This is a genomic window from Streptomyces sp. NPDC048523, from assembly GCF_043199815.1.
Lineage (GTDB): Bacteria > Actinomycetota > Actinomycetes > Streptomycetales > Streptomycetaceae > Streptomyces.
This window is the reverse complement of sequence record NZ_JBICWQ010000009.1, coordinates 1-57,004: the sequence shown is the minus strand read 5'-3', so window position 1 is coordinate 57,004 and position 57,004 is coordinate 1. Positions and strand designations below refer to the sequence as shown.

Annotated in this window: 48 protein-coding genes, 5 tRNA genes and 1 pseudogene (1 of these 54 cut by a window edge); 20 read left to right on the top strand and 34 right to left on the bottom strand. The window is 70.7% G+C overall.

Annotated features, from left to right (window positions below; translation table 11 throughout):
* The 4 genes in view from ACGFWE_RS35790 to recG are tightly spaced (at most 57 nt apart) and all read right to left on the bottom strand, a layout consistent with a single transcriptional unit that may run on beyond the window.
* A protein-coding gene (locus tag ACGFWE_RS35790) for an ATP synthase F0 subunit B (protein ID WP_393604270.1) crosses the window boundary here: on the bottom strand, nt 1-199 show its beginning. 860 nt of this gene lie to the left of the window's left edge; the window shows 199 of its 1,059 coding nt (coding positions 1-199); the start codon lies at nt 197-199; its stop codon lies beyond the left edge, outside the window.
* Between the two features lie 57 nt (nt 200-256).
* Nucleotides 257-736 (bottom strand): pantetheine-phosphate adenylyltransferase, encoded by a 480-nt coding sequence (gene coaD / locus ACGFWE_RS35785; protein WP_020138732.1) that lies wholly within the window; start codon nt 734-736, stop codon nt 257-259.
* A gap of 26 nt (nt 737-762) precedes the next feature.
* Nucleotides 763-1,350, bottom strand: a complete 588-nt coding sequence (gene rsmD / locus ACGFWE_RS35780; protein WP_393604268.1) for a 16S rRNA (guanine(966)-N(2))-methyltransferase RsmD — start codon at nt 1,348-1,350, stop codon at nt 763-765.
* Nucleotides 1,351-1,389: 39 nt separating this feature from the next.
* Nucleotides 1,390-3,606, bottom strand: a complete 2,217-nt coding sequence (gene recG, locus ACGFWE_RS35775) for an ATP-dependent DNA helicase RecG (RefSeq protein WP_393604266.1) — start codon at nt 3,604-3,606, stop codon at nt 1,390-1,392.
* A gap of 167 nt (nt 3,607-3,773) precedes the next feature.
* On the opposite strand from recG, the gene ACGFWE_RS35770 reads away from it, so the two are divergent.
* Nucleotides 3,774-5,609, top strand: a complete 1,836-nt coding sequence (locus ACGFWE_RS35770; protein WP_393604264.1) for an HSP90 family protein — start codon at nt 3,774-3,776, stop codon at nt 5,607-5,609.
* Nucleotides 5,609-8,554, top strand: coding sequence for a tetratricopeptide repeat protein (locus ACGFWE_RS35765; protein WP_393604262.1), 2,946 nt, complete (start codon nt 5,609-5,611; stop codon nt 8,552-8,554). The genes ACGFWE_RS35770 and ACGFWE_RS35765 overlap by 1 nt, the downstream gene beginning before the upstream one ends.
* A gap of 31 nt (nt 8,555-8,585) precedes the next feature.
* Here ACGFWE_RS35765 and ACGFWE_RS35760 read toward each other — a convergent pair whose 3' ends face one another.
* Entirely contained in the window at nt 8,586-10,271 is a 1,686-nt protein-coding gene (locus tag ACGFWE_RS35760; protein ID WP_393604260.1) for a DAK2 domain-containing protein, read from the bottom strand.
* 257 nt (nt 10,272-10,528) lie between these two features.
* Here ACGFWE_RS35760 and rpmB point away from each other — a divergent pair, with 257 nt between their 5' ends.
* Nucleotides 10,529-10,714 (top strand): 50S ribosomal protein L28, encoded by a 186-nt coding sequence (gene rpmB, locus ACGFWE_RS35755; protein ID WP_003993230.1) that lies wholly within the window; start codon nt 10,529-10,531, stop codon nt 10,712-10,714.
* A 116-nt stretch (nt 10,715-10,830) separates the two neighbouring features.
* Here rpmB and thiD read toward each other — a convergent pair whose 3' ends face one another.
* Together thiD and ACGFWE_RS35745 are read right to left on the bottom strand one after the other, a co-directional pair.
* Nucleotides 10,831-11,625: a bifunctional hydroxymethylpyrimidine kinase/phosphomethylpyrimidine kinase gene (gene thiD, locus ACGFWE_RS35750; protein ID WP_352389402.1), complete on the bottom strand. Its 795-nt coding sequence runs from the start codon at nt 11,623-11,625 to the stop codon at nt 10,831-10,833.
* Complete coding sequence (locus tag ACGFWE_RS35745) at nt 11,622-12,590, bottom strand: thiamine-phosphate kinase (protein WP_352389401.1); 969 nt, start codon at nt 12,588-12,590, stop codon at nt 11,622-11,624. Before ACGFWE_RS35745 ends, thiD begins: the two co-directional genes overlap by 4 nt.
* 206 nt (nt 12,591-12,796) lie before the next feature.
* On the opposite strand from ACGFWE_RS35745, the gene ACGFWE_RS35740 reads away from it, so the two are divergent.
* Nucleotides 12,797-13,030, top strand: a complete 234-nt coding sequence (locus ACGFWE_RS35740) for an Lrp/AsnC family transcriptional regulator (protein WP_003997603.1) — start codon at nt 12,797-12,799, stop codon at nt 13,028-13,030.
* 20 nt (nt 13,031-13,050) lie between these two features.
* Nucleotides 13,051-13,533: a DUF3515 domain-containing protein gene (locus ACGFWE_RS35735; RefSeq protein ID WP_352389400.1), complete on the top strand. Its 483-nt coding sequence runs from the start codon at nt 13,051-13,053 to the stop codon at nt 13,531-13,533.
* Between the two features lie 13 nt (nt 13,534-13,546).
* Here the strand turns inward: ACGFWE_RS35735 and ACGFWE_RS35730 are convergent, their stop codons facing one another.
* The 3 genes from ACGFWE_RS35730 to ACGFWE_RS35720 form a co-directional block, all read right to left on the bottom strand.
* Nucleotides 13,547-14,704 (bottom strand): D-alanine--D-alanine ligase family protein, encoded by a 1,158-nt coding sequence (locus ACGFWE_RS35730; protein ID WP_393604257.1) that lies wholly within the window; start codon nt 14,702-14,704, stop codon nt 13,547-13,549.
* A gap of 82 nt (nt 14,705-14,786) precedes the next feature.
* Nucleotides 14,787-15,797, bottom strand: coding sequence for an NAD(P)H-dependent glycerol-3-phosphate dehydrogenase (locus ACGFWE_RS35725; RefSeq protein ID WP_352389398.1), 1,011 nt, complete (start codon nt 15,795-15,797; stop codon nt 14,787-14,789).
* Nucleotides 15,794-16,558, bottom strand: coding sequence for a lysophospholipid acyltransferase family protein (locus ACGFWE_RS35720; protein WP_352389397.1), 765 nt, complete (start codon nt 16,556-16,558; stop codon nt 15,794-15,796). The genes ACGFWE_RS35725 and ACGFWE_RS35720 overlap by 4 nt, the downstream gene beginning before the upstream one ends.
* A 155-nt stretch (nt 16,559-16,713) precedes the next feature.
* Here ACGFWE_RS35720 and cofC point away from each other — a divergent pair, with 155 nt between their 5' ends.
* A complete protein-coding gene (gene cofC, locus ACGFWE_RS35715; protein ID WP_393604254.1) occupies nt 16,714-17,352 on the top strand; it encodes a 2-phospho-L-lactate guanylyltransferase in 639 nt (212 codons plus the stop codon).
* Nucleotides 17,353-17,361: 9 nt separating this feature from the next.
* On the top strand, nt 17,362-17,553 hold the full coding sequence (locus ACGFWE_RS35710; protein ID WP_352389395.1) for a hypothetical protein: 192 nt from the start codon (nt 17,362-17,364) through the stop codon (nt 17,551-17,553).
* 71 nt (nt 17,554-17,624) lie between these two features.
* Here ACGFWE_RS35710 and ACGFWE_RS35705 read toward each other — a convergent pair whose 3' ends face one another.
* The 4 genes from ACGFWE_RS35705 to leuC all read right to left on the bottom strand — a co-directional run bounded on the left by ACGFWE_RS35705 (nt 17,625) and on the right by leuC (nt 20,950).
* The gene (locus ACGFWE_RS35705) at nt 17,625-18,281 is read right to left on the bottom strand and encodes an HU family DNA-binding protein (protein ID WP_352389394.1); all 657 of its coding nucleotides are present in this window, start codon (nt 18,279-18,281) and stop codon (nt 17,625-17,627) included.
* Nucleotides 18,282-18,418: 137 nt separating this feature from the next.
* Complete coding sequence (locus ACGFWE_RS35700) at nt 18,419-18,649, bottom strand: hypothetical protein (protein WP_007384922.1); 231 nt, start codon at nt 18,647-18,649, stop codon at nt 18,419-18,421.
* Nucleotides 18,650-18,926: 277 nt separating this feature from the next.
* Nucleotides 18,927-19,520: a 3-isopropylmalate dehydratase small subunit gene (leuD, locus tag ACGFWE_RS35695; protein ID WP_390001681.1), complete on the bottom strand. Its 594-nt coding sequence runs from the start codon at nt 19,518-19,520 to the stop codon at nt 18,927-18,929.
* Nucleotides 19,521-19,525: 5 nt separating this feature from the next.
* A complete protein-coding gene (leuC, locus tag ACGFWE_RS35690; protein ID WP_352389392.1) occupies nt 19,526-20,950 on the bottom strand; it encodes a 3-isopropylmalate dehydratase large subunit in 1,425 nt (474 codons plus the stop codon).
* Between the two features lie 191 nt (nt 20,951-21,141).
* Between leuC and ndgR the strand changes: the two genes are divergently transcribed.
* On the top strand, nt 21,142-21,858 hold the full coding sequence (gene ndgR / locus ACGFWE_RS35685; RefSeq protein ID WP_007384919.1) for an IclR family transcriptional regulator NdgR: 717 nt from the start codon (nt 21,142-21,144) through the stop codon (nt 21,856-21,858).
* A 102-nt stretch (nt 21,859-21,960) separates the two neighbouring features.
* Here the strand turns inward: ndgR and ACGFWE_RS35680 are convergent, their stop codons facing one another.
* Entirely contained in the window at nt 21,961-22,473 is a 513-nt protein-coding gene (locus ACGFWE_RS35680) for a DUF4188 domain-containing protein (RefSeq protein WP_393604251.1), read from the bottom strand.
* 79 nt (nt 22,474-22,552) lie between these two features.
* Here ACGFWE_RS35680 and ACGFWE_RS35675 point away from each other — a divergent pair, with 79 nt between their 5' ends.
* Nucleotides 22,553-23,197: a MerR family transcriptional regulator gene (locus ACGFWE_RS35675; RefSeq protein WP_393604249.1), complete on the top strand. Its 645-nt coding sequence runs from the start codon at nt 22,553-22,555 to the stop codon at nt 23,195-23,197.
* 50 nt (nt 23,198-23,247) lie between these two features.
* Here ACGFWE_RS35675 and ACGFWE_RS35670 read toward each other — a convergent pair.
* The 10 genes from ACGFWE_RS35670 to ACGFWE_RS35625 form a co-directional block, all read right to left on the bottom strand.
* Nucleotides 23,248-23,320 (bottom strand) — tRNA-Glu (locus ACGFWE_RS35670).
* Between the two features lie 46 nt (nt 23,321-23,366).
* A tRNA-Gln gene (locus tag ACGFWE_RS35665) sits at nt 23,367-23,438 on the bottom strand.
* A 20-nt stretch (nt 23,439-23,458) separates the two neighbouring features.
* A tRNA-Glu gene (locus tag ACGFWE_RS35660) sits at nt 23,459-23,531 on the bottom strand.
* Between the two features lie 62 nt (nt 23,532-23,593).
* Nucleotides 23,594-23,666: transfer RNA gene (locus ACGFWE_RS35655), tRNA-Glu, on the bottom strand.
* A 42-nt stretch (nt 23,667-23,708) separates the two neighbouring features.
* A tRNA-Gln gene (locus ACGFWE_RS35650) sits at nt 23,709-23,780 on the bottom strand.
* Between the two features lie 92 nt (nt 23,781-23,872).
* On the bottom strand, nt 23,873-24,607 hold the full coding sequence (locus ACGFWE_RS35645) for an HAD family hydrolase (RefSeq protein ID WP_393604247.1): 735 nt from the start codon (nt 24,605-24,607) through the stop codon (nt 23,873-23,875).
* Between the two features lie 157 nt (nt 24,608-24,764).
* Entirely contained in the window at nt 24,765-25,427 is a 663-nt protein-coding gene (locus ACGFWE_RS35640; RefSeq protein WP_393604245.1) for a DUF4241 domain-containing protein, read from the bottom strand.
* A 116-nt stretch (nt 25,428-25,543) separates the two neighbouring features.
* Entirely contained in the window at nt 25,544-27,028 is a 1,485-nt protein-coding gene (gene gltX, locus ACGFWE_RS35635) for a glutamate--tRNA ligase (protein WP_393604243.1), read from the bottom strand.
* Nucleotides 27,012-27,797, bottom strand: coding sequence for a fumarylacetoacetate hydrolase family protein (locus tag ACGFWE_RS35630; RefSeq protein ID WP_393604241.1), 786 nt, complete (start codon nt 27,795-27,797; stop codon nt 27,012-27,014). The genes gltX and ACGFWE_RS35630 overlap by 17 nt, the downstream gene beginning before the upstream one ends.
* 129 nt (nt 27,798-27,926) lie before the next feature.
* Nucleotides 27,927-28,109, bottom strand: coding sequence for a hypothetical protein (locus tag ACGFWE_RS35625; RefSeq protein WP_352389385.1), 183 nt, complete (start codon nt 28,107-28,109; stop codon nt 27,927-27,929).
* Nucleotides 28,110-28,677: 568 nt separating this feature from the next.
* On the opposite strand from ACGFWE_RS35625, the gene ACGFWE_RS35620 reads away from it, so the two are divergent.
* The 8 genes from ACGFWE_RS35620 (at nt 28,678) to ACGFWE_RS35585 (ending at nt 39,375) form a co-directional block, all read left to right on the top strand.
* On the top strand, nt 28,678-32,529 hold the full coding sequence (locus ACGFWE_RS35620; protein ID WP_393604239.1) for a nitrate- and nitrite sensing domain-containing protein: 3,852 nt from the start codon (nt 28,678-28,680) through the stop codon (nt 32,527-32,529).
* Nucleotides 32,530-32,538: 9 nt separating this feature from the next.
* Nucleotides 32,539-32,952 (top strand): roadblock/LC7 domain-containing protein, encoded by a 414-nt coding sequence (locus tag ACGFWE_RS35615; RefSeq protein ID WP_003993189.1) that lies wholly within the window; start codon nt 32,539-32,541, stop codon nt 32,950-32,952.
* A 110-nt stretch (nt 32,953-33,062) separates the two neighbouring features.
* On the top strand, nt 33,063-33,461 hold the full coding sequence (locus tag ACGFWE_RS35610; RefSeq protein WP_003973454.1) for a DUF742 domain-containing protein: 399 nt from the start codon (nt 33,063-33,065) through the stop codon (nt 33,459-33,461).
* Nucleotides 33,442-34,017, top strand: coding sequence for an ATP/GTP-binding protein (locus ACGFWE_RS35605; protein ID WP_123991819.1), 576 nt, complete (start codon nt 33,442-33,444; stop codon nt 34,015-34,017). The genes ACGFWE_RS35610 and ACGFWE_RS35605 overlap by 20 nt, the downstream gene beginning before the upstream one ends.
* A gap of 402 nt (nt 34,018-34,419) precedes the next feature.
* The gene (locus tag ACGFWE_RS35600; RefSeq protein WP_352389383.1) at nt 34,420-37,707 is read left to right on the top strand and encodes a nitrate- and nitrite sensing domain-containing protein; all 3,288 of its coding nucleotides are present in this window, start codon (nt 34,420-34,422) and stop codon (nt 37,705-37,707) included.
* Between the two features lie 10 nt (nt 37,708-37,717).
* Nucleotides 37,718-38,131: a roadblock/LC7 domain-containing protein gene (locus ACGFWE_RS35595; RefSeq protein WP_007384910.1), complete on the top strand. Its 414-nt coding sequence runs from the start codon at nt 37,718-37,720 to the stop codon at nt 38,129-38,131.
* A gap of 100 nt (nt 38,132-38,231) precedes the next feature.
* On the top strand, nt 38,232-38,813 hold the full coding sequence (locus ACGFWE_RS35590; protein WP_352389382.1) for a DUF742 domain-containing protein: 582 nt from the start codon (nt 38,232-38,234) through the stop codon (nt 38,811-38,813).
* Entirely contained in the window at nt 38,794-39,375 is a 582-nt protein-coding gene (locus ACGFWE_RS35585; RefSeq protein WP_026248371.1) for an ATP/GTP-binding protein, read from the top strand. Before ACGFWE_RS35590 ends, ACGFWE_RS35585 begins: the two co-directional genes overlap by 20 nt.
* Before the next feature lie 142 nt (nt 39,376-39,517).
* On the opposite strand, the gene ACGFWE_RS35580 is transcribed toward ACGFWE_RS35585, so the two are convergent.
* The 3 genes from ACGFWE_RS35580 to ACGFWE_RS35570 all read right to left on the bottom strand — a co-directional run bounded on the left by ACGFWE_RS35580 (nt 39,518) and on the right by ACGFWE_RS35570 (nt 43,880).
* Entirely contained in the window at nt 39,518-39,709 is a 192-nt protein-coding gene (locus tag ACGFWE_RS35580; protein ID WP_352389381.1) for an acyl-CoA carboxylase subunit epsilon, read from the bottom strand.
* A gap of 57 nt (nt 39,710-39,766) precedes the next feature.
* On the bottom strand, nt 39,767-41,374 hold the full coding sequence (locus ACGFWE_RS35575) for an acyl-CoA carboxylase subunit beta (protein WP_352389380.1): 1,608 nt from the start codon (nt 41,372-41,374) through the stop codon (nt 39,767-39,769).
* Nucleotides 41,375-41,525: 151 nt separating this feature from the next.
* Nucleotides 41,526-43,880: a polysaccharide lyase 8 family protein gene (locus tag ACGFWE_RS35570; protein ID WP_393604235.1), complete on the bottom strand. Its 2,355-nt coding sequence runs from the start codon at nt 43,878-43,880 to the stop codon at nt 41,526-41,528.
* A 134-nt stretch (nt 43,881-44,014) separates the two neighbouring features.
* On the opposite strand from ACGFWE_RS35570, the gene ACGFWE_RS35565 reads away from it, so the two are divergent.
* Complete coding sequence (locus tag ACGFWE_RS35565; protein ID WP_352389378.1) at nt 44,015-44,569, top strand: YceI family protein; 555 nt, start codon at nt 44,015-44,017, stop codon at nt 44,567-44,569.
* 735 nt (nt 44,570-45,304) lie between these two features.
* Entirely contained in the window at nt 45,305-46,087 is a 783-nt protein-coding gene (locus ACGFWE_RS35560) for a serine protease (RefSeq protein ID WP_393604233.1), read from the top strand.
* Between the two features lie 157 nt (nt 46,088-46,244).
* Here the strand turns inward: ACGFWE_RS35560 and ACGFWE_RS35555 are convergent, their stop codons facing one another.
* Both ACGFWE_RS35555 and ACGFWE_RS35550 read right to left on the bottom strand, forming a co-directional pair.
* On the bottom strand, nt 46,245-47,642 hold the full coding sequence (locus ACGFWE_RS35555; RefSeq protein ID WP_393604231.1) for a hypothetical protein: 1,398 nt from the start codon (nt 47,640-47,642) through the stop codon (nt 46,245-46,247).
* A 49-nt stretch (nt 47,643-47,691) separates the two neighbouring features.
* A complete protein-coding gene (locus ACGFWE_RS35550; RefSeq protein WP_393604229.1) occupies nt 47,692-50,703 on the bottom strand; it encodes a glycoside hydrolase family 3 N-terminal domain-containing protein in 3,012 nt (1,003 codons plus the stop codon).
* A gap of 182 nt (nt 50,704-50,885) precedes the next feature.
* Here ACGFWE_RS35550 and ACGFWE_RS35545 point away from each other — a divergent pair, with 182 nt between their 5' ends.
* Nucleotides 50,886-51,365 carry a hypothetical protein gene (locus ACGFWE_RS35545; protein ID WP_352389374.1) on the top strand — a complete coding sequence of 160 codons (480 nt, stop codon included), beginning with the start codon at nt 50,886-50,888 and terminating at the stop codon, nt 51,363-51,365.
* Nucleotides 51,366-51,391: 26 nt separating this feature from the next.
* On the opposite strand, the pseudogene ACGFWE_RS35540 reads toward ACGFWE_RS35545, so the two are convergent.
* From ACGFWE_RS35540 to ACGFWE_RS35525, 4 genes and pseudogenes are all read right to left on the bottom strand, one after another.
* Nucleotides 51,392-51,691: pseudogene (locus ACGFWE_RS35540) on the bottom strand (ATP-binding protein); the annotation flags it as partial.
* Nucleotides 51,648-53,252 carry a citramalate synthase gene (gene cimA / locus ACGFWE_RS35535; RefSeq protein ID WP_393604227.1) on the bottom strand — a complete coding sequence of 535 codons (1,605 nt, stop codon included), beginning with the start codon at nt 53,250-53,252 and terminating at the stop codon, nt 51,648-51,650. The gene cimA and the pseudogene ACGFWE_RS35540, both read right to left, overlap by 44 nt.
* A 310-nt stretch (nt 53,253-53,562) precedes the next feature.
* The gene (locus ACGFWE_RS35530; RefSeq protein WP_393604225.1) at nt 53,563-54,777 is read right to left on the bottom strand and encodes a TolB family protein; all 1,215 of its coding nucleotides are present in this window, start codon (nt 54,775-54,777) and stop codon (nt 53,563-53,565) included.
* Between the two features lie 69 nt (nt 54,778-54,846).
* Nucleotides 54,847-56,901 (bottom strand): hypothetical protein, encoded by a 2,055-nt coding sequence (locus ACGFWE_RS35525; RefSeq protein ID WP_393604223.1) that lies wholly within the window; start codon nt 56,899-56,901, stop codon nt 54,847-54,849.
* Nucleotides 56,902-57,004 lie beyond the last annotated feature (103 nt).

Below are 57,004 nucleotides of genomic sequence, written 5' to 3'. Positions count from 1 at the left end.
GGCGGGCCTGCTCGACCATCTGGTCACGGTCGCCGATCAGCTCCTGGGCCTGCGCGAGGGAGCCCGGCAGGGCCTGGCGCAGCTCTTCGAGCATCGCGAGCAGTTCGGCGCGGTTGACGATCACCGAGGCCGACATGGGCATCGACCGGGCGCCGGAGACCGTGGACACGATCTCGTCGAGCTTCTTCTGCACGTCCACCTGTGCTCGCCACTCTCTACAGCCGTATTGGAGACGGACGGGACGACTGTAGCCCCATCAGCCCTTGCGGAGGCGTTCGTTCAGGGCTTCCAGGACCCTTGGGGGGACCAGGTGGGAGACGTCTCCGCCCCAGGTCGCGACCTCCTTGACGAGCGAGGAGGACAGGAAGCTGTAGGTGGGGTTGGTCGGCACGAAAAGGGTCTCGACACCGCTCAGGCCGTTGTTCATCTGGGCCATCTGGAGCTCGTAGTCGAAGTCGCTGACCGCGCGCAGGCCCTTGACGATGGCCGGGATGTCGCGCTCCTTGCAGTAGTCGACGAGCAGGCCGTGGAATGCCTCGACGATCACGTTGCCGTACTCGGCGGTGACCTCGCGGATCAGGTCGATCCGTTCGTCGATCTCGAACAGGCCCTTCTTGGACTTGTTGATCATCACCGCGACGTAGACCTCGTCGTACAGTCTGGAGGCGCGGGAGATGATGTCGAGGTGTCCGTTGGTGATCGGGTCGAACGACCCGGGACAGACGGCGCGGCGCACTTGAGATCCCTCGCTCTCCGGTCCGGTCATCGTGCGTCTTCGCACGTAGAGGCGGCGCGACCGTACCAAAACGTTCCCTCGCCGTAGCGACGGGCCTTGACCGCGTCGAATCCGGGCGGCCAGTGGAACTCTCCGCCTCTGGTGCTGCGCTCCACGGTGACGAGGGCCTCCGGTGCGAGCCAGTGTTCCGTGCGGAGTGTGAGCAGAATCTCGCGAAGATCGTGATCCGTGACCCGGTACGGCGGGTCCAGGAAGACGAGGTCGTACGGCTGTGCCGGCGTCCCTTGCTGGATGATCTGTTCGGCCTTGCCCGCGCGGACCTCGGCGCCGGGCAGGCCGAGGTTTTTGACGTTCTCGCGGATGGTGCGGGCGGCTCGCGCGTCGGCCTCGACCAGGAGGGTGTGGCTCGCGCCGCGGGAGAGGGCTTCCAGGCCGACCGCGCCCGATCCGGCGTAGAGGTCCAGGACCCGTTCACCTGCCAGGGGGCCGCCGAGGAGGGACTGCCAGGTGGAGAAGAGACCTTCGCGCGCCCGGTCGGAGGTGGGCCGGGTTCCGTTGCCCGGCGGGACGGCCAGGCGGCGTCCGCCGGCTCTGCCCGCGATCACGCGCGTCATCTTCGGTCCTTGTTCGTGGGTGGTTACGGATCCAGTTTCTCAGCCCTTTTCCAGGTACTGCTCCCTCTCCTCGTCCACAAGCGCCTCCAGGGCCGTGCGCAGGCCGGGAAGGCTCGTCAGCTCCGGGTCCGCCTCCACCACCGACGTGGCCTCCTGCCTCGCCTCCGCGATGATCTCCTCGTCCTCGATCACGGCGAGGACCCGCAGCGAGGTCCGGGCGCCGGACTGGGCCTGGCCCAGGACATCGCCCTCGCGGCGCTGTTCCAGGTCGATGCGGGAGAGCTCGAAGCCGTCCAGCGTCGACGCCACCGCGTTCAGCCGCTGGCGGGCCGGGCTCGCCTCGGGCATCTCCGAGACCAGCAGGCACAGCCCGGGCGCCGAACCCCGGCCCACCCGGCCGCGCAACTGGTGGAGCTGGGAGACGCCGAAGCGGTCGGCGTCCATGATGACCATCGCCGTGGCGTTGGGGACGTTGACGCCGACCTCGATGACCGTGGTGGCGACCAGGACGTGGGTCTCGCCGGCGGCGAAGCGGCGCATGACCGCGTCCTTGTCGTCGGGGTGCATCCGGCCGTGCAGCACCTCGACGCGCAGGCCGCTCAGGGGGCCCTTGGCGAGTTGGTCGGCGATGTCCAGGACGGCGAGGGGCGGGCGCTTCTCTGCCTCGTCCTCGGGGGACTTCTGCTTGGCGGACTTCTTGGGGTCGTCCTCCTCGTCGCCGATGCGGGGGCAGACGACGTAGGCCTGGTGGCCGTTCTCCACCTCCTCGCGGACGCGTTCCCAGGCGCGGGTGAGGAAGTGGGGCTTGTCCGCGGCCGGCACCACATGGCTGGCGATCGGGGAGCGGCCGGCCGGGAGCTGGTCCAGGACGGAGGTCTCCAGGTCGCCGAAGACCGTCATGGCGACCGTGCGCGGGATGGGGGTGGCCGTCATGACGAGGAGGTGGGGCGGCTGCCTTCCCTTGCCGCGCAGGGCGTCCCGCTGTTCGACGCCGAACCGGTGCTGTTCGTCGACCACGACCAGGCCCAGGTCGTGGAACTGCACCTTGTCCTCGATCAGCGCGTGGGTGCCGATCACGATCCCGGCCTCACCGGTGACCAGGTCCAGCATGGCCTGCCGGCGCGCGGCCGTGCCCATCGAACCGGTGAGCAGCACGACCTTGGTGCCCTGCTCGGAGCCGCCCAGCATGCCGCCCTCGGCGAGCTCGCCCATCATCTCCACGACCGAGCGGTGATGCTGCTGGGCGAGCACCTCGGTGGGGGCCAGCATGGCGGCCTGTCCGCCCGCGTCGACGACGGCGAGCATGGCGCGCAGGGCCACCAGGGTCTTTCCCGATCCGACCTCGCCCTGCAGCAGCCGGTGCATCGGATGGTCCGTGGCCAGGTCGTCGAAGATCTCCTTCGAGACCTTCTGCTGGCCTTCCGTGAGGGTGAAGGGGAGGCGGTCGTCGAAGGCCGTGAGGAGGCCGTCCGGAGCCGGTTTCCTCGGCACCGCGGGGAGTTGGGCGTCCGCGTGGCGGCGGCGGGCGAGGGCGACCTGGAGGACGAAGGCCTCGTCCCACTTGAGGCGGGCGTGCGCGTCGGCGATGTCGGCCTTGGTGTGCGGGCGGTGGATCTTGAGGAGGGCCTCGGGCAGAGGGATCAGGCCGCGGCCCTCGCGGAGGGACTCCGGGAGGGGGTCGACCGCCTCCAGGGCGCTCGGCAGAACCGTCTGGACCGCCTTGCCGATCTTCCAGGACTCCAGTTTGGCGGTGGCGGGGTAGAGGGGGATCAGGGCGCCCGCCCAGCTCTCCACCGTCTCCGCCGCCTCGTCGTCGGCTCCGCGCAGCAACTCGTAGGCAGGGTGGGCAAGTTGGAGGCGGCGGTTGAACAGGGAGACCTTGCCGGCGAACAGCGCGCGGGTGCCGGGCAGGAGTTCCTTGTGGGGCTTGTGGACGCCGTTGCCGAAGAAGACCAGTTGGAGGCGGCCGCTGCCGTCCGTGATGGTGACCTCCAGCCGCTGCCCCTTGCCCCGCGGCGCCTTGGCCGAGGCGAAGGTGTGCAGCCGGGCGTCGGCGACCTGGGCGACCACGGTGACGTGCTCGTCCATGGGCAGGTCGGCGAGGTGGGTCAGCTGCCCGCGCTCCTCGTAGCGGCGCGGGTAGTGGTGCAGGAGGTCGCCGACGGAGTGCAGGCCGAGATGCTCGGCCATCACCTTCGCGGTGGCGGGGCCGAGCACCTTCTTCAGTGGTTCTTCCAGCGCGGGCACGAGATCCATTGCACACCACACCACTGACATTGCCGTATACATACTGGGAAACCCCTGGTCAGACGGCTGGTTGGGGACTTAGGATGGCGCGCTCCGGCCATCCGCGGACCCCCGCCCCACCCGGGACCGCCCGACCCCGCGCCGCGTGCACGTTTCCCCCCACCGGCGCTGCGACGATGGATTCCCAGACCTCACAGTCATCACAGACACCCCAGGTACCTCAGCAACCTCATACGTTCCAGGTCGACCTGCGCGGTCTGGTGGACCTCCTCTCCCATCACCTCTACTCGAGCCCCAAGGTCTATCTGCGCGAGCTGCTCCAGAACGCGGTGGACGCGATCACGGCCCGGCGGGCCGAACAGCCGGACGCCCCGGCCAGGGTGCGGTTGTACGCCGAGAACGGCACCCTGCGGGTCGAGGACTCCGGGATCGGGCTCACCGAGGCGGACGTGCACGACCTGCTGGCCACCATCGGACGCAGCTCCAAGCGGGCCGAGGGCCTCCAGGAGGTGCGCTCCGGCTTCCTCGGGCAGTTCGGCATCGGCCTGCTCGCCTGCTTCGTGGTGGCCGAGCGGATCCGGGTGGTCAGCCGCAGCGCCCGTACGCCGGACGCGCCGCCCGTGGAGTGGACGGCGAGCGACGACGGTTCGTACCGGGTGCGGACGCTGCCCCACGACGCCCGTCCGGAGCCGGGCACCACCGTGCACCTGGTGGCGCGGGCGGGTGCCGGCGAGTGGCTCACGCCCGAGCGGGTCCTGCGGCTCGCCCGGGACTTCGGCTCCCTGCTGCCGTACGACGTCCGGGTCGACGACGAGGCGGTCACCGATCTGCCCGCGCCCTGGGACCGGCCGTACCCCTCCCCCGCCACCCGCAGGGTGGCCCTGGCCCGGCACTGTCACGAGCTGTTCGGCTTCACGCCACTGGACTCGATCGAACTGAACGTGCCGCTGGCCGGGATCCGGGGCGTGGCCTACGTCCTTCCCTCGGCGGTCAGTCCCGCCCAGCGGGCGACCCATCGCGTGCACCTCAAGGGCATGCTGCTGACCGAGCGGGCCGAACAGCTGCTGCCGGACTGGGCGTTCTTCGTGCGCTGCGTCCTGGACACCGACAGTCTGCGGCCCACGGCCTCGCGCGAGTCGCTGTACGAGGACGAGACGCTGGCCGCCGTACGGGAGGCGCTCGGGGAGCGGATCCGGTCCTGGCTGACCGGTCTGGCGGCCGGGGATCCGGAACGGCTCGCGGCCTTCCTGTCCGTGCACCACCTGGGCGTGAAGTCGCTCGCGCGGCACGACCCGGACATGCTGCGCACGATGCTGCCGTGGCTGCCGTTCGAGACGACCGACGGGCGGCTGTCGCTGGAGGAGTTCGCGCAGCGGCACGCGGTGGTGCACTTCACGCGGACCGTCGAGGAGTACCGGCAGGTCGCGCCGATCGCCTCCGCGCAGGGCGTCGGGGTGGTCAACGGCGGCTACACGTACGACAGCGACCTGGTCGAGGCGCTGCCCTCGGTGCGGCCCGGGACGGTCGTCGCGGAGCTGGACGCGGACACCGTCACCGCCCACATGGGCCTGGTCGATCCGGCCGAGGAGCTGGCCCTGTCCGGCTTCCTGGCGGCCGCGCGGGCCAGGCTGGACCCGCTGGGCTGTGACGTGGTCCTGCGTGCGTTCCGCCCGCTGTCCGTCCCCGCGCTGCACTTGGACGACCGGGACGCCCGGCACGAGCAGGCGCGGGCGGAGGCCGAGGAGGGGGCCGACGACCTGTGGGCGGGCATCCTCGGCTCGCTGCGCGGCAGCGCCCCACGCGCGCGTCTCGTGCTGAACCATCTCAACCCGCTGGTACGGCGGATCGGTTCGCTGGGCGATCCGGAGCTGATCGGCACCGCCACCGAGTCCCTGTACGGACAGGCGCTGCTGATGGCCCAGCGGCCGCTGCGGCCCGCGGACTCGGCGCTGCTGAACCGGGCCTTCATGGGCCTGCTGGAGTGGGCCACGAACGGCGAGGAGGGCCGCTGATGAGCGGGGTCGACGGGATCGGCGGGGTCACGGCCTTCGACGCACTGCGCCGGGCGATGGCGGAGAACGCCGAGGAACCGGAGGGGCCCGCCCGCAACGCGCGCGCGGAACAGCTGCTCGCCGAGGCGGAGAAGCTGAACATCCCGCTCGCGGTCGTCGAGGCGCTCGGGCACCAGCTGAAGGTCTACAACTACAGCTCCGAGAAGGCCAAGATGTTCGTCCCCTTCGCGCGGCTGCTGCGCATGTGGGACGAGCACCCCGAGGACTTCGACGAGTACGAGACGCACTCGCTGCACTGGGTCTTCAAGTGGATGACGGCCGGCATGCTCGACCAGCCGCACATCCCGCTCGCCGCCGTCGAGAAGTGGCTCGGCGAGATGGAGCACCGCTACCGGCTGGCCGGGCACTCCGAACGGGCCGTGCGCAGCGCCGAGTACAGCGTGGCCGCGCACGTCGGGGACCTGGAGCGGGCCGGGCGCGCGTACGCCGCGTGGCTGGCCGCCGACCGGGACAGCATGGCCGACTGCCACGCCTGCGAGCTGCACGAGCAGGGCTGGTGGCAGGTACAGCGCGGGCGGGACGAGGAGGCGCTCGACCTGTGGGCGCCGGTCCTGGAGGGCGAGTTCACGTGCGCCCACGAGCCGCACGCGGCCCTCGCGTCCTCCCTCACGCCGTTGCTGCGCCTGGGCCGCCTCGACGAGGCGCGCGCCAACCACCTGCGGGGCTTCCGGCTCGTGCGGTCCATGGAGAGCATGCGCAGCGCCTACGCCGACCACGTCGAGTTCTGCGCGCTCAGCGGCAACGAGGCACGGGCCCTGGAACTGCTCGCGGAGCGTCCCGCGTACTTCACGGACGACGGCCATCCCCGCAGCAGGCTGGACTTCATGGCCGTGGTGGCGCTGCTCATGGACCGTCTCGTCGAGCTCGGTCCGGCCGACCGGCCGGTGCCGGGGCCCGCGGGCCGGTCCTGGACCGCGGCCGAGCTCGCCGCCCACGCGCGCGCGGAGGCCCTCGCGCTGGCCGCCCGCTTCGACGAGCGCAACGGCACGGCCCACGTCAGCGAGCGGGCACGCGCGCGTATGGCGCAGCGGCCACTGGTGGAACGGCTGCCGCTGGGCGTGCGGGCGGTCCGGACGGTCGCCGCTCCCGCGGTGGCGCCGCCCGCCCCCGCGACCGCCCGAGAGCCCGATCCGGCCGCGCTGGTCGCCGAGGCCCGGCGGCTGTCGGACACCCTCCAGCCGAACGCCGTGGAGGCGTGGGCGGCGGTCGCGCGGGCCGCCGAGGGCATCGAGCTGGATCCGCGGGACCGGGCGGAGATCGCCGACCACGAGGCGATGGACCTGGGCCCTGCGGGTCTCGAACTGTTCGAGCGCGCGGCCGAGTTGTACGCGGAGGCGGGCGACCCGGGCGAGTCGCTGGCCGCACACGCGCGTGCCGCGTACGTGCGCGCGCTGGCGGGCGAGGTGGCCGAGGCGCTCGCCGCGATCGCCGGGCCGTACGACGAGGTCCTCGCGCTCTACTCCGTGGACGGCACCGGCGTACGGCAGACGGCGTCGGTGCTGATGTCCCGGGCGCGGATCCTGATGCGACGGGTGCACGAGGGCGACGACGAGGCGTTCCTGAGGGACGCCGAGTCGGCCGTACGGGAGGTGCTCGCCCTCGCCGAGGGGCGGACCGGGGACGATGTGCGGCTCGCCGCGCGGGTCGCCGAGGCGCAGGCGATGCTGGCGGAGCTGGCCGCACGGACCGGGGACGTGCAGGGGGCGGCCGAGCTGTTCACGTGGGCCGCGGCCGCGTTCGTGGAGGCGGGACTGCCGTGGTTCGCGGTGGAGTACGAGGCCAGGCTGGCCGGGCTCCTGCACCACCTGGGCGATCCGGCCGGGACGGAACAGGCGCTGCGGGCGGCCCTGGAGCACGGCGGGCCGCACCTGGAGGCGATCGGACGGGCCCAGCTGCATCTCCAGCTCGCCGAGGTCGTCGGCGGCCGGGGCCTGGCCGAGGAGGCCGCCGAGCATGCCCTGGAGGCCGCTCACTGGGCCGACGAGGCCGGGGAGGGACCGACGCTGGGTGCCCTGGCCCGGCACCAGCTGGGTGGCTTCCTGCTGCGTCTCGGCCGGTGGGCCGAGGCCGCCGAGGTACTGGAGTCGGCGCTGCCCGACCTGAGCGCGGACCAGCACGGCGAGGGAGCTGTCGTCCAGGCTCAGTGGTGGCTCGGCGACTGTCTGAGCGAGCTGGGCGAACACCGGGAAGCGGCCGAACGGCGCCTGCAGGCCGCCGAGATCGCCCGGCGATGGCCCGAGCAGCACGACCACGCCACCCTCGCCCACCTGGCCGCCGAGTCGCTCGGGGCCGCAGAGCTGCCCGCCGAGGCCGACCGGGCGTACGCGCGCGCGGGCGCTCTGTGGCGGGAGCTGGGCAACGTGCACGGCCTCGTCCGCTCCCTGCGGGCCCGCGCCTGGCTCGCGCTGCGCGCGGAGGACGGGGCGGAGACGGCACGGGAGTTGATGGCGGACGCGGTCCGGGAATGCGAGGCCGCGCTGGGTGACACGGGGGCCGACGAGGAGGCGCGGCAGCGGCTGGTCGGCGAACTCGGGCACACACGCCGGCAGTTCGGGGACCTCATCGCCCGTTCCGTGCCGGAGGACGCCGGGGACGACTCGATCCGGGCGGTGCTGGAGGAGTCGCTGGAGCAGGTGGTGGAGGCGGTGGTCGTGTTCGCCTCGCTCGGGGACGACGCCCTGGACGCCCGGACCGGTGCCGAACTCGCGGCCGGCTGGCTGGCGATCGACCTGAGCCGGCCCGCGGAGGCGGCGGCACGCGCGCGTGCGGTGCTCGACGCCTACGGCGACTCCTATGGCGGCGCGGACGGGGCCGACGGGACGGCACAGGCACGGCGGGCCGAGGCGGAACAGATGCTGGAGCTCATGGAGGCACAGGAGAGGTAGGAGGGGCGGGACAGCTGATCGCCCCGGGGTTCTACTCGACCCCGATGAGCAGCAGGGCCCCCTGCCGTCCGCCCCGGTACACCACGGTGTCCACGGCGAGGTACGACTCCCGTACGCGCGCTTCCAGGTGGTCGGCGACGCTCTCGGGGGCCTCGTCGCCGAGGACGAGGGTGACCAGCTCGCCGCCGGCCGAGAGCATGCGGTCCAGGACGGCCTCGGCGGTGACGGTGACGTCCGAGCCGATCACCGCCACGTCCCCGTCGATGAGCCCGAGGACGTCACCGGCCTGGCAGATGCCGGCCATGGTCCAGGACTGGCGTTCGGCGACGGTGACCTCGGCGTAACGGGTCGCGCCGGCCGCCGAGGTCATCTGGACGACGTCCTCGTCGAACCGGCGCTCCGGCTCGTGCACGGCGAGTGCCGCGATGCCCTGGACCGCGGAGCGGGTCGGGATCAGCGCGACCCGGATGCCCTCCGTGCGGGCCTGTTCGGCCGCGGCGGCCGCGGTGTGGCGCAGGTCGGCGTCGTTGGGCAGCAGCACGACCTCGCGCGCGTGGGCCCGCCGTACGGCCTCCACGAGCTCTCCGCTCGCGGGCGGCTCCCCGGGGCGGGCGAGCACGGTGGTCGCGCCGGCCTCGGCGTAGAGCCCGGCCAGGCCCGCACCGGGCACCACGGCGACGACGGCCCGCTGGGCGCGCTCGCGGGGCGGCCGTTCGGCGCCGGTGGTGTGCACGTCACCGAGGCCGAAGTGCGTGATGCGGATCCGGTACGGCCGCCCGGCCTCGATGCCCGCCTCCACGGCGGCGCCGGCGTCGTCGACGTGCACATGGACGTTCCACAGTCCGTCGCCGCCGACCACCACGAGGGAGTCCCCGAGCGCGTCGAGCCGCGACCGCAGCCGCGCGACGGCGGTGTCGTCGGCCTCCAGGAGGTAGATCACCTCGAAGGCGGGACCTGCGGCGGCCTGGGCGTCGGCGCACTCCTCGGGGGAAGCGGGGGAGGCCGCGGAGCCCGTGGGGACTTCCCGGGTTGCCCCGCTCGTCACCGGCACCGCCCTGGGCGCCTCCCCCGTGAAGGTCTCCACCAGCGCCCCGAGCACCGCCACCAGCCCGCGCCCGCCGGCGTCCACCACTCCCGCCCGCTCCAGGACGGCCAGCTGGCCGGGTGTCGCGGCGAGGGCGGCGCGCGCCCCGTCGTAGGCGGCCCGGGCGACCGTCCCGCAGTCGCCCTCCGCTGCCCCGGCCGCTTCGGCGGCGGCCGAGGCGACGGTGAGGACCGTGCCCTCGACCGGGTGGGCCACGGCCTGGCGGGCGGAGTCGGCGGCGTACCGCAGGGCGAGCCCGAGTCCCGCGCCGTCCGTGTGAGTCGTCCCACCGTCGCCGGCGAGCACCTGGGCCATGCCGCGCAGCAACTGGGCGAGGATCGTGCCCGAGTTGCCGCGGGCGCCTATGAGGGCTCCGTGCGCCATCGCGCGCGCGGCGTCGGCGAGTGCCGGTTTCCCCTGGCCATGGGCGTCGTGGGCCTCGAAGACGGCCTCCACGGCCGCGACCGCCGACTCCGCCGTCAGATACAGGTTGGTGCCGGTGTCCCCGTCGGCGACCGGGTAGACGTTGATCGCGTCGATCTCCTCGCGCGCCCGGCCCAGCGCCCGCAGCGCCAGACCGCACCAGGTGCGCACCGCGAGAGCATCGAAGAATGTCTGCGGCACGTATGCCACCTGCGCCTCCTCGGGCTGCTGGACTGGACGCAGCGTAGACCCCGGGTGGGTGTCCACCGGAAGAGGGCCGGGAGTGAGTGCCTGGTCAACCATGGTAGTTTCGTTCTACTGGCGCAGTCGTTGTATGCTGCTCCGGTTGCCCGATCTGATCGGGCCATTCCCCCTGGCAGTGCCACTCAGATCCCTGATCCTACGATCTTCGATCCCGGCGTGCCGGGATCCGACCGTAAGTGCATCTGAAGTCTTTGGAGTGACCCGTGGCTGCCAACTGCGACGTCTGCGGCAAGGGGCCGGGCTTCGGCAACAACATCTCGCACTCGCACCGCCGTACGTCCCGTCGCTGGAACCCGAACATCCAGCGCGTCCGTACCGTGGTCGGCGGGACGCCGAAGCGCGTGAACGCTTGCACCTCGTGCATCAAGGCCGGCAAGGTCTCGCGCTGACGCACAGCTAAGCGCGCGGCCACTGCTGGTTCGCTGCACTGAGCCGGTCCACCGAGAGGTGGACCGGCTTTTTGCCGTGCCCGTGTACTAGGTGCCATGTCCTACATGCCCGTGTACTACGCGCCCGTCTGGCGGAACCGCCATCCATGATCCACGGGACCGATCCCGCCGCCGAGCGCGAACCCGGCGGCGATCGCACCGGTGACGTACTCCTTGGCGGCCGTCACCGCCTCCGGCACGGACTGTCCCTTCGCGAGCTGCGAGGCGACCGCGGAGGCGAGGGTGCAGCCGGTGCCGTGGGTGTGCCGGTTGTCGTGGCGGGGCGCGCGCAGCCAGTGCTCCACGGAGCCGTCGGTGAGCAGGTCGACGGCGTCGCCGGTCAGATGGCCGCCCTTGATGAGCACCCACTTCGGCCCGTACGACAGGACGGCGTCGGCGGCGTCCCGCAGGTGGGCCTCCGACTCGACCCGGACGCCGGTGAGCTGGGTCACCTCGTCGAGGTTCGGGGTGGCGACCGTGGCCACCGGGAGCAGCCGTCGCCGGACGGATTCCAGTGCGGACGAGGCCAGCAGCGAGTCGCCGTGCTTGGAGACACCGACCGGGTCGATCACCGCCGGGGCGTCGGTGGCGCCGATCAACTCGGCCACCGCCTCGACGAGTTCGGCCGAGGCGAGCATCCCGGTCTTGACGGCCTGGACGCCGATGTCGTCCACGACACTGCGGTACTGGGCCCGCACCGCCTCGACGGGCAGCTCCCAGGCGCCCTGTACCCCGAGGGAGTTCTGCGCGGTGACGGCCGTGACGACACTCATGCCGTGCACGCCGAGCGCGAGCATGGTCTTCAGGTCGGCCTGGATCCCGGCGCCCCCGCCGGAGTCGGAGCCCGCCACCGTGAGCACCAGGGGCTTCACGACTCGATGTCCCCGCCGAAGTGGTCCCAGCCGCCCTTGCTGGTCCAGGGCGCCCCGTCGACCGTCACCTGGGGCAGCGCCGAGGGGTTGAGGACCTCGCCGATGACCTTCCAGCGGGCGGGCAGTTTCACGTCCTGCGGGAAGGTCGCCACGATCGCGTGGTCCTCTCCCCCGGTCAGCACCCACTGGATGGGGTCGACACCGACGGCCTGCCCGATGTCGTGCATCTGGGTCGGGATGTCGATCGCACCGGAACGGACGTCGATACGGACCTTGCTCGCCTCCGCGATGTGCCCGAGGTCGGCGATCAGCCCGTCGCTCACGTCGCACATCGCGGTCGCGCCGAGCGCGGCGGCGGCCGGGCCCGCGTGGTACGGCGGTTCGGGGCGCCGGTGCGCCTCGACGAAGGCGCGCGGTGAGCGGAAGCCGCGGGCGAGCACCGCGTACCCGGCGGCCGACCAGCCCAGCCAGCCGGTGACCGCCACGAGGTCGCCGGGCTGGGCGCCGCCCCGGGTCACCGGCTCCTGGCCCCGCAGATCACCGAGGGCGGTGATGGAGACCATGATCGTGTCCCCTCGTACGACGTCCCCGCCGACCACCGACGCGCCCGCGACCTGGCACTCGTCGCGCAGGCCGTCCATGAGCTCCGAGGCCCAGGTCACGGGGAGTTCGGCGGGCACGACCAGGCCGAGCAGCAGGGCGGTCGGCACGGCGCCCATGGCGGCGATGTCCGCGAGGTTCTGCGCGGCCGCCTTGCGCCCCACGTCGTAGGCCGTGGACCAGTCGCGGCGGAAGTGCCGGCCCTCCAGAAGGATGTCGGTGCTCGCCACGACCCTGCGGTCGGGCGCGGCGACCACCGCGGCGTCGTCGCCGGGACCCACCCGGACCGCCGGGGTGGTGGTGAGACGGGAGGTGAGCTCCCTGATGAGCCCGAACTCGCCGAGCTCACCAACAGTGCCCTTCATTGCCCTTACGCCCCTTCTGTGCCGTGCCGTGCCCGGTCGCGCGTCATCAGTGTCCTCGATACGGTCGAGGGGACCGTGAACTTCTGCCGTGTCCGCACCCCGGCACGGGTGTCCGCGTCCCCGCGGGTCTCCCCGCGACGAGCGGCGACGCGATACCGTGGCGTTCCTTTTCCCCACATGATCCTCGTGGCCGCCCTGGAGGTTCCGTGGTACAGGCGTACATCCTGATCCAGACAGAGGTCGGCAAGGCGTCGACCGTCGCCGAGACGATCAGCAAGATTCCTGGAGTCATCCAGGCCGAGGACGTGACAGGACCGTATGACGTGATCGTCCGCGCACAGGCCGACACCGTGGACGACCTGGGCCGGATGGTGGTCGCCAAGGTCCAGCAGGTGGACGGCATCACGCGTACCCTGACCTGCCCGGTCGTCCATCTGTAGCCCCCGTCTACCCTTGGCCGGTGAACTTCTTCCGTCACCGGCCACTCGGCCTGTCCGCGCTCGCCCTGCTGATCACCGTCGCGGGCTGCTCCTCCGCAGACGACAGCGCGTCGGCGGCGGTTCCCTCGCCGGGAGCGGGCGTCACGAAGCTGTGCCGAGAACTGGACCGGGTACTGCCGTCCAAGGTCGACGACCAGGACCGTCAAGATCCCGAGCCCGCGTCCACGCTGACCGCGGGCTGGGGTGACCCGGCGATCATACTGCGGTGCGGTGTCCGGCGGCCCTCGAAGATGGACGATCCGGAGGCCGACGGCGTCGAGGTCGACAACGTGGGCTGGCTGCTGGAGAAGCAGGACGACGGGTCGTTCCGGTTCACCACGACCCTGCGCAAGGCGTACGTCGAGGTGACGATCCCCGAGGACCGCACCGCGGACGGCATGGCGCCGCTGGTGGACCTGGCGCCCGGCATAAAGAAGGCGATCCCCGAAGGGATCGCCGACTAGCCGCCCGCACCCGCTACCGGAGCCCCGTCCGCCTGCGAAGTGCCGCCTGGATCAGCCGGTCCACCAGCTCGGGGTAGCCGATCCCGCTCTTCTCCCACATCTGCGGGTACATCGAGATCGGCGTGAAGCCGGGGAGCGTGTTGATCTCGTTGATCACGAACTCGCCGTCCTCGGTGAGGAAGAAGTCCGCGCGGACCAGGCCCTCGCAGGAGGCCGCGTCGAAGGCGTCGACCGCGAGCTTCTGCACCTCGGCCGTCTCCTCGGGCGTCAGCGGCGCCGGCACGATCCCCGGGGTCGAGTCGATGTACTTCGCCTCGAAGTCGTAGTACGCGTGCTCCTGCGGCGGAGGGATCTCGGCCGGGACCGACGCGCGCGGGCCGTCCTCGAACTCCAGGACGCCGCACTCGATCTCACGGCCCCGCAGCGCCGCCTCGACCAGGATCTTCGGGTCGTGGCTCTGCGCCTCGGCGATCGCCTCGTCCAGGCCGGACAGGCCGTCGACCTTGGTGATGCCGATCGACGAACCCGCGCGGGCGGGCTTCACGAAGAGCGGCCAGCCGTGCTCGCCCGCGAAGTCGACGATCTTCTTGCGGGCCGCGGACTCGTCCCGCTCCCACTCGCGGGGCCGGATCACCACGTAGGGGCCGACCTTGAGCCCGAAGGAGGTGAACACCCGCTTCATGTACTCCTTGTCCTGGCCGACGGCCGAGGCGAGCACACCCGAGCCGACGTACGGGACGCCGGAGAGCTCCAGGAGGCCCTGGAGGGTGCCGTCCTCGCCGTAGGGGCCGTGCAGGACGGGGAAGACGACGTCGACCTCACCGAGCGCCTTGGGCACCGATCCGGGCTCGCTGTAGACGACTTCGCGGTTCGCCGGGTCCACCGGGAGCACCACACCGCCCTCGCTCGACTCGGCGAGTTCCTCGACGTTCGGCGTACGGCGCTCGGTGATCGCCATGCGTTCCGGTTCGTCGGCGGTGAGCGCCCAGCGGCCGTCCTGGGTGATGCCGATCGGCAGGACGTCGTACCTGGTCCGGTCGATGGCCCGCAGGACGGCGCCGGCGGTGACCACGGAGATCCCGTGTTCGGAGCTGCGCCCGCCGAACACGACGGCCACGCGCGGCTTGCGAGGCGGCTGCTCAGGGCTCTGGGGGAGGTTCTCGGTGCTCATATCGCGTTGAGAGTACCCGGTGGTAGTGCCCTGAGACAGCGCCCACCCCTGCGGCGAACGAGGCAAAAAACGACCCCGTGGCTCAGTGTCGCTCGGGCTTCGCGCTGCGCGACATCAGCTCCTTGACGGCGACCACCGGGGACTTGCCCTCGTGCACGATCCCGACGACCGTCTCGGTGATCGGCATGTCGACGCCGTGCCTGCGGGCGAGATCCAGCACGGACTCGCAGGACTTGACGCCCTCCGCGGTCTGCCGGGTGACCGCGATGGTCTCCTGCAGGGTCATGCCCTTGCCGAGGTTGGTGCCGAAGGTGTGGTTGCGCGACAGCGGCGAGGAGCAGGTCGCCACCAGGTCCCCGAGGCCGGCGAGTCCGGAGAACGTCAGCGGGTCGGCGCCCATGGCGAGTCCGAGCCGGGTCGTCTCCGCGAGACCGCGCGTGATGAGTGAGCCCTTGGCGTTGTCGCCGAGTCCCATGCCGTCCGCGATGCCCACGGCGAGACCGATGACGTTCTTCACGGCGCCGCCCAGTTCACAGCCCACCACGTCGGTGTTGGTGTAGGGGCGGAAGTACGGCGTGTGGCAGACGGCCTGCAGGCGCCGGGCCACCGCCTCGTCGGTGCAGGCGACCACGGCGGCGGCCGGCATCCGGGCGGCGATCTCCCGCGCGAGGTTGGGCCCGGTGACCACGGCGATGCGGTCGGCGCCGACCTTGGCGACGTCCTCGATCACCTCGCTCATCCGCATGGCGGAGCCGAGCTCGACGCCCTTCATGAGGGAGACGAGGACGGTGTCGGGCGCGAGCAGCGGGGTCCACTCGGCGAGGTTGGCGCGCAGGGTCTGCGAGGGGATCGACAGGATCGTGAAGTCGGCGCCGGCGGCGGCCTCGGCGGGATCCGTGGTCGCCCTGACACTTTGCGGGAGCTCCACCCCGGGAAGGTAGTCGGGGTTCGTCCGGCTGGAGTTGATGGCCTCGGCGACCTCCGGACGGCGTGCCCAGAGGGTGACCTCGCAGCCCGCGTCGGCGAGCACGACACCGAAGGCCGTACCCCATGAACCGGCGCTGAGAACCGCCGCCTTGACGGGCTTGCTCACTTGGTCTTCTCCCCCTCGTGGCCGTTCTGGGCGCGGGTCCGGCGCCGCTGCTCGATCCGCTCGCGGCGCGGGTCGTACGCCGCCTCGGGCGCCTTCTCGCCGCGGATCAACTCCAGCTGGGCGGTGACGGCGGCCATGATGACCTCGGTGGCCTCCTTCAGGAGGTCCGGGGTCATCTCCTTGTCGTAGAACGGCGACAGGTCCACCGGCGGCCCCGCGAGGACGTGCGAGGTCTTGCGCGGCAGGACGTGGAGCTTCTTGGCGTACGGCGGCAGCAGTTCGTTGGCGCCCCACTGGGCGACCGGGACCACCGGGCACTTGGTCTGCAGGGCCACGCGCGCGGCGCCGGTCTTGCCGACCATGGGCCACTGGGCGGGGTCCCGGGTGATGGTGCCCTCGGGGTAGAACGCGACGCATTCTCCGCGCTCCACGGCCTCGATGGCGGCCCGGAAGGCGCTGAGCGCGTCCGTGGTCTCGCGGTAGACGGGAATCTGCCCCGTGCCGCGCATCATGACGCCGACGAATCCCTTGTTGAAAAGACCGCTCTTCGCGAGGAATCGCGGAACGCGGCCGGTGTTGTACTGGAAGTGCGCGTACGCGAAGGGATCGATGTGCGAATTGTGGTTGACCGCGGTGATAAATCCGCCGTCAGCCGGAATGTGCTCCATTCCACGCCAGTCCCGCTTGAGCAGAACCATGAGCGGCGGTTTGGCGATCACCGCTGCCAGGCGGTACCAGAAGCCGATTCTGCGGCGGGGCACGCGGACACCTTCCTCTAGGGCCTGGGGGGCCGCACAAGTGTCACCCCGGGCCGTCTGTCTGTCGAGAACACCGTACGCCCCGCCACCGACACCGCCAGATGGGGCGCGTGACGACTGAGTGACAATGGCGGCGAGAAGAGAAGGACGGAACGCCGGTGCAGTGGACGTTGGTCATCCCCCTCAAACCCCTGGCGCGGGCCAAGAGCAGGCTCTCGGACACCGCCGGCGACGGGGTGCGCCCGGGTCTGGCCCTCGCCTTCGCCCAGGACACCGTGGCGGCCGCGCTGGCCTGCCCGGCGGTCGGGGATGTGGCGGTCGTCACGGACGACGCCCTCGCCGGCCGGGAGCTCGCGGCCCTGGGCGCCCGCATCGTCCCCGACGAGCCCCGAGGGGGCCTGAACGCGGCCCTCGCACACGGGGCAGCCGTCGTCCGGTCGACGCGTCCCGAAAGCCCCCTCGCGGCCCTGAACGCCGACCTTCCGGCGCTACGGCCCCTGGAATTGGCCCGGGTCCTGGACGCCGCCGCACAATTCCCGCGCGCTTTTCTCGCGGACGCCGCGGCATTCGGCACCACTCTGCTGGCGGCGCGGGGGGACGCGGAATTGCGTCCCGCCTTCGGCCCCGATTCCCGCGCCCGACATCGCGCCTCGGGAGCGGCGGAACTCCCCCTCACCGAGGTCGATTCCGTACGACAGGACGTGGACACCGGCGAGGACCTGCGGGCCGCGCTCGCGCTCGGGGTGGGCCCCCGGACGGCCGCCGCCGCGGCGCGGTTGCTGATTCCCGGGCAGTAGGCTGCGGCCATGCAGGCGACCGCGTACACGTACGACCCCGAAAGCCGCAGTGGGCAGGTGCTTCTCGACGACGGCACCCCCGTGCCCTTCGACGCGCCGGCGTTCGACGCGGGCGGTCTGAGGCTGCTGCGCCCCGGACAGCGCGTGCGCATCGAGATGACCGGGGACAAGGTCACCCTGGTGACCCTGCAGACGTTCTGAACCCCCTTGCACACGCCGCGGGCCGGACTCCGATGCGGAGTCCGGCCCGGCGCGTGAGTGCCCCTGTGCCCTTACCTCTTGCGGGCCGTGGCCTTCTTGGCGGTGGTGGTGCGAGCCGCGGACTTCTTGGCGGGCGCCTTCTTGGCGGTGGCCTTCTTCGCCGGGGCGCTCTTGGCCGTCGTCTTCTTGGCGGTGCCCTTGTTCGCGGCGGTGGTCTTCGCGGCGGTCCCGGTCGCCTTCTTGGCGGGGGCCTTCTTCGCCGTCGTCTTCTTGGCGGTGGCCGTGGTCTTCTTGGCCGTCGTCTTCTTGGCGGTGGCCGTGGTCTTCTTGGCCGCGGCGCTCCTGGCGGAGGTGGCCTTCTTCGCGGCCGCCTTCTTGACCGTGGCCGAAGCCCCGCCGGTCAGGCTGCCCTTGGGCGCCTTCTTGACCGCGACGTCGTTCTTGGGGAGCTTCTTCGTGCCGCTCACCAGGTCCTTGAAGCCCTGACCCGCACGGAAGCGCGGAACGGAGGTCTTCTTGACCCGAACCCGCTCACCGGTCTGGGGGTTGCGGGCGTAACGGGCCGGACGGTCGACCTTCTCGAACGAACCGAAGCCGGTGACCGAGACCCGGTCGCCCGCGACCGTCGCGCGGACGATGGCGTCCAGGACCGCGTCGACCGCGTCGGCGGCCTGCTGGCGGCCGCCCACCTTGTCGGCAATCGCTTCTACGAGCTGCGCCTTGTTCACGTCTTCCCCTTCGGAGACATCGCCCGAACGAAACTGCTCAGGCTTTTTCGCACGTTAGGCAGATATATACCGCAAATCAAACACGAAACGGGCTTATCACCCTTGTGCCGCAACGAACTCGACTGCTCTGGACTTGTTCAGCGTTCCTCTTCCGGGATTCGACCCGCGTCGAGGTCGGCCATGAACCCCTCCAGACGCCTTGTCGCTTCGACGACGTCGTGCTTGGCCGCGGCCGTAATGACCAGCAGCTTCCGGGTCAGCGCCATCCGTACGCCCTCCGGGACTTGCAGTGCGCGCACTCTTGCGTGCGCTTCCTTCAGTTGGTCCGCGACTGCCGCATAGAGCTCGAGTTGGCCGTCGTGTTCCATGCACAGATTGTGCCATCTGGGGCGAGTTGTCGCCTGCTAGGGGTGCAACTGCCGCCTCAAACGGCCTTCCAGGCACATCCGGAAGTCACGGCTACAAGGGACGCGTACCCCGACAACACCCGCCGTAACGTGGGAAGTTGAGCGGGCGTGTCGCGCCGCGCGAGGCCGTCCGGAGGCAGACACGGCCGTACCCCCGATCGGGCTGATCGGGGGTACGGCAGGGGTGTTGAGGTGGCCGAAACTCGACCTGTTCAGTTGCTCCGAAGGAGGGGCGCCGTCACGTCTGCAGCGTGCGCGGCTTGTACGAGGGCCGCTTGGCCTCGTAGGCGGCGATGTCGGGCTCGTTCTGGAGGGTGATGGAGATGTCGTCCAGGCCGTTCAGCAGCCGCCAACGGGCGTTCTCGTCGAGCTCGAAGGCGGCGGTGATGCCCTCGGCGCGCACCTCGCGGGCCTCCAGGTCGACGGTGATCTCGGCCGTGGGGTCCTTCTCCGTGAGTTCCTGGAGCGCGTCCACGATCTTCTGCTCCAGAACCACCGTGAGCAGGCCGTTCTTGAGCGAGTTGCCGCGGAAGATGTCGGCGAAGCGGGAGGAGATCACGGCCTTGAAGCCGTAGTTCTGCAACGCCCACACCGCGTGCTCACGGGAGGAGCCGGTGCCGAAGTCGGGGCCGGCCACCAGGACCGTGGCGCCCTTGCGCTCGGGCTGGTTGAGGATGAATTTCCCGTCCTTGCGCCAGGCCTCGAACAGTCCGTCCTCGAAACCGTCCCGGGTCACCTTCTTGAGCCAGTGAGCAGGGATGATCTGGTCGGTGTCGACGTTGGAACGGCGCAGCGGGACGGCCCGGCCGGTGTGCGTGGTGAATGCTTCCATGATTCTCAGACTCCAGCGGCGACAGGGGCGTCGGACAGGTCGGCGGGCGAGGCCAGATGGCCCAGCACCGCGGTCGCGGCCGCGACCTGCGGCGACACCAGGTGCGTACGACCGCCCTTGCCCTGCCGGCCCTCGAAGTTGCGGTTGGAGGTGGACGCGGAGCGCTCACCGGGGGCCAGCTGGTCCGGGTTCATGCCCAGACACATCGAGCAGCCCGCGTGCCGCCATTCGGCGCCGGCCTCCTTGAAGACGACGTCCAGGCCCTCGGAGACGGCCTGCAGACCGACCCGCGCGGAGCCCGGGACGACCAGCATGCGTACGCCGTCGGCGACTTTGCGGCCCTTGACGAGCTCGGCGGCGGCGCGCAGGTCCTCGATGCGGCCGTTGGTGCACGAACCTACGAAGACGGTGTCCACCTTGATGGAGGTGAGCGGCTGACCGGCCTCCAACCCCATGTACTCCAGGGCCTTTTCGGCGGCGTGGCGCTCCGAGGCGTCTTCGTACGAAGCAGGGTCGGGGACGTTCGCCGAAAGCGGCGCTCCCTGGCCGGGGTTGGTGCCCCAGGTGACGAACGGCGCCAGCTCGTCGGCCTTGATGACGACCTCGGCGTCGAACTCGGCGTCCTCGTCCGTCTTGAGGGTCTTCCAGTACGCGACGGCCGCGTCCCAGTCCTCGCCCTTGGGCGCGTGCGGGCGGCCCTCGAGGTAGTCGAAGGTGGTCTGGTCGGGGGCGATCATGCCCGCGCGGGCGCCGGCCTCGATCGACATGTTGCAGATGGTCATCCGGGCTTCCATCGAGAGCTTCTCGATGGCGGAGCCGCGGTACTCCAGGACGTAGCCCTGGCCGCCGCCGGTGCCGATCCTGGCGATGATCGCCAGGATCAGGTCCTTGGCGGTGACGCCGTCGGGCAGTTCGCCGTCGACCGTGATGGCCATGGTCTTCGGGCGGACCAGCGGCAGCGTCTGGGTGGCCAGCACGTGCTCCACCTGGGAGGTGCCGATACCGAACGCCAGGCCGCCGAAGGCGCCGTGCGTGGAGGTGTGGGAGTCACCGCAGACCACCGTCATGCCCGGCTGGGTCAGACCCAGCTGCGGGCCGACGACGTGCACGACACCCTGCTCGACGTCGCCCAGCGGGTGCAGCCGCACCCCGAAGTCGGCGCAGTTCTTGCGCAGCGTCTCCAGCTGGACCCGGGAGACCGGGTCCGCGATGGGCTTGTCGATGTCGAGGGTCGGGGTGTTGTGGTCCTCGGTGGCGATGGTCAGGTCGAGACGCCGCACCTGGCGACCGCTCTTGCGCAGTCCGTCGAAGGCCTGCGGGCTGGTCACCTCGTGCAGCAGGTGCAGATCGATGAAGAGGAGGTCGGGCTCGCCCTCGGCGCGCCGGACGACGTGGTCGTCCCAGACCTTCTCCGCGAGTGTCCTACCCATCGCTTTCCCTCCGGTCGGCCAGAGCTGCGCCGACCCAACTAGAAGCTCTTGTGGAGGCGACGCCCGTGGCCCCTGTTCCCGGGCACCCGCCGCCAGGCCCGTTGGTCTGCGGGCCGCTGTGCCTACAAGGGTTGCGCGTCTCACGAAAAAAGGAACTTGCGTTTCACAGAGTGAGACGTGAGTATCGTTTCATGGACAACAGTAGCGGCGTCGGCGTTCTGGACAAGGCAGCCCTTGTTCTGAGCGCTCTGGAGTCCGGACCCGCCACCCTCGCAGGACTGGTCGCGGCCACCGGACTGGCACGACCCACGGCCCACCGGCTGGCCGTGGCTCTGGAACACCACCGCATGGTGGCACGCGACATGCAGGGCCGTTTCATTCTGGGCCCGCGCCTCGCCGAGCTGGCCGCGGCCGCCGGCGAGGACCGCCTCCTCGCGACGGCCGGCCCGGTGCTCACGCATCTGCGGGACATCACCGGCGAGAGCGCGCAGCTCTACCGCCGCCAGGGCGACATGCGCATCTGCGTCGCCGCGGCGGAGCGCCTGTCGGGCCTCAGGGACACGGTCCCGGTCGGCTCGACGCTCACCATGAAGGCGGGCTCATCGGCGCAGATCCTGATGGCCTGGGAGGAGCCGGAGCGCCTGCACCGCGGCCTCCAGGGCGCCCGCTTCACGGCCACCGCCCTCTCGGGCGTACGGCGCCGCGGCTGGGCCCAGTCCATCGGCGAGCGAGAGCCGGGTGTCGCCTCCGTCTCCGCACCGGTACGCGGCCCCTCCAACCGCGTGGTGGCCGCCGTCTCGGTCTCCGGCCCCATCGAGCGCCTGACCCGCCACCCGGGCCGCATGCACGCCCAGGCGGTCATCGACGCGGCGGCCCGCCTCTCCGAGGCACTGCGCCGCACGGGCTGAGGGTGCCGGGATCGCCGTATCCCCGTCGGAGCAGGACCGGCCTCAACGCCGCGGCAGGTTCTGGACCGACGGGCAGACGACCCACTCACGGGCGCGGGTCCCCTAGGGAGTCACACTCCCGGACTTGTGCGCGAACCGTTCCTTCGCCGACCGCCCCCGCCGCTCCACCGGCACCTGTCCATGCGCGGCCGCCAGTCCGAACGCCGGCATGTCCGCGTAGATCGACTCGTACGACCCTTCCGGCACCACGTACGCCTCGTGCCACAGGCCCACGTGCTGACGCGCCTTCCCCGCCTTCTCCTTGCGGTTGATCATCGCCCACGCCCGGTGGTGGAACATCTCCGGCGAGTGCGCGTACGCGTACAGCTTCTCCTTGGACTCCCAGTACTGGACGACGTAGTACGTCCGCGGTGAGGCCGTCAGCAGGACGTGCGAGAGCAGTCCCCGCTCCGGCGCCCGCTGCAATTCCCGCAGCATCCGCGGCATGGCCAGGAGGACCGGCCCCCAGTGGTGCACGGCCCAGAAGTGGTTGATGCGCATGCCGATCAGCAGGACGACCACGTCTCCCTCCGTGGACGCGGTCGTGCGGCCTGCGGTGACCTTCTTCCCGAGCATGGGACCCCCTCGTTGGCGAGCTGCACTATCCGACTGCGAATGCTTGGATAGTGCCGGTATCCGAGAGGGGGCACAAGAGATGCGACTGGCCGAACTCAGCGAGCGCAGCGGGGTGTCCACCGCGACGATCAAGTACTACCTGCGCGAAGGGCTGTTGCCGCCGGGCCTCCAGATCAACGCCACGACGGCCGAGTACGGCGAGGACCATCTGCGCCGGCTGCGGCTGGTGCGGGCGATGATCCAGGTCGGCAAGGTGCCGGTGGCCACGGTCAGGGAGGTGCTGGGACACGTCGACGACGACTCCCTGCCCCGCACGATGCGCCTGGGCGCTGCGGTCTGGGCGCTGCCGCAGGTCCCGGAGCCGGACGCGGACGACGAGTTCGTGCGGGGCGCGCGGGTCGCGATGGAGGAGTTGCTCAGGGCACTGGGGTGGTCCCACGCCCAGGCCATGACGAGCGTCTCCCCGTCGTTCCGCTCCCTGGTGGTGGCGGCGGCCGCGCTGCGTCGTCTCGGCTACGACTGGAGTCCCGAAATGCTCGTGCCCTACGCGCGGTTGATGCGTCAGGTGGCCGAGCTGGACATGGCGTTCATGGAGTCACAGGCGTCGGAGGCCGAGAAGGCCGAGGTCGCGGTGCTGGGCGTGGTGCTCGTCGAGCCGATGCTCCGGGCACTGCATCGGCTGGCCCAGGAGGAGGAGTCGACACGGAGATACGGTCTCGAATGAACCCGGGACGCAGCGAAGGCCCTCCGCCTGAGCGAAGAGCCTTCGTCCTGTACCCCCGACCGGATTCGAACCGGCGCTACCGCCTTGAGAGGGCGGCGTGCTAGGCCGCTACACAACGGGGGCCCTAGCGATCCTGCACGCGTTTAATTTACAACGCCGCAGGTCCGAGCTGGTCTACCTGGACTCGAACCAAGAATGACGGTACCAGAAACCGTAGTGTTGCCAATTACACCATAGACCATTGCAATTTAAACTACTGCGTACCCCCGACCGGATTCGAACCGGCGCTACCGCCTTGAGAGGGCGGCGTGCTAGGCCGCTACACAACGGGGGCCCTAGCGATCCTGCATGAGCGTCAGCGGGTGCGACCCTGACTGACCCTCCGGGAAGGATCTGTACCCCCGACCGGATTCGAACCGGCGCTACTGCCTTGAGAGGGCAGCGTGCTAGGCCGCTACACAACGGGGGCTTTGCGGAGCTGGATCTCCGCGATGCAGATGAGCTCTGCGAGCTGGCCTACCAGGACTCGAACCTAGACTAACGGAACCAGAAACCGTCGTGCTGCCAATTACACCATAGGCCACTGGAACGCAACCTCCGGTGGAGATCTTGTTCTAGTTTGCGTCCCCGGTTCTCCGGCCTTTCGGCCCGCTCCCCGGCGGCGCAGGAAGAACATTACCCGAAGGTGGACGGGGCTCCAAAACGGGTATCCGAGCCGAGGATCGCGGGGAGTTCGGCGAGCGAGGCGATGCGGCGCGGTCCGGCGGGCGTGGGGACCTGGGCGTGCACACCGCCCTCGCGGCCGATCCAGACGGACAGCAGTCCGGCCTCGGCGGCGCCCCGGCCGTCGATCTCCGGGTGGTCGCCGACGTACGCCACCTGGTGCGGGGCCAGCTCCAGGGCGTCGCAGGCCGCGAGGAAGGCGCCGGCCTCGGGCTTGGAGACACCCAACTCGGCGGCGCACAGGATGACCTCGAAGCGGTCGTGGACGCCGAGGGCGCGCAGTTTGCGGTCCTGGACGTGGATGCTGGAGTTGGACAGCACCGCGTGCCGGTGACTGGCGGCGAGGGCGTCCAGCGCGGGCAGGACGTCCGGGAAGAGGACCCAGGCGGTCTCGTAGTGGGCGATGTACCGCTGGAACCAGGCGTCGGCCTCCGCGTCGGTCAGCTGCTCCCCCAGGAACACCCGCACCCGGTCCCGCCGCTGGCCCTGGAAGTCGACCTCCCCCGCCGAGAACCGCGCCCACTGCGCGTCGGTGACCGCCCGCCACCGCACGATGGCCTCCTCGACGCTCTCGTACGCCTCCAGCAGCCCCTCGGCCGCCAGATGCAGACGCATTCCGATGCGGTCGGCTCCCGTGTAATCGAAGAGGGTGTCGTCGACGTCCCAGACCACGGCGCGGATGCTCATGGACCCGACGGTACGCCGGATCGGCTGGGGGTTCGGGGGTTATCCCCCGATGAACGCAGCATCGAAGAGGGTGTCGTCGACGTCCCGGACAACGGCGCGGATGCTCATGACCCGACGGTACCCGGCGTCCCGGGCCACGTCCGGGGATTGGGGGCCCTCAGGAGGGGTCCGGTGCGACGAAGAAGTCCGTGAGGAAGCAGGTGACCTCGCCGGAGGCGGACCGGCCGATCCAGGTGGGGTAGAAGCCGTCTCCCCAGCCGGAGGTGAAGGCGGCGAGGGTGTGGCCGGTGGAGGGGGACGTGACCAGATGCGGGCCGCCGGACCAGTCACTGTTCTCGAAGGCGTCCCACAGCGGGCCCTCGTCCTCCTGCGCCTCCGGGAAGGCCTTCTCCGCGGCGGCGTCGTAGAAGCAGCCGGTCCCGGCGTCCACGCCGTAGCCGAAGAACTCGTCGTCCTTCAGCTCCGCGGGATCCTGCTCGGGGCGCAGGGCCAACTCCCAGGCGGCGGCGGGCTCGTCGCGGATGACCAGGCGGGCGGCCGCCACCCTCAGGTGGGGCTTGGCAGCCGGGGGCTGGTCGGGCCGGCCCAGGGTCGCGACGGCCGCCTCCACGCGGTAGCGGCCGGGGGGCACGGAGACCGTGAACGGCTCGATGTCCCCGGAGCCGAGGTAGACGAACGGGTCGCAGGCGACGACTTGTCCGGTGGGCAGGTCGAGCTCCCCTCCCCCGGCCACGTGGATCACGCCGGTCGTCCCGGAGTCGTGGGCGAAGGTGCTGCCCGGTGTGAACAGCCAGGTGTAGTCGCGGGGGGACATCGGCATGGACGCGCCTTTCCGGATCTTGTGCGGGTGAGCCGGAACCCTAGTGCGCAGCACTGACAGTGACGCGTGAGGGGCGGCACCCGGAGTCCGGATGCCGCCCCTCACGCGTGCGTGCCCTAGGCGGCCAGCTTCTCCAGCGCCGCGTCGATGCGGGCCAGTGCCGTCTCCTTGCCCAGGATCTCCAGGGACTCGAAGAGGGGCAGGCCGATAGTGCGGCCGGTGACGGCCACGCGGACCGGGGCCTGGGCCTTGCCGAGCTTGAGGCCGTGGGTCTCGCCCGCGGCCAGGACGGCCTCCTTGAGGGACTCCGGCGAGGTCCAGTCCGCGGACTCCAGCTTCTCGCGGGCCGTGCGCAGAAGGGCGTCCGAGCCCTCCTTCATCGCCTTGGTCCAGGAGGGCTCGTCGAAGACCGGCTCCGGCAGGAACAGGAAGTCGACGTTGTCGGTGATCTCGGAGAGGACCTTGAGGCGGGTCTGGGCGTGCGGGGCGATCGCCTGCCACTTCGTCTCGTCGAAGTCCTCCGCGGACCACGGGGCGAAGGGGGCCTTCAGCCACGGGGCGCAGCGCTCCGTGAAGTCCTTCACGTCCAGGAGACGGATGTGGTCGGCGTTGATCGCCTCGCACTTCTTCAGGTCGAAGCGGGCCGGGTTGGGGTTCACGTCCGCGATGTCGAAGGCCGCGATCAGCTCGTCGGTGGTGAAGATGTCCTTGTCCGCCGAGAGCGACCAGCCCAGCAGCGACAGGTAGTTGAGCAGGCCCTCGGGCAGGAAGCCGCGCTCCCGGTAGAGGTTGAGCGAGGCCTGCGGGTCGCGCTTGGAGAGCTTCTTGTTGCCCTCGCCCATCACGTACGGCAGGTGGCCGAAGACGGGCACGCTCTTCGCGACACCCAGCTCGATCAGCGCCTTGTACAGGGCGATCTGGCGCGGGGTGGAGGACAGCAGGTCCTCGCCGCGCAGGACGTGCGTGATCTCCATCAGCGCGTCGTCGATCGGGTTCACGAGCGTGTAGAGGGGTGCTCCGTTGGCCCGCACGATCCCGTAGTCCGGCACGTTCTCCGGGGTGAACGTCAGCTCGCCGCGGACCAGGTCCGTGAAGGTGATCGTCTCGTCGGGCATACGGAAGCGGACGATGGGCGTACGGCCCTCGGCGACGTACGTGGCGACCTGCTCGTCGGTCAGGTCGCGGCAGTGGCCGTCGTAGCCGGACGGCTTGCCGGCGGCGCGGGCGGCCTCGCGGCGGGTGTCCAGCTCCTGCTGGGAGCAGTAGCAGTGGTAGGCGTGACCGGCGTCCAGGAGCTTGGCGGCGACGTCCTTGTAGAGATCCATGCGCTGCGACTGCCGGTACGGCGCGTGCGGGCCGCCGACCTCGGGGCCCTCGTCCCAGTCGAAGCCCAGCCAGCGCATCGAGTCGAGCAGCTGGTTGTACGACTCCTCGGAGTCGCGGGCCGCGTCGGTGTCCTCGATGCGGAAGACGAGCGTGCCCTGGTGGTGCCGGGCGAACGCCCAGTTGAACAGGGCGGTGCGGACCAGGCCCACATGGGGGTTACCGGTGGGCGAGGGGCAGAAACGTACGCGGACGGGTGCGCTAGCCACGCTTGACAACCTTGTTGGTGAGAGTGCCGATGCCTTCGATGGTGACGGCGACCTCGTCGCCGACGGTGAGCGGCCCGACGCCTGCCGGGGTGCCCGTGAGGATCACGTCGCCGGGGAGCAGCGTCATGGCCTCGGAGATGTTGACGATCAGATCCTCGATTCCGTGGATCATCTCGCTGGTCCGGCCGAGCTGGCGTTGCTCGCCGTTGACGGTGAGCTGGACCGTCAGGTCGGAGGCCGTCTCCAGGTCCATGCCGGTCTCCACCCAGGGGCCGAGCGGGCAGGAGGTGTCGAAGCCCTTGGCCCGCGCCCACTGCTTCTCGCGCTTCTGGACGTCCCGGGCGGTGATGTCGTTCGCGCAGGTGTAGCCGAAGATGACGTCCTTGACGCGCTCGCGCGGGACCTCGCGGCACATCCGGCCGATGACGACGGCCAGTTCGGCCTCGTGGTGGAGGTCCGCGGAGAAGGACGGGTACTGGATGTCGTCGCCGGAGCCGATCACCGAGGTGGAGGGCTTGAAGAAGGCGAACGGGACGTCCGGGACGTCGTTGCCCAGTTCCTTCGCGTGGTCGGCGTAGTTGCGGCAGTACCCGACGACCTTGTTGGGGAGCACCGGCGGCAGCAGCCTGACCTTGCTCAGCGGGACCTTCGTACCGGAGAGCTCGAAGTCCGCGAACGGGATGCCCTTGATGATGTCGAGGACGAGCTCGTCCGGCCTGTCGCCCTCGACCGCGCCGAAGGCGACGTTCCCGTCGATGGAGAATCTGGCGATGCGCACGGGATCTGGGCGCCCCTCTACTCGGCCGGCTGGAGTCTGATGCTCCAGGCTAACGCGGGGAGGGGTCCTTGCCTCGCGCAATACGCCCGGGCCACCTGCCCGAAGGGCGGTGATCCGGGCGCGCTACGGTTACTTCGCCGCGGAGACCGGGATCTCCATCAGGACCGTACGCCGGGGGTTGGCGGTCTGGGCGGGGAGGTCGAGCGGGTGCTCCGGCTGCTCCGGGGTCTGCAGTGCGTCGGCGCCCTCGAGGTGCGCCAGCGTCGTGCGCCGCGGGTTGGCAATGTTGCGGAACATCATCGTCGTCTTCACGGTTGTACTCGACCTCGAATGTGGTGGGTTGGACAGATGCGGCCTTCTTGTAAAGCGTCAGGCTAAACATTCTCTTCCCTCCCGAACTTGCGAAGACCCCGTGATCGGCATGTGAGTTTGCTCACTTACGTATGGGCAAACCGGACAATTCCGAGCCGCAACTCACCCCAACGAAACGGACATTGACTCCCTGAAGCCATCATTCCGCTCCTGATCATGGCGACTGGGACACCTCCCCCCGGAGGGAGACTCGCGGACCTATGTCCGATATCGACATGAACGCATTCCACACCCGGTGACACGGTCCTCACGTGGTGTCACGTAGGTCACGGTCTGACCCATGGACCTTGTTGGAGATCCTGCACTGTGCTGGAATTCCACGGACCGCCGCGGGATCGAACCGGCGCACAGGGGGCGCAGAGAATGCGCCGAGCGGCGGTGAGAAGGGGGAGGCAGCGCCGGTCAATCACGAACCATCCGGGGTGCGTATTCAGGGCGCTCCCCACAACGCCGACACCGTGCTCCGCCGTTCTGCGGAGGAGCGCCTGGTCCAGAGGTTGCGACGCTAGTGCAGGGACGTTTCAAGAGGGATGGCAGCGCTTCGGCCGAGCCGGAGCGGCACGGCGGGACTGGCCCCAATGTCGGCAGTTCCTCCCCCCAGCACGCCCAGAACCCGGGCCAGTCGGCCGACGGTGGTGCCGGCACCGGGCGCCCCGGCACGTCGGCGTCCTCGGGCCCCGCGGCCACGCCGACGGTGAAGCCCCCGAAGGGTCCGAGCGGCCCGGGGTCGCGCCTGGCCCTGCGCAACTGGCGTATCTCCACGCGCCTGGTGTCGCTGCTCGCGCTCCCCGTCGTGGCGGCCACCTCGCTGGGCGCGCTGCGCATCAACGACTCCATGGACGACATCCAGCAGCTCGACAACATGAAGCTGCTGACGGAGATGACCAAGCAGGCCACCGAGCTGGCCGCCGCCCTCCAGGACGAGCGCGACCAGTCGGCCGGGCCGCTGGCGCACAACTCCACGGCGAGCAACATCACGGTCAAGGGCTACCGGGACAAGACGGACCGCGCCGCGACCAACTTCATCAACGCCGCCGAGGACATCGACACCGCCGGCAAGGACGGCAACCTCCAGGGCGTCCGCGACAGCCTCGTCGGCCTGGTCCGCGACCTGGACACGCTGAGCAAGATCCGCAGCGATGCCTACGAGACCAAGGGCAACGCCACCCAGACGGTGGAGTCCTACCACCGTCTGATCACCCACCTGCTGGACCTCTCCCAGGACATGGCCGAGGCCACCAGCAACCCGGACATGATCCAGCGCACGCGTGCCCTGGCGGCCTTCTCCTCCGCCAAGGAATACGCCTCCATCCAGCGCGCGGTCCTCGCCGCGGCCCTGCCGGCCAACAACACGAGCCTCGGCAACCTCACCGAGAACGACCGGCTGTACGCCCAGGGCGCCCTGGAGAGCGAGGAGTCCGATCTCAACAGCTTCCGGAGCATCTACGGCGACGACAGCGCCGAGACCCTCCTCAAGCCCATCGAGAACGGCAGCTCCACCATCGCGGCCTCGGACCAGTACGCCGGCCGTGCTTTCGGCCGGCCGGAGGGCCTTGCCGACCTGGACCGGCGTTCCTACAAGGACTGGGTCGACGACAGCTCGACCAAGATCCAGCAGATGGGCAACATCGAGCACTCGCTGCTCGAGGACATGGAGCAGAAGGCCCGCGAGCTGCGCAACGCCACCGAGCGTGACGCGATCATCGCCGGTGCGCTGATCCTGCTCGTGCTGGGTGTCTCCCTGGTCGGCGCCTTCGTCGTCGCCCGGTCCATGATCCGCTCGCTGCGCCGCCTGCAGGAGACCGCCACCAAGGTCGCCCAGGACCGGCTGCCCGAGCTGGTCAAGCAGCTGTCCGAGTCCGACCCGCAGGACGTCGACACGTCCGTGGAGTCGGTCGGTGTGCACTCCCGGGACGAGATCGGCCGGGTGGCCGCGGCCTTCGACGACGTGCACCGCGAGGCGGTCCGCCTCGCCGCCGAGCAGGCCCTGCTGCGGGGCAACGTCAACGCGATGTTCACCAACCTCTCGCGCCGCTCCCAGGGCCTCATCCAGCGTCAGCTCTCGCTCATCTCCGAACTGGAGTCCCGCGAGGCCGACCCGGACCAGCTGTCCTCGCTCTTCAAGCTCGACCACCTCGCGACGCGTATGCGCCGTAACGGTGAGAACCTCCTCGTCCTCGCCGGTGAGGAGCCCGGCCGCCGCTGGACCCGCCCGGTCCCGCTGGTCGACGTGCTCCGCGCCGCCGCGTCCGAGGTGGAGCAGTACGAGCGCATCGAGCTGGCCTCCGTGCCGACGACCGAGGTCGCCGGCCGCGTGGTCAACGACCTCGTGCACCTGCTCGCCGAGCTGCTGGAGAACGCGACCTCGTTCTCCTCCCCGCAGACCAAGGTCAAGGTCACCGGTCACGCGCTGCCCGACGGCCGGGTCCTGATCGAGATCCACGACACCGGCATCGGCCTCTCCCCCGAGGACCTCGCCGCGATCAACGAGCGGCTCGCCTCGCCGCCCACCGTGGACGTCTCCGTCTCCCGCCGCATGGGCCTGTTCGTGGTCGGCCGGCTGTCCCAGCGCCACGGCATCCGTATCCAGCTGCGCCCGTCCGACTCCGGTGGTACGACCGCGCTGGTCATGCTGCCCGTCGATGTCGCCCAGGGCGGCAAGAAGCCCCAGCCGCAGCCCAAGTCGAGTCAGGGCGCCCCCGGTGTTCCCGCCGCGGCGCAGGCCGCCGCCGGTGTGGCCGCGGCCCGTCGTGGCGGCAACGGCCAGGGCGGCGGCGCCCTCGGCGGTGCTCCCGGCGGCACGGGCGGTGGCGCTCTCGGCACCGGCGCCTCCTCGGGCGGACGCCTCAACGCCGGTCAGGGACCGCGGGCCGCACTGCCCGGCAGTGGCCAGGGCGGCCGTCCCGGTGCGCCGGGCGGACAGCGCGGACCGCAGGGTCCGGGTATGCCTCCGCAGGGCCGGCCCGCTCCGGCCGGAGCCGGCGCCGGGTTCGGCGGCCAGGCGCCGGGTGCCCCGCAGGGCCTCCAGGCCGCGGGCACGGGCGGTCCGGGCCAGGACGCCTTCAGTGGTCAGGACGCTTTCGGCGGCGGACAGGACGCCTTCGGCGGCCGGGGTGCCGTACCCCCGCAGCCGCAGGCCCCGAACGCCGGCCAGGCTCCCGAGCCGGGCGGCCGGCGCCGGCGGCCGCAGCTGCCGGGCCGCGGTGGTCCGCGGGCCGAGCTGCCCGGCGGCGACCAGCAGCCCCGCACCCCGAGCTGGAGCGACGAGAACGCGCAGCCGCCGGTGCCGCGCGCCTCTCTCGACGTCCCGCGCGGCCACGACGAGCAGGACCCCGCCGCCACCTCGCGCATGCCGCGGATCGAGCAGCACCAGGGTCCGGCGAGCACCTCCGAGTTCCCCCGCCCGGACTTCAACTCCCCGCAGAACACCGGCCAGTTCGCGAGGCCCGGCACGAGCGGCCCGCAGAACACCGGCCAGTACCCGCGCCAGGGATCCAACGGCCCGCAGGATACGGGCGAGTTCCCCCGCCCCGGCATGAACGACCCACAGAACACGGGCGGGTTCGTCCGCCCGGACGTCTTCGGCACTCAGCCCGGACAGAACGGCGGCTCGCAGAACAGCGGCTCCCGGACCGGGCAGTTCGCGACTCCGCAGGGGTACGACAACGGCTCGACCGGCCAGTTCGCGATGCCGGGCTACGACGGCGGCTCCACCGGTCAGCACTCGCTGCCCGGTCGTCAGGACCCCGCGTCCACGGGTCAGTTCGAGCGTCCCCAGACCAACGGCGCCGACTTCGGTGCCCCGCGGCCGCCCATGCCGCCGCGGCCCCAGCAGCGGCCGGTCCGCCAGGAGCCGGAGGCGTTGCCGCCCGCGGGTCCCGGTGACGGCCGGACGCCGCTGTACGACACGTTGGAGACCAACTGGTTCCACGGCAGCCAGCAGCAGGGACAGGAGCAGCCGGCCGACGGCAACGGCTCCTCCCCGGCCGAGGCTCCGCGGCAGCAGCAGGCTCCGGCGGCCCCACAGAGTTCTGCCGCAGCTCCGCAGCGGCCCGCGGCCTCCGCGGGCTGGCGCAGCTCACCCAATGACGACCTCGTCCGGCAGGCGGAGCGTGTGCGCCAGCCGGCCGCGGGCGGTGTCACCACCTCCGGTCTGCCGCGCCGGGTGCCCAGGGCGAACCTCGTCCCGGGTACGGCCCAGCAGCAACAGCACCAAACCGGTCCGCAGGTCTCGCGTTCGCCTGACGACGTTCGCGGCCGGCTGACCAATCTCCGTCGGGGTATCGCACAAGGTCGTCAGGTCGGCGGTAACGGCCAGACGGGCAGCTTCCCGAACCCCACTCACCAGCAGGAGCGTTAGTTGAGCCCGATGAGCCAGGCGGCACAGAACCTCAACTGGTTGATCACCAACTTCGTGGACAACACCCCAGGGGTGTCCCACACCGTCGTCGTGTCCGCCGACGGCCTCCTTCTGGCGATGTCCGAGGGCTTCCCGCGCGACCGTGCCGACCAGCTGGCGGCCGTCGCCTCCGGGCTGACCTCGCTCACGGCGGGTGCCTCGCGGATCTTCGAGGGCGGCAGCGTGGCCCAGACCGTCGTGGAGATGGAGCGGGGATTCCTCTTCCTCATGTCCGTCTCGGACGGTTCGTCGCTCGCGGTGCTCGCGCACCCGGAATGCGACATCGGCCTCGTCGGCTACGAGATGGCACTGCTCGTCGACCGCGCGGGCGCCGTGCTCACGCCCGATCTGCGAGCCGAGCTTCAAGGCAGTCTGCTCCACTGACTGGACCGGATCCACCTGTCTCACCACATCACCGTCCGGCCGCCACAATCCCCCCACCGGCCTCACCAGACGGCTAGCCAGATCGACTTGCTGTCCCGCCCGGAGGATTCATGACCCCGCCCACCGCCTCTCATGATCCGTACGCGGAGCCGTACGAGGATGAGGGCGACCAGCCGCTGGTACGTCCGTACGCGATGACCGGTGGCCGGACCCGGCCGCGCTACCAGCTCGCCATCGAGGCTCTGATCAGCACCACGGCCGATCCGGCGGCGCTGATGGGGCTCCTCCCCGAGCATCAGCGCATCTGCCATCTGTGCCGAGAGGTGAAGTCGGTCGCCGAGGTCTCGGCGCTGCTCGCCATGCCGCTCGGGGTGGCCAGGATCCTCGTCGCGGACCTCGCCGAGGCCGGCCTGGTGGCCATCCACCAGCCGGGCGGCGACGAGAACAACGGTGGCGCTCCTGACGTGACGCTGCTCGAAAGGGTGCTCAGTGGACTTCGCAAGCTCTGACGCGGGGCGGACCACCACCTCCGCGAAGATCGTGGTGGCGGGTGGCTTCGGCGTGGGCAAGACCACGTTCGTCGGCGCCGTCTCCGAGATCAACCCGCTGCGCACCGAGGCCGTCATGACGTCCGCGTCGGCCGGCATCGACGACCTCACCCACACCGGGGACAAGACGACCACCACGGTCGCCATGGACTTCGGCCGCATCACCCTCGACCAGGACCTGATCCTGTACCTCTTCGGTACCCCCGGACAGGACCGCTTCTGGTTCATGTGGGACGACCTCGTCCGCGGCGCCATCGGGGCGGTGGTGCTGGTGGACACCCGGCGTCTCGCCGACTGTTTCCCGGCGGTGGACTACTTCGAGAACAGCGGCCTGCCCTTCGTCGTGGCCCTCAACGGCTTCGACGGGCACCAGCCGTACGCCCCCGAGGAGGTCCGCGAGGCTCTGCAGATCGGGCCGGACGCCCCGATCATCACGACGGACGCCCGGCACCGGTCGGATGCCAAGAGTGCCCTGATCACACTGGTGGAGCACGCCCTCATGGCACGTCTGCGGTAACGCCCCAAGGACATGTCGAGCGGCTGCCAAATCAAAAGCGTCATACGGCAGTTGTCGTAGATGTCCCGGAGCCGGCTGTGGCCTTGGACACGGTCGGCCCCGGTGTTCATAACGTTTCGGCAGAGGAATCGGATGGTACGGCCACGCGTGGTTGCCAACCGGTCTCGCTGCGCTCACAACAGCCCCGTCATTTGACGGGGCTCGCTCTTTATGACCGTTTTATCTAGGGCTTACATCACGCGGAATCCCCGCGTACCAATGTTTGGTGGTGCGCAGGCCGTCGTGCTGGAATGCCTGAACTGCCCAATAGTCAAAGACGTACTCACTAGTCGATGGCGTACTGGGCTCTGAGAGACTGCGGCACAACGTAGGTGCCGACCCCTCCGAGAGGTTGTTGGTCGAGTGAGGCGAAGCAAGAACGGTCCCGAGCCGTCGGCCCGGGGCAACTTCACCCCGCCGCCGCGCGGAGCGGCGTCCGCCCCTGTGTCCGGTCCGGAGCCGACGGCCGCGCCGCCGTCCAGCGGTGGCCGGTTCTCCCCGCGCAACTGGCGGGTGCCCACCCGGCTGAACGCGATCCTGCTCATACCCGTGATCGTCGGCCTCGTGATGGGCGGCTTCCAGGTCAAGAGCTCGATCGACACCTGGCGTGAGGCCGAGGACGCGGAGAACACCGCCCGTCTGGTGCGCGCCTCCCTCAGCTACGCCGACGCCCTGTACCAGGAGCGCGACAGCTCCGCCGCCCCGCTGCTGAGCGGGGAGGGCCAGGACAACGCCACGGTCGTCGCCGCCCGCAAGAAGACCGACGAGGCCGCGGACGCCTTCAACGAGGCCGCGCAGGACATGCCGGACAAGGCGGGCCTCAAGCGCCGCCTGCAGCTGTTCAGGGACGGCGAGGGAGGCCTCCAGACGCTGCGCGCGGGCGCCTACACCTCCTCCAAGCTCACCGGTGTGAAGACCGAAGAGGGCTACACCCAGGTCGCGCACCCGCTGACGGAGTTCGCCAACGAGCTCGGCCTCGGCACCGGCAACATCACCAGCTACGGCCGTACGGTCTACGCCATCGAGCTGACCAAGGCGGCCCTGTCGCTGCAGCGCTCCATCGGCATGCACCTGCTGATCAAGCCCGGCCCGGGACTGAGCAGCTTCGCCAGTCAGAAGGTCGCCCTCTCCTCGTACGCGTACCTGGAGGGCATCGCCGTCGAGGAGTACGTCGGCGGTGGCACCGCGGCCGACGCGGCGAAGCTCGACACCGCGAAGAAGCAGATCCAGGCGGAGGGCGCGGCGCTGGCCAAGGAGGCCGCCGCCAAGAACCCCGACTACGTCCCGCCGCCGTCCAACCCGGTGGACATGGTCTCCGCCATCGCCCAGCTGCCGTCGATGGACGACAGCGCCCGTGCGGGGATCGCCAAGGACGGCATCACCGCCGAGAACTGGTGGGCGGTCAACACCCTCAAGTACAACGCCTACCGCCAGATCGAGACCGACCTGGCCGACACCGCGGTGAACGAGGCCGCGAGCATCGCCGACGAGGCCAAGCGGGACGCGTTCATCGTGGGTGCCGCCGTCGTGGTCGCCCTGCTCCTCGCGTTCATCCTGGCCGGTGCCGTCGCCCGGCAGATGTCCCGTTCGATGCGCCAGCTGCGCAACGCCGCCTTCGGCATAGCCGAGCAGCGCCTGCCGATGCTCGTCGACCAGCTCTCGCGCACCGACCCCGGCCGGGTGGACACCCGGGTCCAGCCGATCCCCATCAACACCAAGGACGAGATCGGCGAGGTCGCCCGCGCCTTCGACCAGGTCCACCGCGAGGCCGTACGACTCGCCTCCGAGCAGGCCCTGCTGCGGGGCAACATCAACGCGATCTTCACCAACCTGTCCCGGCGCAACCAGTCGCTGATCGAGGGCCAGCTGACCCTGATCACCGACCTGGAGAACAACGAGGCCGACCCGGACCAGCTGGAGAACCTCTTCCGTCTGGACCACCTCGCGACCCGTATGCGCCGCAACGGCGAGAACCTCCTGGTCCTCGCGGGCGAGGAGCCGGGCCGCCGCTGGGATCAGCCGGTCCCGCTGGTCGACGTGCTGCGTGCCGCCTCCTCCGAGGTGGAGCAGTACGAGCGCGTCGAGCTGTCCGGCGTCCCGGAGGCCGAGATCCACGGCCGCGCGGTCACCGACCTCGTGCACCTGCTCGCCGAGCTGCTGGAGAACGCGACGACGTTCTCCTCCCCGCAGACCAAGGTCCGCGTCACCGCGACCCGGCTGCCCGACGGCCGCATCATGATCGAGATCCACGACAAGGGCATCGGTCTGACCGCCGAGGACTTCGCGGACATCAACCACAAGCTGGCCAACCCGCCGACCGTGGACGCCGCGATCTCCCAGCGCATGGGCCTGTTCGTGGTCGGCCGGCTGTCCGACCGGCACGGCATCCGCGTCCAGCTGCGCCCCTCGGGCGAGCAGGCCGGTACCACCTCGCTGGTCATGCTGCCCGACGCGATCACCCACGGCGGTGGCGGCGAGCAGCAGCCGGCCGCGGACGAGTTCACCGTCTCGCAGATCATGCCGGAGCAGCACTACCAGGGTGAGGACTTCAACACCGGTCTGCCGATGCGTACGGCCGCGGAGCTCGGCTTCGACGACAGCCGCTACTCCGAGGTCCCGGACGACATACGCGAGCTGGACCCGGTCGGCCGCTCCCTGATGCGTGAGGAGCGCCGCGCGGCCCTGGAGGCCCAGAGCCAGGACGGCCCGCCCGCCCTGCAGGGCCCGGAGTCGTCGTACACCGACGCGTACGACGCCACCGGCAGCGGCCGGCAGAACGGTTACGACAACAGCCGCAACGGCTACCCCGAGCAGCAGCCCGCCTCGTACGAACAGCAGACGTCGTACGAGGAGGCTCAGCAGGCGCCGTACGAGGAGCAGCGGCAGACGTCGTACGAGGAGCCGAAGCGCCCGGCGTACGACGAGCCGTACTACGCGCAGAACGGCGGCCTGCCGCAGAACGACACGTTCTCCCCGGGCGGCGGCTACCCGGAGCCCTCCTATGCGGAGCCGGTCCAGGAGGAGCCCGCGGCGGTGCACGCGGCTGCCCCGGAGACCTTCTCGGGCTTCGAGGAGCGGCGCTACCAGGATGACTGGCCGCAGTCGGAGGGTTACCGGGGCGGCTACCCGGACCAGTACGCTCCGGAAGCGGAATCTGCGCAGGCCGCTGACGTGAGTGAGCGTGACCGCGTAGGCTTCGATCGTCCGGGGCCGGCCCCAGCCGCCGTGGGTCATGAACTGACCGACGCAGGGCTCCCCCGCCGTGGCTCCCCCGGGAGCGCCGCGAACGGCTCGAACGGCACGCGGCAAGCGACCCAGGAGCAGCCGGCCTCCGCGCCGGAGAGCAACGGCGGCGGCGACCTCTGGCGGTCGTCCAACGACGAGCGGTGGCAGCAGGCCTCCCAGCTCCGGAAGCCCAAGGCGGGCGGGGTCACCTCCTCCGGTCTGCCGCGGCGGGTGCCCAAGGCCAACCTGGTCGAGGGAGCGGCCGAATCCAGCCCCCAGGGAGGCCCGTCGGTCTCCCGCGCTCCCGAGGACGTCCGGGGCAGGCTGAGCAATTTGCGTCGCGGCGTGCAGCGGGGCCGCAGCGCAGGCAGTGAAACGAACGGTCAGGGCTTCGGTTCTGACAGCACCTACAACCAGGAGCGTTAGTGTGAGCCCGATGAGCCAGGCGGCGCAGAACCTGAACTGGTTGATCACCAACTTCGTGGACAACACCCCGGGTGTGTCCCACACGGTGGTGGTCTCCGCCGACGGACTCCTTCTGGCGATGTCCGAAGGCTTTCCCCGCGACCGTGCCGACCAGCTTGCGGCCGTCGCCTCCGGTCTGACCTCGCTGACCGCGGGTGCCTCGCGCATCTTCGAGGGCGGCGCGGTGAACCAGACGGTTGTGGAGATGGAGCGGGGATTCCTGTTCATCATGTCCGTGTCGGACGGTTCCTCGCTCGCGGTCCTCGCGCACCCCGAGGCGGACATCGGCCTCATCGGGTACGAGATGGCCCTTCTGGTGGACCGTGCCGGTTCGGTCCTGACGCCCGATCTGCGTGCAGAGCTCCAGGGCAGCCTGCTCAACTGACAGACAGACGGTGCGTTTTGGCGTCCCGGGGCCGTAAGGTTTCGGGACGCGGCTCCACACAGCGTGATGGGTGCCCGGCACAGTCGGAGGAGGAGAAAAAGTGGCAACACCCCCAGGTGGTTCATCTGGCAATTGGTCGTACGGCCCTGGCCAGGGTCAGAACGACGGTTCCCAGAACCCGAACCGCTACAACTTCCCCTCCGCACCGAGCCAGCGGCGCCAGCAGCCGTACGCGCCGCAGGGCCCCGGCCCGTCGCCGTACGACCAGCCGGCGGCGCCGCGCATCCAGCCCGTGCAGCCGCATCGGCGCTCCCCCGAGCCTTCCCCCGCGGGAGGCGCCAGCAACCCCCTGGTGCGCCCGTACGCCATGACAGGCGGCCGCACCAGGCCGCGCTACCAGCTCGCCATCGAGGCGCTGGTGCACACCACCGCGCAGCCGCACCAGATGCAGGGCCAGTTGCCCGAGCATCAGCGGATCTGCAACCTCTGCCGTGAGATCAAGTCGGTGGCCGAGATCTCGGCCCTCCTCACGATCCCTCTCGGCGTGGCCAGGATCCTCGTCGCCGACTTGGCGGAGGCGGGCCTGGTCGCCATCCATCAGCCCGGCGGCGACGAGAGCGCCGGCGGCCAGCCAGACGTGACACTGCTCGAAAGGGTGCTCAGTGGACTTCGCAAGCTCTAGCGGAGGGCCTTCCCGCTCCACCACGTCCGCGAAGATCGTGGTGGCTGGCGGCTTCGGCGTGGGCAAGACCACGTTCGTCGGCGCCGTCTCGGAGATCAACCCGCTGCGCACCGAGGCCGTCATGACGTCCGCGTCGGCCGGCATCGACGACCTCACCCACACCGGGGACAAGACGACCACCACGGTCGCCATGGACTTCGGCCGCATCACCCTCGACCAGGACCTGATCCTGTACCTCTTCGGTACCCCCGGACAGGACCGCTTCTGGTTCATGTGGGACGACCTGGTCCGCGGCGCCATCGGCGCGATCGTCCTCGTGGACACGAGGCGCCTCGCCGACTGTTTCCCGGCGGTCGACTACTTCGAGAACTCGGGGCTTCCTTTTGTGATCGCCCTGAACGGGTTCGACGGGAACCAGCCGTACAACCCGGACGAGGTCCGGGAGGCTCTGCAGATCGGGCCGGACACGCCGATCATCACGACGGACGCGCGGCACCGGGCGGACGCGAAGTCAGCTCTCATCACGCTCGTGGAGCACGCGCTGATGGCTCGCTTGCGGTAATTGCTGTGCGGCTACTGGGCTGCCTCGGACGGTTGTACGCCGTCTGCGGCAGCCCTTTGGTTGCTCGCGCAGTTCCCCGCGCCCCTACAAAGCCTGAGGGCCCCCTCTCTTTCGAGAGGGGGCCCTCAGGCTTTGTACGCGCTCAGTGCCAGCTGTGCGGGGCTCGGAAGCCGCCCTCGCGCTCCAGGCGGCGCCAGCCGGCCTTGGGGCGGCCTCGGTGGGCCGGGGTGGACGACGGGGCGGCCGCCGCGCGGGCCAGGAGGATCGCCGTGATGGCGGCGACTTCCTCGGGCTCGGCGTGGCCCTTCTCGACGCGGATGTCAGGGGTGCTCATAGGTCACAGTCTCCGTGAGAGAGGTTTCCGCGAGGGTGTCGCGGAGGGTCCGCGGGGTTACTGCGGAGGGTTGCCGTGCTTGCGGGAGGGCAGGTCGGCGTGCTTCGACTGGAGCATCGCCAGGGACCGGATCAGGACCTCGCGGGTTTCCGTCGGGTCGATCACGTCGTCCACCAGGCCGCGCTCCGCCGCGTAGTACGGGTGCATCAGCTCGGACTTGTACTCCTTGACCATGCGGGCCCGCATGGCCTCGGGGTCCTCGGCCTCGGCGATCTGACGCCGGAAGATGACGTTGGCGGCACCTTCGGCGCCCATCACCGCGATCTCGTTCGTCGGCCAGGCGTAGGTGAGGTCGGCGCCGATGGACTGGCTGTCCATGACGATGTAGGCGCCTCCGTACGCCTTGCGCAGGATCAGGGAGATCCTCGGCACGGTGGCGTTGCAGTACGCGTACAGCAGCTTGGCGCCGTGGCGGATGATTCCGCCGTGCTCCTGGTCGACGCCCGGAAGGAACCCGGGGACGTCCAGGAAGGTGACGATCGGGATGTTAAAAGCGTCACACATCTGAACAAAGCGCGCAGCTTTTTCCGATGCCTCGATGTCCAGGACGCCGGCGAGGGTCGAGGGCTGGTTGGCCACGATGCCGACGACCTGGCCGTCGAGGCGGGCCAGCGCGCAGATGATGTTGCGGGCCCAGCGCTCGTGGACCTCCAGGTAGTCGCCGTCGTCGACGATCTCCTCGATGACCTTGGTCATGTCGTACGGCCGGTTGCCGTCCGCCGGGACCAGGTCGAGCAGCACGTCGCCGCGCCGATCGGCCGCGTCGGTGGACTCCACCCGCGGCGGGTTCTCCCGGTTGTTCTGCGGGAGCATCGACAGCAGGTAGCGCACCTCGGCGAGGCACGTCTCCTCGTCGTCGTAGGCGAAGTGGCAGACGCCGGACGTCTCGGCGTGCACGTCCGCGCCGCCGAGGCCGTTCTGGGTGATCTCCTCGCCCGTCACGGCCTTCACGACGTCCGGCCCGGTGATGAACATCTGGGAGGTCTCGCGGACCATGAAGACGAAGTCGGTGAGGGCGGGGCTGTAGGCCGCGCCGCCCGCGCACGGGCCGAGCATCACCGAGATCTGCGGGATGACGCCCGAGGCCTTGGTGTTGCGCTGGAAGATGCCGCCGTAGCCCGCGAGGGCGCTCACACCCTCCTGGATACGGGCGCCCGCGCCGTCGTTCAGCGACACCAGGGGCGCCCCGGCCGCGATGGCCATGTCCATGATCTTGTGGATCTTCGTGGCGTGGGCCTCGCCCAGCGCGCCGCCGAAGATGCGGAAGTCGTGGGCGTAGACGAAGACCGTACGGCCCTCCACCGTGCCCCAGCCGGTGATGACACCGTCGGTGTACGGCTTCTTGGCCTCCAGGCCGAACCCGGTCGCCCGGTGCCGGCGCAGCTGCTCGACCTCCTGGAAGGAACCCGCGTCGAGGAGCAGCTCGATGCGCTCGCGTGCGGTCAGCTTGCCCTTGGCGTGCTGCGCCTCGGTCGCCTTCTCGCTGGGGCCGGCCAGGGCCGCCGCACGGATCTCGTGCAGCTCGGCCACCCGCCCACGCGCGTCCGTCGGCTCGCCCGTCGGCTCACCCGTCGTCTCACCCGGCGCCTCATCCAAAACGGTCATGTAGTGACCTTACGAAGACCGGCGAGGAATGCGAGCCGTTGACTCCTCACAGTCTCCGGACCGTTTTCCTGGTGCGACCGAACAGAACCCTGGAAGCATGCAGGCGTTCTGACTGCTCAGAGGGCTCGCCGCTTGTAGGGGTCGTACAAAGTCAGAGCGTGAGAGCCACCTCACATTCCTGTGGGGCGCATGCCATCCCCGGAGTGACACGCAGGTGCAGCAGACGGCCGGTGGCAAGCACCTCGACCGTGTCGTCGGCCCGCAGGACCGAGCGCACGGGCCGGTTCCAGACGATCTCCAGCGGTTCGCCCGAACGGGGTGGTTCGGCCACGGAGAGAGTAGCGGTACGGCCCTTGTGGCGGACCAGCACGCTCGCCCCGGCCGACGAGGTGAGCGGACCCGCCGTGCCGGCCCGCCAGAAGTTCGCGGCGGTCAGGCCCAGGCGGGGGACGCGGACCGCCTGGCACGCGCTGTCGTTGGCGAGGACGGACAGCCAGTGCCGGTCGGCGGCGCGGGCGGCGACGGCACGGCGGGAGGCCCCGGGCATCAGGACGTAGGCGTAGGAGGCGTCCACCGGGTCGGTGCCGTGGTCGAGCCAGAGGGTCTGCCAGCGCCGGGTGCGCCGTTCGGTCGTACTGGAGGTGTTGATGTCGGACCAGGCGCCGGTGCGGTCCTCGCGCAGGGCACGCAGGCCGTCGGGGACGAGCCAGCCTCCGTGCCCCTCCAGATGGGCCCAGCCCCGCCCCCGGACGAAGGACTGCGTGCCGTCCTCGCCCAGGTTGCGGTTGTCGACGACCGTCTCGACCGGGACGCCGTCGGTGCAGGTGATGCCCGCGCCCAGGCAGATCACCGCGTCCGCGGCGCAGAACCACGACTTGCGGGCCTGGAGCGTGGACCCCAGCCCCTTCAGGTGCTGGCCGATCGCCGCGTACTCGCCGTCGGTCGTGCCGCCGACCCAGCGGACGTCCGGCTTGGGCTCGCCCCACTCGCCGCCGGCCCGGTCGGGGAGGCGTTTCGTGGAGACGGTCGTGCCCGGGAGGCGGTACCAGTCGACGGTGGGCCAGTACCAGTCGGTGTACTGGCCCGAGTCGGCGGCCCACCAGGAGAGCATTCCGGCGCCGGTGTGCCAGCCGCGCGGGTTCTCGCCGTTGCCGCACTCGTAGGCGGCGATCCGGTCGCTGGCCATGGCGATGTTCGCGACGAATCCGGGGCGTCGGTGGACGGCCCGGTCCATGGCGGCGAAGAGGGTGTGCCCGACGGGTTCGGGGGCGGCCGGGACCGGTGAGGCGGCCACCGCGTGCAGCCGGGCGAGGTCGGCGACACCGAACTGGGGCGCTGTCAGGACGGGACTGACGGTGTCCCGTTCGATCCAGCCCTTCAGCAGGCCGTGCCAGCGTCCGCGCTCCTCCTCGCTCGCCGCGTCCGCGAGCAGCGCGACGGCGGCGATGATCCCCTGGCCGTGGAAGTGGTCGCCGCGCAGGACGTGGCGGTCGTCGCCCTTGAGGTGACCGCGGCTGATGGCGCGGCCGTTGACGCTGTCCATCACCAGCCCGTCGTGGATGAGCGGGGCGTAGGCGCGCTCGACGCTGTCGAGGACGGTCTGCCGGCGCGGGTCGGTCACCTCCCACGGGGAGCCGGCGAGCAGGGCGAAGAGGCGGCCGAGACCGTCGAGCATGACCTGGCCGTAGGTGCCGGAGTAGGCGACCCAGGTGTGCTGGACGAAGGAGCCGTCGGCGTAGAGGCCGTCTCCCTTCGTGACGTACGGGAAGACCGGCGAGAGGGCGTCGCGGGCGAGGGCGATCCGGTCCGGGGCCCTGCCGAGGATGCCGCGCAGGGCGACGGAGCGGCACAGGTCCACGCGGTTGGCGCCGGTGGAGGTGCCGGAGTAGTCGGTGAGCATCGTGTCGGGGAGGAAGTGGTCGACGGCGGCGCAGGCCGCGGCCTTCTGGGCGTCCGTGAGGTGGTCGTACAGGGCGGCCGTGATGTCCATGAGGAGGCGGGGGCTGCCGATCTGCCATTCCCACCAGTTGCCGTAACGGGTGGTGGAGGGGTTGTAGACGGTGGCGCAGAGGTGGTCGAGGCCGCGCAGGACGTCCGCGAGGAGGCTCTCGTCGCCGGTCGAGCCGGTGCCCCGCTGGTCGTAGGCCTGGGTCATGGTCCACAGGCGGCTGTAGCTGCGGGTGATTCCGGCCGGCGGGTCGTAGGGAGAGCCCGGCCACAGGGAGGTGGGCGCCGGGGCCATGGTGGCCTGGAAGCCGCGGGCGAGTTCGCCGGTCTCGGTGAGGCGGGAGGCGTAGGGCTCCTGTGCCGGGTCGTAACCGGTACCGAGGGCGATGTCGAGCCAGCGCCGGCGGAGGGTGTCGTAGGGGTCGGCCGAGAGGGAGCGGGCACGGGCCGGTGGGGCGGCTGTGGCGGTGGCGGTGGCGGTGGCCAGGAGTGCCGCCGTGAGTAAGACGGCTCTGCGGGTGGGGCGTGCGGGTACGGAGGCTCTGCGCTGCGGGTTCATACCGGGGCATCTACCACCGCGGGGCGATCAGGCCAACACTCCTCGGATGATGTTGAAACCTGTACGGAATAGGTCTACGGTCGTTCGCGTTGAGTGGTTCAACGTTCAACATCCTCACTTCAAGGAGCTCTGTCATGGCGAACACCGACCTGACCGCACTGACCGGCGACTACACGATCGACGCCGCGCACTCCACGATCGGCTTCACCGTCCGGCACGCGATGGTCACCAACGTCAAGGGCAAGTTCAACGACTTCAGCGGCTCGCTGCACCTGGACGGCAGCGACCCGTCCGCGTCGACGGCCTCCATCGACGTCAAGATGGACAGCATCGACACCGGGTCCGAGGACCGCGACGGGCACCTCAAGAGCGCGGACTTCTTCAAGATCGACGAGTTCCCGACGATGACCTTCCGCTCCACCAAGGCGGAGGCGCTCGGCGACGAGGACTACCGCATCACCGGCGACCTGACGGTCCTCGGCACCACCAAGCCGCTCACCATCGACCTCGAGTTCAACGGCGCCGCGAAGGACCCCTTCGGCAACGAGCGCGTGGGCTTCGAGGGCAAGGCCGAGATCAAGCGCTCCGAGTGGGGCCTGACCTGGAACGCGGCCCTGGAGACCGGCGGCGTCCTGATCTCCGACAAGATCAAGCTGACCTTCGACATCTCCGCGATCAAGAACGCGTGACCCTGTCGCCGGGGATCAGCGGGTGCGCCGGTCCGGGAGATCCGGGAGGTACGTCTGCGTCTTACGGACGGCCTCGGACGGACCCGGGCCGGCGCGCGCTGTACGGGGACGTGGGTGCCGGAGGCGTGGAGCGGCGCGTGGCCATGGTCGCGGCGCCGCGCTGAAGTGGACGGCACGGCCACTGCTGCCGGTGGCGCTGGTCCTGCTCGCGGTCACGACGGGGCGCCGCCCGGCGCCGAGAGCGGCTCACCGCGCTGTGCGTGGCAGCCTCGGCCGTCATGCCGTCCGCCCGGGCCGACCGGGCGCGTTCCTCGAGCACGTGGCGCTGTTCCCGCTCGGTGAGGGCGGCGTCCGTACATTGGCGGCCGGTCCCCTGCCGGGCCATCGGCCGGCGGCGCTCGTGGGCGCCGCGCTGGGGCGACGGTCTCGCTGCTGATACGACGACCGCCCCGTACCGTCCGTGCGGCGAAGGACCGGCTCGGCCTGGGGCTCGCCGCTGTCCGATCCGGCAACCCGCTGCCCGGGACTCGGGTTGCGCCCGGGCCAGGCACCCTCCGTGGTCGGTCAAACGCGACTGATGCTTGGCTGAATCGCACCCCTTGTGCGTGGGTTCACAGGATTCCCATAATCCAGCAACAGATTTGACCAGCCCATGTCAGAACTTGGGCGTTTCTTTGATGCCCAGACTTGGCATGTTCTCGTCAAAGCCACTCCCCACCCGGAAGAGGCATCACCTTGAAGAAACTCCTCACGGTCGTCAAGAGATGTCTGGCGGTCGGAGCCGCCGCGCTCGCGATCGCCAGTCTCCAGCCCGTGTCGGCCGCGCAGGCCGCGCCCTCGCCCGTCGTCGGCGGCAGCCGTGCCGCGCAGGGCGAGTTCCCGTTCATGGTGCGGCTGTCCATGGGGTGCGGCGGGGCGCTGTACACCCAGCAGATCGTGCTCACCGCCGCGCACTGTGTGAACGGGACCGGCGCGAACACCGGCATCACCGCCACCGCGGGTGTCGCGGACCTCCAGTCCAGCAGCGGGCGGGTGCAGGTCAAGTCGACGTACGTGTACCGGGCTCCCGGGTACAACGGTGACGGCAAGGACTGGGCGCTCATCAAGCTCGCCGCCCCGATCAACCTTCCTACGCTGAAGATCGCGACGACCACGCAGTACAACACCGGGACCTTCACGGTCGCGGGGTGGGGTGCGGCCACCGAGGGCGGGGCTCAGCAGCGGTATCTGCTGAAGGCCACCGTGCCGTTCGTGAGCGACGCGACCTGCCGGGGATACAGCGGGTACAGCGGGCTCATCGCCAACGAGGAGATCTGCGCGGGCTACGCCGCGGGCGGGGTCGACACCTGCCAGGGGGACTCCGGCGGGCCGATGTTCCGGCGGGACTCGGCGAACGCGTGGGTGCAGGTGGGCATCGTGAGCTGGGGCATAGGGTGCGCCCGGGCGAACGCGCCCGGGGTCTACACCGAGGTGTCCACGTTCGCCTCGGCCATCGCCTCGGCGGCCGCGTCGCTGTGAGGTGAGGCGACGCGGGTGCGGTGTGCTGCGGGTCCGGTGCGGCGTCAGGTGCCGGGCCCGCGGTTCCCCCGGGCCCCCGCTCCTCCCGACGCCGGACGGGCCGGGATCACCGGGACCGGCGCTTGCCATGCAGCCCCTCCGGCGTCGACCCCGCCGCTCAGAACCCCCCGCCCCCGAAGTCCCCTCCCCCGCCGCCGAAATCGCCACCGCCGCCGAAGTCCCCGCCGCCCCCGAAGTCGCCGAAGTCCCCGGAGCTGAAGTCCGAGCCGGACAGGTCGCCGCCCTCGTAGCCGCCGCCGAAGTCGCCGTAACCGGAGCCGTAGTCGGCCGCGTAGGCGGGCGTGGCCATCATGCTGCCGAGGAGCGTGCCGACCAGCAGCCCGGGCAGGAGGCCGCCGCCGAAGTAGCCGCCGGCCCAGGGGCCGTAGGCCGGGCCCGCGTCCCAGTACGGGCGGCGGCCCTGGTCGGTGTCGACCTCGCGCATCACCGGGTCGCGGCCGTCGGCCAGGCGGGTGGCGTCCGCGGCGCAGACCGGGACCTCGCGCTGAGCACCGCCCGGCGGCGTCCAGGTGGCGTCGGTGACGGAGGGGCCGTGGCGGGGGTCGAAGAAGCAGGGAACCCGGCGTTCGGGAAGCGGCCGGCCCTCGCGGCGCGCGGCGAGCTGGGCCAGCGAGAAGCGGCCGTCCTCCAGGGCCTGGGTGACCGCCCGCACGTCCTCGGGCCTGGTGGCCGCCCCCATGAGCGACTTCGCCTGCTCGTACGCGTCCAGGGCCCGCTCGTAGTCCGCGCGCATCGCGTCGTCGGCGCCCGCCTCGGCGGGGTGGAAGTCCAGCCGGTCCAGTTCCTCGCCGAACGCCGTGATGTCCTCGTCCACCACCACCCGCAGCTTCTCCAGCGCGGCCCGCTGCTCCTCCGCGTGGCGGCGCCGGTTGCGGCGCACCAGCGTGTAGGCGCCCGCGCCGCCGGCCACGAGCACCGCGCCGACCGTGATCAGTGCCGTGCTCGACACCCCGCCGCCGTCGTCCCCGGACCGCCAGGTCGACGGGGCCGAACCGCCCATGTTGGTGACCGCGGCGGCGGTGAAGTCGGTGAGCTGGGCGCGGGTGTCCTCGCCCTCGACGGTCGTCACGAGGTTCCGTACGGCCGCCTTCGGCAGGACCGAGGAGTCCGCGCGGGCGTCGAAGGCGTCGCCGAGGCGGACCGCGTAGACGCCGGTGATCCCGGTCGCCGTGCGCAGCTTGGTGAACAGGTCCTGCTTCGGGTAGTCCGCCGGCAGCACCGCGACGAACAGCGGCTTGTCCGCCTTGGTGATCCGGTCCGCCAGGGCGTCGGCGTCCGCGGCGGACAGCTGGGCCGCGGCGGCCGGATCGACGTAGACCGGACTCTTGCGCAGGGCCTGCCCGATCGTCGAGACGCTCGTCGCGGCCTCCGCAGTCGTCGTGGCCGAGACGGGCGGGGCGCCCGCCGCCAGGACGGCCAGGGCCGCGAGCACCAGGGCGAACAGCAGCCCCGGAAGGCTTCGGGTCCGTACTACGGCCTGCGCGATGGCCTTCATACTTCGACGCTACCCGAAGCCCCCCGAAAGAGGCCTCTCCGGCCGCCCCTCAGGCCGTCCGGTACGCCTGCGTCAGCTTCCGCACCGCCTCTCCGTAGCGGCCGGTCAGAAGGAGGTGATCGGCGTCGGCGAAGGGTGCCGCGACGGCGGCCGTCATGCGCAGGGCCGCCTTCCGCTGGACGATCAGCCGGGCCTTCTCGACGAGCGCGCGGCCCCGGTCGTCGGCACCGGCCCGCTCGGCCGCCCGGGCCGCGGTCCCGAGCGCCTCGAGTGTGGCCGCCCCGCCCTCCGGGACCTTGGTGAGTGTGGTCAGGCCCCAGCCGTAAGGGAACTGCGGGTCGTACGTCGGGGCGCCGACGTTGATCGGCAGCTGGGTCTGCGACCTGGGCCAGGTGACGGGGAGCCGGCCGGTGAAGGGGCGCTTGCCGTAGAGGACGTCGGCGACGCCGTCGCCCTCGGTGCCCGGCAGCCAGGAGGCGACCAGGGCGTCGATGTCACCGAGCCGGTCGCCGATGAGCTGCGGCCGCCCGGAGACGATCAGCACCGCGCACTTCATGGCCGCGCACACCTTGTCCACGGCGGCCCGGTCGGCGGCGGACAGCTCCAGGTCGTGGCCGTTGCCGACGTCCCCGACCCCCTCCGCGTACGGGGTCTCGCCGACGACGACCACACCGACGTCGTAACCGCCGGTCGGGGCGGAGGCGTCCTTGGAGTACGTCAGGGCCGCGGAGTTCTCGCGCATGGCCTCCAGGATCGTCGTGCCGGGGGTGATGTCGCCGGAGGAGCCCTGCCAGGTGACGGTCCAGCCGCCGCTCTGGTTGCCGATGTCGTCGGCGTTGGACCCGGCGACGTACACCTTCTGCGACTTCCTCAGCGGCAGGAGCCCGCCGCTGTTCTTCAGCAGCACCTGCGACTCGGCGGCCGCCGCGCGGGCCACGGCCCGGTGCCCGGCGGAACCGATCTTCGAAACGCCGCTCGTGTCGGCGTACGGCTTCTCGAAGAGCCCGAGCTTGAACTTCTGGGTGAGGATGCGGGATACGGCGTCGTCGATCCGCTTCTCGCTGACGCGACCGGCCCGCACCTCCTGGACGAGCGCGGTACGGAAGTCCTTGTAGGCGTAGGGGGCCATGACCATGTCGACGCCGGCGTTGACGGAGGTGCGGACGTCGCTCGCGTAGTCCCCGGGGATCTGGTCGATGCCGTTCCAGTCGCTGATGACGAAGCCGTCGAAGCCGAGCTTTTTCTTCAGGACCCCGTTGATCATGTCGGCGCGGGCGTGCATCTTGACCGGGCCGAGGCCGTCCCCGACGACGTCGAGCGAGGAGTACGACGGCATGACCGTGCCGACGCCACGGTCCACCGCGCTCTTGTACGGCGCGAGGTGAATCGCCTCCAGCTGCTTCCGGGTGACCGTGGTGACACCCTGGTCGATGGTGTAGGTGCCGGTGGTGGAGGAGCCGTACGCGGTGCCGCCGTCGCCGACGAAGTGCTTGGCGGTGGCGAGGACCTTGTCGTTCCTGTCGAGGTCCGTGCCGTTCCTGGCCCCTTGGAGACCCTGAATGACGGTCTCCATGGACTCGACGAGGGCCGGGTCCTCACCGAAGGACTCGTAGGAGCGGCCCCAGCGTTCGTCACGGGTGACGCAGAGGCAGGGCGCGAAGTCCCAGGGGATGCCGGTGGCACGGACCTCGGCTGCGGTCACGGCACCGGTCCGCTGGGCGAGTGCGGGGTCGCGGCTCGCCCCGATGCCGATGTTGTGCGGCATGACCGTGGCGCCGACCAGGTTGTTGTGGCCGTGGACGGCGTCGACGCCGTAGATGAGCGGGATCTGCAACCTGGTTGCCTGTGACCGGAGTTGGAAGGAGTCGATCATCTTGGCCCAGGCCTCGGGGGTGTTGGGCGTGGGCGTCGAGCCGCCGCCGGAGAGCAGCGAGCCGAGGTCCTCGGCGGTGATGTCGGCCCCGGCCCCGACGGCGCCCCGTTCGGCCTGGGTCATCTGGCCGGCCTTCTCCTCCAGGGACATGCGGGAGAGCAGGTCGGCGACGCGCTTGTGCACAGGGAGCTTGCTGTTCAGATACGGCAGCCCGTGCGCGTCGATGACGACCTGCGGGGTCTCGGCGGGGGCCTTGGCGCCGGTGACGGTGAGCTTGAGGGGGATGGTCTCGGCGGTCTCGGAGGCGGTCTTGTCCTTGAGGGTGGCGACCTGGAGGGTGCGGGTGGTCCCGGACGCGGTGCCCGCGGGGAAGGTGAACTCGCCCTTGACCGGGGTGTAGTCGGCGGCCGAGGCCGTGCCGCCCGCCGTCTCGTAGGCCACCGTGACCGGCTCGTCGATCGGGGCGGAGCCGGTGGTGGCGACGGTGACCTTCACCTGGGCGGTGCCGCCCTCCCGCACGGGGTACACCGCGGAGTCGGTGAGCACCGAGGCGCGCAGCGACTGGTCGGCCCTGCCGTACAACTCGACGCCGTCCAGGGCGAATCGGCCCGGTGTGCCGACGGGGAGCGTGACGCCGTACCCCCACATCTCCGTCAGCCCCAGGACGTGGTCGATGCCGCCGACGGGCTGGTAGTCGGTCCGGTAGGCGAAGTCGGAGAAGGGGATCTCGATCTGCTTCCAGCCGGTGAAGTCGTCGGTGAAGGACGTCGTCCACAGCTCGGACGCCTCGCCGTTGGCGCCGCCGTCCTTGAGCTCGAAGGCGACCTTCTTGCCGTTGTCCTGTCCTTCCCACCAGAAGCGGATGCCCTTGTGGGCGGACCAGTCGTGGGCGGGTTCGGCGAAGGCGAAGTCGTGCGTGAAGCCGCCGTAGCCGCTGATGTCGTAGGTGCCGGAGAGGACCTGGTCTCCTTCCGGCGCGTCAACTCGGCTGCTGAGCTGGAGAGTCGGCTGGTCGTCGGTGTCGCTGCCCCAGGTGAAGAGGCCGCCCGCAGGGGGGTTGGCGAAGGGGACTTCGCCCTCGAAGCGGTCGACGGGTACCGGGGGCGGGTCGTCGGCCGCCCGGGCGACGGCCAGGGGCAGCAAGGAGGTGAGCAGGGCGGCGGAGACGAGCAGGGCGGTTCTACGCATGGACCTTCCCTCGGCTCTCAGGGGTCACACAGGACTTACCTCACGGCGTGAGTGAACTGAGAGCACGCACATCCGTCAAGACACCGCGTCGGCCATCGCGTCCCTCGCGGGTGCTACGACCGCAATGCGATCGGTGCGCAACTGTGGTCGTACGGCGCGGCTTTGGCTGATGTGCTGGGGTGATGAGACGGGGATTCTTCGCGGTGGCCGGTGTCGTCGTCGGTGTGGGGCTGTTGAGCGGGTGCACGGCCGTCGATCTGCCGCTGGCCGGGGTCCGGGCCGGAGCGGACGGGGCCCCCTACGGGCTGTTCAGGCCGTGCGGGGACGACAGTTACCGCACGCCCGGGCTCGACGGGTCGGCCGGAGACGGACCCGTCAGTACCGGGTGGTCCGTGAAGAGCACGAAGCTGAGCGGAGACGCCGACTTCCCGCTGTTCTCACCTCCGCCCGCCTGGGGTGCCCGGCACCGGGGCGCACAGCGACTGCTGCCGAAGGACGACTACACCCTGCGCTTCGGCCACTACGTGACCGGCGACTCCTACAACGGCATCGTCACCTTCACCGCCGCGGACCTGGCCGCGCTCGAGCCCGGCCAGGTCTGGGCCGACGACCGGGCGATGAGCCTCGGCGAGTTCGAGAAGCTCGCCGAGGACTCGTGCTGACGTCGGTCCAGTGACGCCCTGACCGCGAAGTCGCACCACACGATCTTGCCGGGGTCCCGTTCCCGCACACCCCAGTCGTCGGCCAGCGCGGCCACGAGCAGCAGCCCACGGCCGCGTTCCGACTCGGGCACCGGATCAGGGACGCGGATCTCGCCCGGGCCGCTGTCGTGGACCTCCACGCGGAGGACTCCGTCGGCGAGCAAGGCGGCCAACCTCACGGTGGCGCCCGGCACTTGGGCCGCGTTCCTCGGGCTCGCTCGGCGGGACGAGCACATCTGAGGGTTACTCGGCCGGCTCCACGCCCGCGCGGAGGAGGCCGTACGTATACGCGTCCTCCAGCGCCTGCCAGGACGCCGCGATCACGTTCTCCGCGACGCCCACCGTCGACCACTCGCCCGTGCCGTCGGACGTGGAGATCAGGACGCGGGTCGTGGAGGAGGTGCCGTGGACGCCCTCCAGGATGCGGACCTTGTAGTCGACGAGGTCGAGCTTGGCGAGCTGGGGGTAGATCTTCTCCAGGGCCACGCGCAGGGTGCGGTCGAGGGCGTTGACCGGGCCGTTGCCCTCCGCCGTGGCGACGATGCGCTCGCCCTTGGCGAAGAGCTTGACCGTGGCCTCGTTGGCGTGGGTGCCGTCGGGGCGGTCCTCCACGATCGCGCGCCAGGACTCGACGCCGAAGTACTTGAGGGGCTTGCCCTGCACCTCGGCACGGAGCAGGAGTTCGAAGGAGGCGTCGGCGGCCTCGTACGTGTAGCCCCTGAGCTCGCGTTCCTTGACGCGCTCGACGACCCGGCCGACCAGCTCGCGGTCGCCGCCGAGGTCGATGCCGAGTTCCTTGCCCTTGAGCTCGATCGAGGCGCGGCCCGCCATGTCGGAGACCAGCATGCGCATGGTGTTGCCGACCTGCTCGGGGTCGATGTGCTGGTAGAGGTCCGGGTCGACCTTGATCGCGGAGGCGTGCAGGCCGGCCTTGTGGGCGAAGGCGGAGACGCCGACGTAGGGCTGGTGGGTGGAGGGGATGAGGTTGACGACCTCGGCGATGGCGTGGGAGATCCGCGTCATCTCGCGGAGCTTGCCGTCGGGGAGGACCTTCTTGCCGTACTTGAGCTCCAGGGCCGCGACGACCGGGAAGAGGTTCGCGTTGCCGACGCGCTCGCCGTAGCCGTTCGCCGTGCACTGGACGTGGGTCGCGCCCGCGTCCACGGCGGCGAGGGTGTTGGCGACCGCGCAGCCGGTGTCGTCCTGGGCGTGGATGCCGAGGCGGGCGCCGGTGTCCGCGAGGACGGTCGCGACGACCGCCTGGACCTGCGCCGGGAGCATGCCGCCGTTGGTGTCGCAGAGGATGACGACGGAGGCGCCGGCCTCCGAGGCCGCCCGTACGACGGCCTTCGCGTACTCCGGGTTGGCGCGGTAGCCGTCGAAGAAGTGCTCGCAGTCGACGAAGACCCGGCGGTCCTGCGACACCAGGTACGAGACCGTGTCGCGGACCATCTCCAGGTTCTCGTCGAGCGTGGTCCGCAGCGCGAGCTCGACATGGCGGTCGTGCGACTTGGCGACCAGGGTGATCACGGCCGCGCCGGAGTCCAGGAGGGCCTTGACCTGCGGGTCCTCGGACGCCTTGGCGCCCGCCCGGCGGGTCGCACCGAAGGCGACGAGCTGGGCGTGCTTGAAGTCGATCTCCTGCCGGGCGCGGGCGAAGAACTCGGTGTCCCGTGGGTTGGCGCCGGGCCAGCCGCCCTCGATGAAGCCCACGCCGAAGTCGTCCAGGTGCCGTGCGATGGCCAGCTTGTCCGCGACGGTGAGGTTGATGCCCTCCCGCTGGGCGCCGTCGCGCAGGGTGGTGTCGAAGACGTGGAACTGATCGTCGAGCTCGCTGGTTGCGGTCATGGTCTCAAGGCTCCTGAGGATCTTGGTCTCGGTCGTACCGGAATGACCGGCTCCACCGCCCCCACATACTCCCTCGCGCTCTCGCCTCCGGCTGCGGGTGGGCCAGAAATGCGAAAAACCCCTCGCGGGTGCGAGAGGTCTGCGCGCGGGTCGAGGACGACGGTGTCCGCCCGTACCTGGTCGTACGTGGCGGTCACTGCGGACCGGCGCGCCTGCTGCCAATAATCGTGGCGAACGAGAGCACGGAGGCAGTCTGGCACAGACCGCCCCCGCGCTCACCGTCCGTCTCAGGATGCGAACACTGTGCTGGTCATCGCAGGTGGCGTACGAACGCGTCGGTGCCGTCGTTGGTGTCGCCTGCCGGGATCAGCGTCGGGTCGGAGGACTGGAAGAGGATCCGGCGGGCGCCGTCGGCGATCCGGCCGGGCAGGACGTCGGCCGTCGCGGTGCCGCCGGTGGTGTCCGGGGTGACGAGGACGGTGGTGCCCTTCTTCAGGTCCCGCAGATAGACGGGGTACTCCTCGCCGTACTGGCTGCCGGGCTCGACCACCTTCGACATGAACGTGAGATAGCGGCCGTCGGCGCTGATCGCCGCGTTCCGGGTGTAGACCTCGCCGCGACCGCCCTGGGTGCCGTGGATGCGCTGGTTGGTGCCGGTGCCAAGGGTGTGCACGAACACGTTCCAGCTCACGTCGGTGTCGTCGGGAACGAGGTGGGTGTCCCGGGACTCGAAGACGACCGTACGGCCGTCACCGCTGATGGACGGGTTCAGCGACTCCTTCTCGGTCTGCGAGCCGTCGTAGGAGCGGTCGATCTGGGTGTGCTCGCCCGTGCCGCGGTCGTACATCCAGACGTCGCCCCAGTCGTCGCCGCGCGGGCCGTTGGCGTAGTTGTACTGGTAGACGATCCGGCGCCCGTCGTCGCTGACCGTCGGCCGGGAGGCGTTGCGCGGCTCCCAGGTGGGCCGGGGGTGGCTGATGCGCTCGGTGGTGCCCTTGATGCGGTCGCGCAGGAAGACCACGTCGGTGTTCCCGGCGGTCTCCTGGAGGGTGTAGACGGCGTAGCGGCCGTTGGGGCTGACGGAGATCTCGGCGGGCCGCCCGCTGAAGCCCTCGGGGATCTCGATGCCGAACCCGACCCGCTTGCCCGTGTCGATGTCGTGGATCCACACCTCCGAGGACTCCGCTTGGTACTCGGCGTAGACATACCGGCCGTCGTTCAGGACCGCCACCAGAGCTCCGAAGCCCGCGAAGCGGAGCTTGCCGGTGTGCGGGTCGCGCAGGTACATGCCGCTGTGCGGCACGTTCGGGTCCAGGTCCTCGGCATCCGACGTCAGGGCGATGTGGCGGCCGTCGCGGCTGATGACCGCGGTGCGTGTGACGCCGTTGCCCGCCTTCCCCTCCGGGGTGACGCTGACCGGCTCGGTGTACGGGGCCCTGGGCGCGGCGCTCGCCGCGGGCCCGGTGAGTGCCGTGGTGGCGAGGGCCGCGAGGAGCGCGGCTGCCAGGCGCTTGTTGCTGTGCATGGTTGATCCCCCGTGATCGTTCGTCGTGGTTGCGCAGTCGCTCATGCGTGGTTCGTCATGCGCAGTCGGTCATTGCACTGTCCGCAGGAACACGTCCGACAACCCGTTGGTGTCGCCCTCCACCAGATCGGGTGACGCCGACTCGAACGCGACGACCGTGCCGTCGGCGTTGACGGAGGGATGCTCCGCCGGAAGGTCGTTGCGGCCGCCCCAGCGGTCCACGCTGACCAACTGCCTCTTCCCCGTGGCGATTTCGAGCAGATACACGGAACGGCCCGAGGTGTACGCGAACTCTGTGCCGTTCCCTGAGATCGAGGGCTGGGCGCCCCTGACCCGGGCCATGGTGGTGCCGGTGTCGAGGTCCCGCACGGAGACGTACCGGCCCTGCTGGAAGGCGACCGTGCGGCCGACCGCGCTGAGGGAGGGGGCCGAGGCGCCGTCCGCGACCTTCGTCAGGTCGCCGGTGTCCAGGTCACGGACGTAGACGTCGCCGCCCTGCTCGAAGGCGATGTACCGGCCGTCGTAGTCCATGGACGGGTTGCCCGCCGCACCGCCCGAGGGCGCGCTGACCACGTCCGTGGCACCGCCGTTGAACTGGAAGCGGTAGACGCGGGGTTGCGGGTCCGGGTCGGCGTCGGTGGCGGGCAGGGTCGCCGTGTAGGTGATCCACTGGCAGGTACCGCTGACCTGGGGCTGCCCCATCCAGGTGAAACGGACGCCCTGGTAGGAGTCCAGGGTGGTGACCTTGCCGACCGAGGGGTTGCGGATGTGGATCTCCGGGGCGCCGTCGGCGGCGGACGGGACCACATAGCCCACCATGCGTCCGCTGTAGCAGGGGGTGCTCTGCGACGACGGCTTCTCCGTATCGGAGTTGACCGGGACGACGCGGAGGGGCGCGTTGATGGAGACGTCTCCCTCCGAGGTGAAGGTGACGAGCTTGTTCTCCCCCATCGCCGGGTCGTGGGACGCCCCGGCCGGCCCGCCGATCCGTTCGGTGACGGACGGCATCGGGGCCGGGTTCTTCCTCAGTCCGCCCGAGAAGGCGAACACGTCCGACTTCCGGTTGGTGTCACCCGGCACCAGATGGGACGCCGTCGAACTGAACGCCACCACACGCCCCTTGGCGGCCAGCGAGTCGCCCATCACCGTGGCGGTCAACGGGAGTTCGGCTCCTCGCAGCCCGGTCCGCAAGTCACGCACCCGCACGCCGTCCGCGCCCGTGACGACGGCGTACCGGCCGTCCGCCGTGGCCGAGGAGGCGGTTCCGTCGGCCACCCGTCGCGAGGTGCCCGTGCTCAGGTCGTGGACGTACACCCCGGTGTTGGCGTTGAGGAGGACCCGGCGGCCGTCCGCCGTGATCCGGATCAGATGGGCGACACCGAGGTCCGCGCCGACGCGGATGCGCTCGCCCGTCGCCCGGTCCTTGACGAAGACTTCGTTCGGGTCGTTGCCCTCGGCGCCCCCCTGGAGCGAGTAGGCGACCCGATTGCCGTCACCGCTCACCGAGGCCTTGGTCTTGTTGCCCTCCTCGGCGGGCGAGATCAGCTCCTCGGTGCCGGTCTCCGTGTCACGGGCGTACAGCAGCCGCGCGGTCTGGCCTCCGTTGCGGCCTCCGACGGTGTACGCGACGTGCGTGCCGTCGGGGCTGATCGACTGGGCGCCGCCCACCTCGGCCAGGCCGGGCGGGTCTTGGGGCCACAGCCGCTCCGAACGGCCGGTGGCGCTGTCGTACAGGTAAGGAGCCTGGAAGCGGGTACCGGCGGAGAAGGCGATACGGCTTCCGTCGGCGCTCGGTATCGGTGAGTCGTAGGTGTTGCCGCTGCCGAGGTCGATCTTCGTGACCCCGCCGTCCGTCGTGTGCTTCACCAGCAGGCACGGGGTGAAGTCCGCGCAGCCGAAGCTCGGTGCGGCGGACACGAACGCGACGTGGCGGCCGTCGGCGCTGACCGCGGCGTCCTCCGACGCCCCGTCGGCCTGACTGCCGTCGGCTGCCGTGCTCACACGCCGGGTTGGGGAGTCGTCGGGACGGGACTGGGCCTGAGCCTGGTCGTGATCCTGGTCCTGGTCCTGGTCCTGGGCCTGGGCCTGGGCCTGGGCGGTGGTGCCGGTGAACGCGACGAGCAAGGCCGCGCCTAAGAGCGACCGAGGATAGGCCCGAGGGTTGCGGAAGCCCGGGGGTCCCATGGCAATGGAAATGCCCTGGTTCTCGCCTGTCATGTCGGACGAT

Bases quoted from the DNA above. Each gene is read 5' to 3' on its own strand.
- rsmD (WP_393604268.1), bottom strand. From the start codon at position 1,350: ATGACGCGCGTGATCGCGGGCAGAGCCGGCGGACGCCGCCTGGCCGTC.
- recG (WP_393604266.1), bottom strand. From the start codon at position 3,606: ATGGATCTCGTGCCCGCGCTGGAAGAACCACTGAAGAAGGTGCTCGGC.
- ACGFWE_RS35770 (WP_393604264.1), top strand. From the start codon at position 3,774: ATGGATTCCCAGACCTCACAGTCATCACAGACACCCCAGGTACCTCAG.
- ACGFWE_RS35765 (WP_393604262.1), top strand. From the start codon at position 5,609: ATGAGCGGGGTCGACGGGATCGGCGGGGTCACGGCCTTCGACGCACTG.
- ACGFWE_RS35745 (WP_352389401.1), bottom strand. From the start codon at position 12,590: ATGAAGGGCACTGTTGGTGAGCTCGGCGAGTTCGGGCTCATCAGGGAG.
- ACGFWE_RS35730 (WP_393604257.1), bottom strand. From the start codon at position 14,704: ATGAGCACCGAGAACCTCCCCCAGAGCCCTGAGCAGCCGCCTCGCAAG.
- ACGFWE_RS35710 (WP_352389395.1), top strand. From the start codon at position 17,362: ATGCAGGCGACCGCGTACACGTACGACCCCGAAAGCCGCAGTGGGCAG.
- ACGFWE_RS35700 (WP_007384922.1), bottom strand. From the start codon at position 18,649: ATGGAACACGACGGCCAACTCGAGCTCTATGCGGCAGTCGCGGACCAA.
- leuD (WP_390001681.1), bottom strand. From the start codon at position 19,520: ATGGAAGCATTCACCACGCACACCGGCCGGGCCGTCCCGCTGCGCCGT.
- leuC (WP_352389392.1), bottom strand. From the start codon at position 20,950: ATGGGTAGGACACTCGCGGAGAAGGTCTGGGACGACCACGTCGTCCGG.
- ndgR (WP_007384919.1), top strand. From the start codon at position 21,142: ATGGACAACAGTAGCGGCGTCGGCGTTCTGGACAAGGCAGCCCTTGTT.
- ACGFWE_RS35680 (WP_393604251.1), bottom strand. From the start codon at position 22,473: ATGCTCGGGAAGAAGGTCACCGCAGGCCGCACGACCGCGTCCACGGAG.
- ACGFWE_RS35675 (WP_393604249.1), top strand. From the start codon at position 22,553: ATGCGACTGGCCGAACTCAGCGAGCGCAGCGGGGTGTCCACCGCGACG.
- ACGFWE_RS35645 (WP_393604247.1), bottom strand. From the start codon at position 24,607: ATGAGCATCCGCGCCGTGGTCTGGGACGTCGACGACACCCTCTTCGAT.
- ACGFWE_RS35640 (WP_393604245.1), bottom strand. From the start codon at position 25,427: ATGCCGATGTCCCCCCGCGACTACACCTGGCTGTTCACACCGGGCAGC.
- ACGFWE_RS35615 (WP_003993189.1), top strand. From the start codon at position 32,539: ATGAGCCAGGCGGCACAGAACCTCAACTGGTTGATCACCAACTTCGTG.
- ACGFWE_RS35610 (WP_003973454.1), top strand. From the start codon at position 33,063: ATGACCCCGCCCACCGCCTCTCATGATCCGTACGCGGAGCCGTACGAG.
- ACGFWE_RS35595 (WP_007384910.1), top strand. From the start codon at position 37,718: ATGAGCCAGGCGGCGCAGAACCTGAACTGGTTGATCACCAACTTCGTG.
- ACGFWE_RS35580 (WP_352389381.1), bottom strand. From the start codon at position 39,709: ATGAGCACCCCTGACATCCGCGTCGAGAAGGGCCACGCCGAGCCCGAG.
- ACGFWE_RS35575 (WP_352389380.1), bottom strand. From the start codon at position 41,374: ATGACCGTTTTGGATGAGGCGCCGGGTGAGACGACGGGTGAGCCGACG.
- ACGFWE_RS35570 (WP_393604235.1), bottom strand. From the start codon at position 43,880: ATGAACCCGCAGCGCAGAGCCTCCGTACCCGCACGCCCCACCCGCAGA.
- ACGFWE_RS35565 (WP_352389378.1), top strand. From the start codon at position 44,015: ATGGCGAACACCGACCTGACCGCACTGACCGGCGACTACACGATCGAC.
- ACGFWE_RS35555 (WP_393604231.1), bottom strand. From the start codon at position 47,642: ATGAAGGCCATCGCGCAGGCCGTAGTACGGACCCGAAGCCTTCCGGGG.
- ACGFWE_RS35550 (WP_393604229.1), bottom strand. From the start codon at position 50,703: ATGCGTAGAACCGCCCTGCTCGTCTCCGCCGCCCTGCTCACCTCCTTG.
- ACGFWE_RS35545 (WP_352389374.1), top strand. From the start codon at position 50,886: ATGAGACGGGGATTCTTCGCGGTGGCCGGTGTCGTCGTCGGTGTGGGG.
- cimA (WP_393604227.1), bottom strand. From the start codon at position 53,252: ATGACCGCAACCAGCGAGCTCGACGATCAGTTCCACGTCTTCGACACC.
- ACGFWE_RS35530 (WP_393604225.1), bottom strand. From the start codon at position 54,777: ATGCACAGCAACAAGCGCCTGGCAGCCGCGCTCCTCGCGGCCCTCGCC.